This is a genomic window from Anaeromyxobacter sp. Red801 (assembly GCF_049201065.2).
GTDB lineage: Bacteria > Myxococcota > Myxococcia > Myxococcales > Anaeromyxobacteraceae > Anaeromyxobacter.
Genome location: NZ_CM181236.1, coordinates 286236 through 342595 on the forward strand (window position 1 = coordinate 286236; position 56360 = coordinate 342595).

Consider the following 56360-nt stretch of genomic DNA (forward strand, 5'->3'; position numbering starts at 1 on the left):
GCGGCGTACTTGTACGCCTCCTGCAGCGTCGGGTAGTTGAACACCGTCTCCGCGAAGAAGCGCAAGTCGCCGCCGAGCGCCATCACGGCCTGGCCGAGGTGCACCGTGTCCGACGCGTGCGGGCCGATGCAGTGCACGCCCAGGATCGCGCCGTTCGCCGGATCGGCGAGCACCTTCAGGAAGCCGACCGCCTCGCCCACCAGGTTGGCGCGGGCGTTCTCCACCAGGCTGGCGCGCCCGACGACGTAGTCGCGCCCCTTCGCCTTGAGCGCCTCCTCGCTCTCGCCGACCGAGGAGAGCTCCGGGATGGTGTAGATCCCCACCGGCAGCAGCTCGGGGAGCTTCTGCTTGCGGTTGCCGCCGCAGGCGTGGTTCATCGCCACGCGCCCCTGCTCCATCGAGCTGGAGGCGAGGCCGGGGAAGCCGACCAGGTCGCCGGCCGCGTACACGTGCGGCACCGTCGTCTGGTAGTGCGAGTTCACCTCGAGCAGGCCCTTGTCGGTGGCCTTCAGCCCGGCGTTCGCCAGGTTGAGCGCCTCGACGTTGCCGATGCGGCCGGCCGCGACCAGCACCTTCTCCGCGACCAGGCGCGACTCGTCGGCGAGCGTCACGAGCACGTCGCGCTCGCCGCGCTCGAGCTTCACCGCGCGCGTCACCTGGTGCCGGGTGATCCCGAGCACGTCGAAGGAGTCCTGCATCGCGAGCGACAGCTCGGCGTCCAGCCAGGGGAGCAGGCGGTCCTTCGAGTCGATGATCGCGACCTTCACGCCCAGCGCGGCGAAGATCGACGCGTACTCGCAGCCGGCCACGCCGCCGCCCAGGATCGCGAGCGAGCGGGGGATCCGGTCGAGCATCAGGATCGAGTCGGAGTCGTAGACGCGCGCGTTGTCGATCGAGTACTGCGGCGGGTGGAACGGCCGCGTGCCGGTGGCGAGCAGCACCACCTCGGCGTGCAGGTCCTGCTGCCCGCCGTCCGGCACCGCCACGCGGATGGTGTGCGGGTCCACGAAGCTGGCGATGCCGCGGAACATCTCGACGCCGGCGTGGTTGAGCGCGCTGCGGATGCGCGAGTGCTCGCGCGCGGTGACGAGGCCGCGGCGGCCCATCAGCTCGGGGACGGTGACGGTGCCCGAGACGCGGACCTCGATGCCGTGCGCGTCGCGGCTGCGGGCCTGCTGGATGGCGAGGGCGGTCTCGCGGAGCGCCTTCGACGGGATGGTGCCGGTGTTGGCGCTCGCGCCGCCGGGCACGGCCTCCTTCTCCACCAGCGCGACCTTCTTGCCCAGGAGCGCGGCCTGGATGGCGCCGTTCTCTCCGGCGGGGCCGGAGCCGATGACCACCACGTCGTACGAGAGCATGCGCCCGCTTATAATGCAGGACCCGCCGGAGTTCGATATTGTTCACGGTTCCGTGCGACCCCTCCCGTCGAACCCGGTGCTCGGGCAGATCCGGAAGAACCTCTCCGTCGAGCTCGACGAGCGCCGGCGCGCGCTCGCCGCCGCCGGGAAGCGCCTGTTCGACTTCGGCCTCGGGGATCCGAAGGAGCCCACGCCGCCGTTCCTGCGCGAGGCCCTCCGCGCCGCCGTGCCCGAGGTGTCGCAGTACCCGAGCGCGTTCGGCACCGCGGCGCTCCGCCGCGCGGCCGCGGGGTACCTGCGGCGCCGCTTCGGCGTGGCGGTCGATCCCGAGGCGCAGGTGCTCGCCTGCGCGGGCGCCAAGGAGGCGATCTTCCACCTGCCGCTGGCGTTCGCGGGCGACCCGGGCCGCCGCAAGGTGGTGATGCCGGACCCGGGCTACCCCACCTACGAGGTGGGGGCGCGCTTCGCCGGCCTCGAGCCGGTGAAGGTCCCGCTCACCGCCCGGCGCCGGTTCCTGCTCGAGCCGGAGGACGTGGGCGAGGCCGTGCTGCGCGAGACGCTCGTCTACTGGATCAGCTACCCGCACAACCCCACCGGCGCGGAGGCTCCGCGCGACTACCTGCGGCGGGTGGGCGCGGCCGCGCTCGAGTACGGGTTCATCGTGGCCTCCGACGAGTGCTACGCGGACATCTACTTCGGCGAGCCGCCCGCCTCGATGCTGGAGGTGCAGGTCGAGAACGTGCTCGCGGTCCACTCCTGCTCGAAGCGGAGCGGCATGACCGGCTACCGGAGCGGCTTCCTGGCCGGCGACCCGGACCTCGTCCGCGGCCTGCGCGCCCTGCGCAGCCACCCCGGCGTCTCCCAGCCCGAGTTCGTGGCCGCCGCCGCGACCGCGGCCTGGTCCGACGACGCCCACGCCGCCGAGCGGCGCGAGATCTTCCGGCGCAAGCGCGACCGGTTCCTGCGCTTCTTCGCGGAGAAGGGGCTCGTCGCCGACGCGTCGGACGCCACGCTGTACCTCTGGGTCCGGGTGCCGGAGGGGCACACCTCCTCGAGCTACGCGCTGCGGCTCCTCGACGCGGGCATCGTGGTGGCGCCGGGGATCGCGTTCGGCGCAGGAGAGGGATACGTCCGCGTGGCGCTGGTGCCCACGCTGGAGGAGTGCGAGGAGGCCATCCGGGCCTGGGCGAGGATCGAGCCATGAGCGACTGGAACGACGTGCGGAAGCTGATCGAGGGGGCCTTCGAGGACCGGGCCCGGCTGCAGGACCCGCAGGCCAAGGCGGCGGTGGTGAAGGCGCTGCACGGCCTCGACCGCGGCGAGCTGCGGGTGGCGGAGAAGAAGGACGGCGAGTGGCAGGTGAACGCCTGGCTGATGCAGGCGGTGAACCTCTACTTCGGCATCACCGGGATGGAGACGACCGAGTTCGGGCCGTTCCAGACGCGCGACAAGATCCCGCTCAAGAAGGATCTCGAGAAGGCCGGCGTGCGGCTGGTGCCGGGCGGCATCGCCCGCTTCGGCTCGCACCTCGAGCCGGGCGCGGTGCTCATGCCCGGCTTCGTGAACATCGGCGCGCGCGTGGGCGCGAACTCGATGGTGGACACCTGGGCCACCGTCGGCTCCTGCGCGCAGGTCGGCGCGAACGTGCACCTCGCCGGCGGCGTCGGGATCGGCGGCGTGCTCGAGCCGCCCGGGGCCCGGCCGAACATCATCGAGGACGGCTGCTTCATCGGCAGCCGCTGCATCCTGGTCGAAGGTACCCTCGTCGAGGAGGACTGCGTGCTCGGCGCGAACGTGGTCATCACCGCGTCCACGCCCATCATCGACGTGAGCGGGCCGGAGCAGGTGGTCTACAAGGGCCGCGTCCCGGCGCGCTCGGTGGTGATCCCCGGCACGCGCCCGAAGCAGTATCCGGCCGGCACCTTCAACATCCCGTGCGCGCTCATCGTGGGCCGCCGCAGCGCCACGACCGACAAGAAGGTCTCGCTGAACCAGGCGCTGCGCGACTTCGAGGTGCAGGTCTAGGCGCCCATGGACCCGGCGACCGCCGAGCTGGCCGAGGCGCTGGCCCGCCGCACCGAGGCGCTGTGCGGCGTGCGCTCGCCCATCGGTCACGAGCGCGCGCTCTGCGACCAGGTGGAGGCCTGGGCGCGGGCGCTCGGGCTCGGCGTGCGCCGGGTGAAGGACTCGCTGGTGGTCCGGGTGGACGCCGGCGCCGGCGCGGAGGCGGCGCTCGAGGGCCGGCCGCGGGTGGCGCTCTGCGGCCACCTCGACACGGTGCCGGTGCACGAGGACGACCGCGGGCCGCCGCGCCGCGAGGGCGGGCGGCTCGTCGCGCCGGGCAGCTCGGACATGAAGGGCGGCCTCGCGCTCATGATGGAGCTGGCCGAGCGGCTGCCGCGCGCGGAGCGCTTCTGCGAGCTCCTGCTCGTGTTCTACGCGCGCGAGGAGGGGCCGTACCTCGAGAACGAGCTCGCCGACGTGCTCCACGCGGCGGACGAGCTCGCCGGCACCGAGCTCGCCATCTGCCTCGAGCCGACCGACAACGTGCTCCAGCTCGGCTGCGTCGGCTCGATCCACGCGACGTTCACGTTCGAGGGGCGGGCCGCCCACTCCGCGCGGCCGTGGCAGGGCGAGAACGCGGTGCACAAGGCCGGCGCGCTGCTCGCCGAGCTGCACGCGCGGGCGCCGCGCGAGGCGGTCTCCGGGGGCCTGGTGTTCCGCGAGGTGGCGAGCGTCACGCGCATCGAGGGCGGGCGGGCGCGCAACGTGGTGCCGGACCGCTGCACGCTCAACGTGAACTTCCGCTTCGCGCCGGACCGGACGCTCCAGCAGGCCTCGGCCGAGCTGCGCGCGCTGGGCGAGCGGCTCGGCGCCGAGGTGGAGCTGACCGACCTCTCCCCGGCCTGCCCCGCCTACGCCGACCACCCGCTGGTGCGCCGCCTGCTCGAGCGCACCGGCGTCGCCGCCGAGCCGAAGCAGGCCTGGACCGACGTGGCCCGCCTCGCCGCCCACGGGATCCCGGCGGTGAACCTCGGCCCCGGCGCCACCGCGCAGGCGCACCAGCGCGGCGAGTGGGTCGAGGTCGCCGCGCTCGAGCGCGGGTACCGGCTGCTGGAGCGGTTCCTCCGCGCCTGACCCGGCGTCACGCGAGGGCCGCCCGCGCTGCTGGCGGCCCCGCGCGCCGCTCGCCTATCATCCGCGCGTGCGCGCCCTCCTCCTCGCGGCCCTGCTCGGCAGCGCCCTGCCTTCGCTGGCCGTCGCGCAGGACGGCGACTGGGACGACGCGCCCGAGGAGGAGGAGCACGACGACGAGGGGAGGCCGAACCGCTTCTTCCTCACCGCCTGGGGCGGGGCGGGCCTCGACGCGGGCGGCAGCGGCAGCTCCGGCTCGCGCCTCGGCGGCGAGGCCGGCTACTCCTTCTCGACGCTCGACCTGAGCGTGGCCGGCTACGGCTACCGGAAGCTGCCGGACGCGACGCGCGAGTGGACGCCCGTCGTCCTGGCGCGGGTGTCCCAGCGGTTCGAGACGCACCGCGGGCTCGACGCGGCGATCACGTTCGGCGTCGGGTCCGCGAAGCGCGACGGCTGGAAGGCGTGGTTCCAGGTCGGGCTCGGGGCCCGGCTCGAGCTCGGCCCCATGTTCCTCGCCGGCGAGCTGACGTTCGAGCAGGAGGACCAGCTCGGCCTGATGGGCGGGCTGGGGGCGCGCTTCTAGCGGGGCCCCCGTGGGTTCCCCTCGTTGATCCCGGCCCTGGCGCGGTTAGACGACCGGACGGACCTCGCGTCCGCCTTCCGGACGCGTCCCGAAAGGAACCGCACCATGAAGCGACTCCTCCCCCTCCTGCTCGCGCTCGCCGCCCCGGCGCTCGCCCATGCACAGGCCGGCACCTGGGACATCGACCCGGCGCACACGCTCTCCAGCTTCACCGTCCGCCACCTCGTGATCACGAACGTGCGCGGCGAGTTCGGCAAGACCACCGGCACCGTGAGGCTCGACGAGAAGGACCTCGCGAGGTCCTCGGTCGAGGCGACCATCGACGCGACCACGCTGAACACCCGCGTGCCGGACCGCGACGCGCACCTCAAGTCGCCCGACTTCTTCGACGTGGCGAAGTACCCGACCATCACGTTCAAGTCCACCAAGGTGGAGAAGATCGGGGAGGGCAAGCTGAAGGTCACCGGCGACCTGACCATGAAGGGCGTGACGAAGCCGGTGGTGCTCGAGGTGCTCGGCCCCACCAGCGCCATCAAGGATCCCGGCGGCAACCTGCGCCGCGGCCTCGTCGCCACGACCATGGTGAACCGCCGCGACTTCGGCCTGAACTGGTCGAAGACGGTCGAGGCCGGCCCGGTGGTCGGCGACGAGGTGAAGATCGAGATCGAGGCCGAGCTGGTGAAGGCGGCGCCGAAGCAGGCCGGAAAGTAGCTCCCTCGACTCCGCGCGGCCTGGCCGGCCGCGCTACGCTCGGGATGAGCGGAATCTCCGCTCACCCTGAGCGTCCCTCGACTCCGGCCGTGCCCCATCAGGCCCGCTCACCCTCGGGACGAGCGATCCGCTCACGTTCGACAGGCTCACCGTGAGCGGCGTCTGCACGTTCCACTCACGGTGAGCCCCGTGAGCGGCCTTCGGGGCCCCCGCTCGTGGTGAGCCCCGTCGAACCACGAGCGGGCTGGCGCTACTGCGCCACCTTCTGCGGCTCCTTCGGCACCCGCAGGATGCCGTCGTCCTCGGCCGCGATGCGCCGGCGCCAGCCCTCGGGGTAGTCCGGGTGCGTGACGTTGCCCTGCGCGTCGCGCACGTTGCCGTCGAGGTACTTCACCATCAGCGACTCCCCCAGCTTGCGCCAGCGGGCCGTGACCATGTCGCCCTGGCTGACCGAGTAGCGGGTGAGGTAGTCGCGGGCCAGGCCGGGCGAGTCCTTGTAGAGCGTCATCGCGGCCTTCTCCAGCTCAGCCTGCCGCGAGAGGAACCCGCCCTCCAGCTCGCCCTGCACCTGCTGCACGTCCTGGATCATGTCGGAGTAGCGCGAGTAGGCCCAGTTCGACACGAAGTTGAACACCCAGAACGCCGAGTCCCAGCTGAACGTCTTGAAGTCGGCGGTGCCCACCGCGAAGCTGCGCGGCACCTCGTGGATGGAGCAGTACATCGGCACGTAGACGGTGCTGTAGGTGTCGTCCACGCCGAACCAGAGCACCCCGCCGACCGCCGCCGGCAGCGTGGCGCGCGACTGCGCCACGAACGAGAAGCCGGTCTGCTGCGTCGAGATGGCCCGCTCGTTCAGGTACTCCTTGTCGTCCACCTTGAACGTCATGGGCCGCCAGCGGTAGGGCAGCGAGAACGGGCCGGCGCCCACGCCCTTCGACAGGTCGAGCTCGGTGCCCTCGAAGTGGTCGCGCATGAGCGCCATCACGTCGCGCACCGCGAGCGGCTTCTCGGCCTTCACCCACAGCGGCACGCGCTCGGCCTTCGGGTCCTGACCCTTCACCATGGAGGACGGCAGCGACTGCCCCGGCGCCACGCGGCGGAACACGCTCCACACCCGCGCGTCGCAGGCGCGCAGCGCGCCGAAGTCGAGCGGCGCGTAGGTCTCGGCGAAGCTGAACTCCGCGTCCTTGCCCTTGAACCAGCCCTTCTCGCGCGCGAACGAGATGACGTCCTTCGCGTAGAGCGTGGTCTTCGGCTCGTCGAGCGGGAACTGGCGGATGCGCGCGTGGTTCGCGTGCGCCGACACGTAGCCGTCCGGGATGCGGCGGGCCACCCACACCGCGCCCTTCCGCTTCGGCCCCTTGCCGATCATCTCGAGGATCCAGGCCTCGTTCGGATCCGAGATGGAGAAGGACTCGCCGGTGGAGGCGTAGCCGTGCTCGGCCACGAGGTCGGTCATCACCTGGATGGCCTCGCGGGCGGTGCGGGCGCGCTCCAGCGCGATGTACATGAGCGAGCCGTAGTCGATCCGCCCCTCCGGATCCTGCAGCTCCTTGCGGCCGGTGAAGGTGGTCTCGCCGATGGCGACCTGGTGCTCGTTGATGTTGCCGACCACGTGGTAGGTGACGGCCGGCTGCGGGATGCGGCCCAGGAACTTGCCGGTGTCCCACTCGATGATCTCGCGCTGCGCGCCCGGCGCGTGCTGCGCGGCGGGGCGGAGCGGGAGGTCGCCGTAGAGGTCGTGCGAGTCCGCCGCGTAGGTGATGAAGGTGGAGCCGTCGGCGCTCGCGCCCTTCGAGACGAGGATGCTGGTGCAGGCGTCGGCCGCGCCGGGCAGCGAGAGGACGAGGGCTGCCGCGGCGAGCGCGGCGGGGGCGGTCTTGCGGTGGTCGAGCATGGCCGCCGAGGATACCCGACCCCGCTCCTCCGGGTCACTTCGCGGCCCGGCACCGCCTCGCCCGGGGCCGTCGGTCCCGCCGGCCCGGAGGCCGGCCGCGGCACCGGCCGCGCCGCGCACCCGCGGTCCGGGCGCGAGCCCGTCCCCGCAGCGTCGGCCTGCGCAGGCGTGCAGTATCCGGGCGCGGTGGCGGGGCACGCCCGTTGCTCCACCGGCCCGCGCCATGACCGCCGCCTCCGACGCCCCTGCCGATCCCGCCTCCGCCCCCGCGTCCTCGCCCACCGACCGGCCGCGCGAGCGGCTCCTCGCCGCCGGCCCGCGCGCGCTGTCCGACGCCGAGCTGCTCGCGCTCGTGCTGGGCACCGGCACCGGCCGCGTCTCGGCCCGGGCCGCCGCGCTCTCGCTCGTCGAGGCGCTCCCGCTCGCCGAGCTGGCCTGGGCGCCGCCCGACGCGCTCGCGTCCTGGCCCGGCATCGGGGTCGCCCGCGCCGCCGCGCTCGCGGCCGCGTTCGAGCTGGGCCGGCGCGGTGCCTGGTCCCCGCCGCGGCGCGGCGAGCGCTGCCTCGACCCCCGCACCATCCACGAGCTGCTCCGCCACGCCGCCCACGCCGAGCACGAGGGCTTCCACGTGGTGCTGCTCGACGTGCGCGGCCGCCTGCTCCGGACGGTGCAGGTGGCGGAGGGCTCGCTCTCGCAGTGCCCGGTCTCGCCGCGCGACGCGCTCCGCCCCGCGGTGCGGGAGGGCGCGCACGGCGTCGTGTTCGTCCACAACCACCCGAGCGGCGATCCCACCCCCAGCCCCGACGACGTGGACCTGACCGCCCGCCTCCGCGCCGCCGCCGACCTCGTCGGCGTCCTCGCCCGCGACCACGTCATCGTGGCGGCGGGCGGGTACTACAGCTTCGTCGAAGCGGGGAGGTGGAGGCGGTAGGGCGCCAGCTTGCGGACGCGGCGAGAGATCGGCTCTACTCCGGGCGTACTTCACCCGGAGAATACCATTGCGCACCCTCCTCGTCGCCGCCTCGATCGCCGCCAGCGCTCCCCTCTGCGCCTGCTCGACGGCGCCGGCCGTCAACCCGAGCTACCGGCTCCGTCCCGAGTCGCGCCCCGAGTGCGAGGCCCACTGCGGCCAGCTCGGGATGCGTCTCGGCGCGATCGTCATCATGGGAACCGCGACCGGCTGCGTGTGCGAGCCGAAGGAGGCCGCCACGCCCGAGTCGCGCGCGGCCGCCGGCGGCGCCGCGTTCCGCGTGGCCCAGTTGATGGAGCAGGAGCGGGGAAGGCGGCAGCAGGAGCTGAACAGCCGCTCGATGCACAACGCCCACGTCCCTTCGCCAGGGTTGCCAGGGACGCCCGGGATCCACCGCTGAGCTCGCCCGGGGCGGTTTGGTTGCGGGCACCGTCCGAGCTCCTAGATCGTCGGTCGATGCGACTCCCGACGATCCCGACGGTCCGTCCGGACGCGCCCGGGCTGCCGCTCTGGCCGCCGCTCCTCGCGGCGCGCGGGCCGGGAGGCCGGAGCACCTCCCACGCGCACCACGGCATGCACGTCGTCCTCGCCCTCGGGGGCGACCTGCGCGTGCGCGCGGGGGACCGGGGCGTGTGGGGGCGCGCGGCCGGGGTGGTCACCGCGCCGGATGCACCGCACGCGATCGACGCGTCGGGCTCGGAGGTCCTCATCGTCTTCGTGGACCCGGAGAGCGACGCCGGGCAGTCGATGCGCGCCGCCACGGCCGGCTCGCTCCGCGTCGTCGGGGCCGCCGAGCGCGACGCCCTCGTCGACGGGGTGACGCCGATGGAGCTCATGGGGTCCGGTGGCGCCGCCTGGACCGCGCGCGTGGTCGCGGCGCTGGGCGGCGAACGGGTGCGCTCGCCTCGCGCCGTCCACCCGCGCGTTCGCAGGCTCCTGCGGGTGCTCCAGGCGCTGCCGCCCGGCGGCGACGCCTCCCTCGACACGCTCGCGCGCCAGGTCGGCCTCTCACCCGGCCGGCTCATGCACGTCTTCACCGGGTCGATCGGCGTGCCGCTGCGACCGTACCTGGCGTGGCTGCGGCTGCAGCGCGCCGCCGCGGCCGTCGTGTCTGGCAGGCCGCTCGGCGAGGCGGCCCACGCCGCCGGGTTCGCCGACGCCGCCCACATGAGCCGGACCTTCCGCAGGATGCTCGGCGTCGCGCCGTCCGAGCTTCGGCCGGCGGGCGGTCCCGCGCGCGCTGCTCACGCGCGCGGTCGGTCCGTCGCGGCCTCGCGCCAGGCGCGCGCGAAGCCGCCCGAGAGGACGTAGCGCGGGAACGTGATCCACTGCTCGGCGAGGAACCGCGCCAGGAGCTCGCCCGGTCCACGGAACGGGGCGGGCGCCCTCGCCTCGCCGCGGTGACCACGGCCCTGAGCGGCGAGCGCGACGAGGAGCGCGGCCACGCCGGCCATCGCCCAGCCGGTGGGGATCACCGGCGCCAGCGCGAGCGCGCACGTGCCGAACCAGAAGAGCGGCACGGTCGCCGCGTGCAGCGCCAGGTTGAGCCGATCGCGGTGCACGTCGCCATAGACCGCCCACTGCCGTTCGAGGACGCCGGGTTCGTTCGCGCTCATGCCGGGTAACCTGGTCCGGGCCGGCCACGGAGTCTTGAACGAACTGGCTGCGATCGACGTCGCGGCCGCCACGCGGCCGCTCCACGGCCAGCGCGCCACCCTGGCACCCGGAGTATGATGCCCGGCTGGTGGGCGGACGCTGCAGGGCCGCCTCGCGGAGAGATCCCATGCCCCTGATTCACCTGAGCCTCGACGTCGAGGTGGGCGAGCAGTCCGTAGACTATCGGTGCTCGCGCTGCGGCATGGTGGCGCTGGCGATCGTCGCCGGCGGCGGCGCGGGGCTCGCGGCGAACGGCGTGGCGCTCAGCAAGGCGCAGTTCGACGCCGAGATCGGCGCCGCGGCCCTGTCCCGCCTGGCCCCGTGCCCGCGCTGCGGCCACCGCAGCCGCGCGGCGCTTTTCAAGGTCCTGGCCGTCGGAGCCGTCGTCGGCGTGGCGACCGCGATGGCCGCCGCGTTCGTCGTCGCCGAGCAGTTCCACCGGTCGGATCCCGAGGGCCGGCTCGCGCCCGCGGTCGGCGCCGGGACCTTCCTCGCCACCGTCGCGACGACGACGGCGCTGAAGCTGAGGAGCGTCCGGCGGCGGGTCCGGCTCCGCCGCGTCATCCGGTGATCGCCGGCGCCGCCTCGGCGGCGCGTCCCTCCGGCGGGGCCGCCTCGATTCGAGGTCACAGGCCCGACACGTCGATCGTCCTCCTGCCATGCCGCTCCCGCGGCGCCCACCCCGGGCGCGGACGGCGTGAAAGGGAACGTCATCATGCGGATCGCGGTGGCAGGGGCGACGGGCAAGGTCGGTCGCCACGTGGTGGAGGTGCTCGCGGAGGGCGGGTACGAGGTGGTCGCGCTGTCGCGCGGCGCCGGCGTGGACCTGGAGACCGGGAGCGGGCTGAAGGAGGCGCTGGCGGGCGTCGAGTGCATCGTGGACGCCGCCAACGGCCCGCCCGAGCAGCACGCGGCCACCGCGTTCTTCACCGCGGTCGCCCGCAACCTCCAGCAGGCCGGGGCGCGCGCCGGGGCGAGGCGGATCGTGGCGGTGTCGATCCTCGGGATCGACCGCTTCCGCGCCGGGTACATGGTCGCGAAGCAGGCGCACGAGCAGGCCCTGCGCGCCGGCCCGCTCCCGGTGCAGGTGCTCCGCGCCGCGCAGTTCCACGAGATCGTCGGGCAGTTCCTGCAGTGGGGGAGGAAGGGCGACGTGGCGTACCTGCCGCGGATGCGCACCCAGCTCGTCGCGGCCCGGACCGTGGCCGAGGCGGTCGCCCGGCTCGCCATCGGCCCCGCGCCGGCGCCGTCCGGCGCGCCGCACCTCGAGATCGCGGGCCCGCGTCCGGAGGTGCTCGCGGAGGCCGCGCGGAAGCTGGTCGCGCGCCGCGGCGACGCGCTGAGGGTCGAGGAGGTGGGGAACCCGGCGGACCCCGACCAGCGGCTGTACGAGGACGGCGCGTTCCTGGCCGGGCCGGCGACGGTCTGCGCCGGGCCGACCTTCGACGCGTGGCTGGAGACGGCTGTCTAGCGTCGCGCGGCGGCGGGGCGTCGCGTCGCACGGGCCCTCGCCGGCGGGCGGGCCCGCTCCGCCGCGGCGCGGCCGGGCGGGGGCCGGGGTCGCCTGCGCCGCCGCCCCCATGGCAAGCTTCGGCCCGATCCGCCGCGCGTGGATCGCTGGCTGCTCGCGATGCCCTCGCCCGTCCCCTCGGTCGCTTCCGGTCCCCCGTCTGCGGACGACGTCCTCCGCGACGCGCCGGTGGTGGACCTGCACCTCGACACGCCGCAGTGGCTCCTCGACCAGCGCTACGACCTCGGCGAGCCGCGGCGCGAGCTGGGCCAGGTGAACCTGGACTCGCTGCGGCGCGGCGGGGTCGGCGCGGCGTTCTTCGTGCTGTGGCATCCGCCGGAGCTGCCCGAGGCGGACGCGCACCCGCGGGCGCTCGCGCTCGCGGCGGCGGTGCGCGCGCAGGTGGCCCGCCACCCCGCCGACCTCGCGATGGCGGGGAGCGTGGACGAGCTGCTCGCCGCCCGCGCCGCGGGCAAGATCGCGATCCTGCTCGGCATGGAGGGCGCCGAGCCGCTGCACGGGGACCTCGCCGAGCTCGAGCGCATGCACGCGCTCGGGGTCCGGTACGTCGGGCTCACCTGGAACGCGCACACCGCCTTCGCCGACGCGGGCAAGCCCGATGCCCCGCGCCACGGGGGGCTCTCGCCGCTCGGCCGCGCCGCCGTCGCCGAGATGAACCGCCTCGGGATCGCGGTGGACGTCTCGCACCTCTCCGACGCGTCCGCCGCCCAGGCGCTCGCCGCGAGCCGGGCGCCGGTGCTCGCGACGCACTCGTGCGCGCGCGCCCTGTCGGACCACCGGCGCAACCTCCCCGACGACCTCGTCCGCGCCATCGCCGCGAGCGGCGGCGTCGTGGGCGTCAACCTCCACTCGACGTTCCTCGACGCGGGCTACGCCGCGCGCGCCGCGGCCGCGGAGGAGGCGCACGCGCCGGAGCGGGCGGCGCTCGCGCTCGAGGCCGCGGACCCGGTCGAGCGGAGGTGGGCGCCGTACCTGGCCGAGCTTCGCGTGGCGCACGCGCTGCAGCGGCCGCCGCTGGCGGTGCTGGTCGATCACGTCGAGCACCTCGTGAAGGTGGCCGGCGTGGACCACGTCGGCCTCGGGTCCGACTTCGACGGCGGCATCGTGCCGCCGGACGGGATCGAGTCGCACGCGGACCTGCCGGAGCTCGTCGCCGCGCTCCTCGCCCGCGGCCACTCGCCCGAAGACGTCCGCAAGCTCCTGGGCGGGAACGTCGTGCGCGCGCTGCGCGAGGTGGAGCGCGTGTCGCGCACGCTGCGCTCGCCCGCCCGCTGAGCGCGCATCCCTCCGCGTCTCGCGCGGCCCTCTCGCCCTCGCGCGGACCTTGCGTTGATCTCGATCACGGTCCGTCACCGCCAGGATGGTGCCCGCTTTTCGGGCGTGCCTTCCCGGTCGAACGGCGTGACACTCGCCAGATGCACCGGTTCGTGGGGATCGACGCGGGCGCCGAGACGGTGAAGCTCGCGGAGGTCGAGGGGGACGGCGGCGCGCTCGCCTGGACGCGGCGCGCGCTGGTGGAGCACGGCGGCGATCCGGCCGCCGCGGTGCGCGAGGTGCTGGGCGGGTGGGGCTGGGACGGCGTCGCCGGCGCGCGCGCGACCGGGCGGCTCGGCCGGCGGCTGGAGCTGCCGCGGATCCCGCCCAAGCAGGCGCGCACCGCCGGGCACGTGCGGCTGCACGGCGCGTCGCCGGCCACGGTGGTGGACCTGGGCGCGCACGGCTTCTCGGTGCTGGTGCACGAGGCGGAGGGGCGCGACCGCTACCGCGAGAACCCGCGCTGCTCGCAGGGCACCGGCAACTTCCTGCGCCAGCTGGTGGAGCGCTTCGGGCTCACGCCGGCGGAGGCCGACGCGCTCGCGGTGGGCGCGGAGGCGGCGCCGCTCTCCGGCCGCTGCCCGGTGATCCTCAAGACGGACATGACGCACCTCGCGAACCGCGGCGAGGCGCGCGAGCGGATCCTGGCGGGCCTGTTCGACGCGATCTGCGCGAACGTGCTCGTGTTCGTGCGGCCGGGCGGCCCGCGCGACGTGTGGCTGACCGGCGGCGTGAGCCGCTCGCGGCGGGTGCGGGCCTGCTTCCGCGAGGCGCTCGCCGGCCGCGGCCTCGACCTGCGCGACGGCGAGGGCGACGAGGCGCTCTACCTCGACGCGCTCGGGTGCGCGCTGCTCGCGGCGTCGCGGCCGGAGGCGGTGCCGCCGCTCGCCGGACTGTTCCGCCCGCCCGAGCACGCGTCCTTCGACGCGCTGCCGCCGCTCGCCGGGGCGCTGCCGCGCGTCCGGCGCGTCCCGCGCCCGCCGCCCCCCGCCGGCGACGGCCCGCTCCTCCTCGGCCTCGACATCGGCTCCACCGGCTCGAAGGCGGTCGCGCTCGACCTCGCCGCGGGCATGCCGGCCTGGGAGGCGTACACCGGCACGTCCGGCGACCCGGTGCGCGCGGCCCAGTCGCTCGTCTTCGCGTTCCTGGAAGGTCCCTGCGCCCGGCGCGCGGTCACCGGCGCGGGCGTGACCGGCAGCGGGCGCGAGATCGTCGGCTCGCTGCTCGCGTCCTGCTTCGGGACCGAGCGCGTGTTCGTCCTGAACGAGATCGCCGCCCACGCGGAGGGCGCCTGCGCCTACGACCCGCGGGTGGACACCATCTTCGAGATCGGCGGGCAGGACGCGAAGTACATCCGGCTCGAGGGCGGCCGGGTGGTGGACGCGGCCATGAACGAGGCGTGCAGCGCCGGCACCGGCTCCTTCATCGAGGAGCAGGGGCGGCGGCTGGGCGGGCTCGACGCGGCGGCGCTGGGGCGCGAGGCCATCGGCGCGGACGGCTGCGTGGCGCTCGGCCAGCACTGCGCCGTGTTCATGGCCGAGATCCTCGACCAGGCCGCCGCGGCCGGCGCGCCGCGCGCGCACGTGGTGGCCGGGCTCTACGAGTCGGTGGTGCAGAACTACGTGAACCGCGTGAAGGGCGCGCGCCCGGTGGGCCAGGTGGTGTTCTGCCAGGGCATGCCGTTCAGCGCCGACGCGCTCGCCGCCGCGGTGGCGCGCCAGACCGGCGCCGAGGTGATCGTCCCGCCGTCGCCGGGCACGGTCGGCGCGTTCGGGATCGCGCGGCTGGCGCGGGCCGGGCTCGCCGGCCTCGAGGGCCGCGCGGGCGCGCTCGACCTCTCGCGCTTCCTCGCGGCGCGCGTCGAGCGCAAGGACACGTTCGTGTGCCGCTCGGCGGAGGGCTGCGGGGGCGCCGGCAACCGCTGCCGCATCGAGCGGCTCCGCACCGCGGTGGGCGGCGAGCGGCGCGCGTTCACCTGGGGCGGCGCCTGCGCGCTGTTCGACCAGGGCACCCGCGCGCGCAAGCTCCCCGCCGGCGCGCCGGACCCGTTCCGCGAGCGCGAGGCGGAGGTGCGGGCGCTGGTGGAGCGGCTGGGCGCGGCGCCGGCCGGCGCGCCCCGGGTCGCGCTCGCCGACGCGTTCCAGCTGAAGACGCTGCTCGCGTACTTCGGCACGTTCTTCCGGACGCTCGGCCTGGGCGTGGAGGTGATCGGTTCCGGCGGGCGCGAGGCGCTGCGCCAGGGGATCGACCTCTGCAACGTCCCGTTCTGCGCGCCCATGCAGCAGGTCCACGGCGTCGCCGCCGCGCTCGCCGCGACGGGGGCCGAGCACCTGTTCTTCCCGGTCGTCCGCGACCTGCCGCGCGTGCGCGACGAGCGGCACACCTGGCTCTGCCCCATGGTGCACGGCGCGCCGGACGTGCTCGCCACCGACCTGGGCGCGGACTTCGCGCGGCGCCTGGTCGCCCCGACCCTGAACGCGGGCGGCCCGGGCTACCTCGACTCCGAGCGGTTCGTCGCGTCGATGGAGGCGCTCGCCGCGCAGGTGGGCGTCCGCGACCGCGCCGCCGCCCGGCGGGCGCACGCGGCGGCGCGCGAGGCGCAGCGGGCGTTCGACGCGCGCCTCGAGGCCATCGGCGCCGCGGCGCTCGAGCGCTGCCGCTCGGACGGGCTCCTCGCCGTGGTGGTGCTGGGCCGCACGTACACCATCCACGACGAGGTGCTGAACGCGAACGTGCCGGCGCTGCTCCGCGAGCAGGGCGCGGTGGCCATCCCGCTCGACTGCTTCCCCCTGGACGGCGCCACTCCGCTCGTGCCCGGCGCGTTCTGGTCCTACACGCAGCGGATCCTGCGGACCGCGCACCGGGTCCGCCGGACGCCGGGCGTGTACGCGATCTTCACCAGCAACTACGGCTGCGGCCCGGACAGCTTCACCCAGCACCACCTGGCCCGCCTGCTCGACGGCAAGCCCTTCGCGATCGTCGAGACCGACGGCCACGCCGCCGACGCCGGCACCAAGACCCGCGTCGAGGCGTTCCTGCACTGCGTGCGCGAGGACCTCCGCGGCCGCGGGGCCGAGGGACGCCCGGCCGCCGAGCCGATGGCGCTCCGCGAGCGGACGCTCGCGGACGTGCGCGCCGACGGGACGCGGGTGCTGGTGCCGCCCATGGGCCCGGAGGCGGAGGCGCTCGCCGCCGCGTTCCGCGGCGTCGGCCTGCACGCGGAGGTGCTGCCGGCCGCCACCGCCGACACCATCCGGCTCGGCCGCCGGCACACGAGCGGCAAGGAGTGCCTGCCCATGACGATCACCGCGGGCGCGCTCCTCGAGCACCTCGCCCGCGAGCCGGAGGGCCGGTTCACCTTCTTCATGCCCGGGTCGAGCGGGCCGTGCCGCTTCGGCATGTACCGCCAGCTCCACCGCCTGATCCTGGAGCGCGCCGGGCTCTCGGACCGGGTCGAGATCTGGTCCCCACCCGATCACGACTACTTCGAGGGCGTGCCGCCCGGCCTCGGCGCCATCGTGCTCGCCGGCGCCTCCGCCCGCGGCGCGCTCGCCGACGCGCTGCGCGACGCGCGCCCGGTCGAGCGGACGCCCGGGGCGGCGAACGCCATCCACGCGCGGTGGTCGGCGCGCCTGCTCGAGGCGATCGAGCGGGCGGCGGCGGGCGACCTGTCGGCGCGCACGGTGCTCCGCGAGGTGCTCGGCGGACGGCTCTGGGGGATCCGCGACGCCGTGGCCGGGTGCGCGCGCGAGCTGGCGGCGGCGCGCGACCCGCGGCCGTTCCCCACCGTGCAGATGGTGGGCGAGATCTACGTCCGCTCCGACCCGGCCTCGAACGGCCACGTGGCCGACGAGCTGGAGCGCCGCGGCGTGCGCGTCCGGCTGGAGCCGGTGGTCGAGTACCTGCAGTACTCGGAGGCGGTGCAGTTCCGGCGCGGCCTGAAGGGCAGCCTGGGCGACCACCTCAAGCGCCGGCTGCGGCAGCGCATCGTGGACCTCGTGTTCCGCGCCGCGGGCGAGCCGCTGGGCTGGCCGGCGCCGGAGCCGCCGCACCAGGTCGCGAAGGAGGCGCAGGGCTACCTGCGCGAGGATCTCGAGCACGAGTCGGTGCTGGCGATGGGGCTCGCGCTGGAGGCCTGGCGCCACCGCGGCGTGGACGGCGTCCTCTGCGCGGGCCCGCTCGACTGCATGCCCACCCGGCTCGCCGAGGCCCAGCTCTACCACGCGGCCGCGCGGGAGGGCCTGCTCTCGCTGACGCTCTCGGCGAACGGCGATCCCATCGACCCGGAGATCCTCGACGGCTTCGCCTACGAGGTGAAGGAGCGGTTCGCGCGCCGCCACGCCGCCGCAGTCGCCTCCGCCCGCCCTTCGACGAGCTCAGGGCGAGCGGACCATCGAGAGGCCCGCTCGCGGTGAGCTCCGTCGAACCGCGAGCGGGCGGATCGGCTCACGCGGTCCCGGCGAGCAGCCGGTCCAGCGCGGCGTAGCTCTGGTCCAGCCCCTCGCCCATGGCGCTGAGCATGCCGTCGCGCTCCTCGGTGGTGTGGAAGAGCGTGGTCGCGACGAGGCGGGTGCGGCCGTCGCCCAGGTCCTCGAACACGGTGGTCTCGACGGCCACGTAGCCGGGCATGCCGTCCCACTCGAACGTCATGGCGAGGCGCTCCGGCGGCGTCACCTCGCGGAAGCGGCCCTCGAACCCGTGGACGCCGTCGTCGGCGTGCTCCACGAAGCGCCAGTGCCCGCCGCGCTCCAGCTCGTAGCGCTCGACCACCAGCTTGTTCCCCCGCCCCCACCACTGCGCCAGCAGCGCCGGGTCGGTGAACGCTCGCCACACGCGCTCGCGGGGCGCGTCGAAGATCCGCTCCACGCGGATCTCGCGGTCGGTCGGGGTGGACACCGCCGCCTTCGCGGCGCGCTGCTTCACGGCCTGGCCCGTCGTCATTCGGTCCGTCCTTTCGTGCGCTTCAGGAGCTCGTCCAGGCGATCGAGGCGCGCCTCGAGCATCCGGCGGTACCCGGCCATCCAGGCGAGCTCGTCCTCCAGCCGGCGCGGGCCGAGCCTGCAGCTCCGCACGCGACCGACCTTCTCCGTCGTGACGAGCCCCGCGTCCTCGAGGACCCGCACGTGCTTCTTCATCCCGGTGAGCGTCATCTCGAACCCGGTCGCCAGCTCGCCGATGGACGCGTCCCCGCGGCCGAGGCGCTCCAGCACGCCGCGCCGGGTCGCGTCCGCGAGCGCCGCGAACGTGGTGTCGAGCCGCTCCGAATACTGAACCATGTGGTTCAGTATTGAGCCGGCCGGCGGCGCGCGCAAGAGAACACGGCCCGTGCGACCCAACGGGACTGCCGGACGGGCGGATCGACCGCTCGCCCTTCGGCAGGCTCAGGGCGAGCGGATCCAGGAGGTCTGGTCCGGTCGGCGTGGACATTCCGCTCGTGGTGAGCCCGTCGAACCACGAGCGGAGGCCGCCGGCTCTACGGCAGGCCGAGCAGCCCGGGCAGCTCGGCGAGCGAGCGGATCTCGGCGTCGGGGGCGGCGGGGAGCCGCTCCGCGGGCTGGCCGGCGCGGTTGCACCAGGCGACCTGGAACCCGAACGCCTTCGCGCCGAACGCGTCCCAGCCGTTCGAGGAGACGAACAGGATCTCCGCGGCGGGCACGCCGAGCCGGTCCACCGCGAGCCGGTAGACGGCCGGGTGCGGCTTGTAGACGCCCACGTCCTCCACCGAGAGGACCTGCTCGAGCAGGCCGGCGAGGCCGGCGCTCTCGGCCGCCGAGGCGAGCATGGCGGGCGCGCCGTTCGAGAGCACCGCCAGGCGCACGCCGGCGGCGCCGAGGCGCGTGAGCGCGTCCCGCGCCTCCGGGTACGCGGCGAGGCGGCGGTACGCGTCCATCAGGCCGTCGCGCAGCCCCGGCCCGGCGAGGCCGAGCGCGTCGAGCGCGAAGTCGAGCGCGTCGCCGGTCACCTGCCAGAAGTCGGCGTGCCGGCCGGCCAGGCTGCGCAGCCAGGTGTACTGGAGCTGCTTCGCCCGCCACAGCTCGGCGAGCGGCTGCCAGCGGTCGCCGAGCGCGCCGCGCGCCTCGGCGGCGGCGCTGGCCACGTCGAACAGGGTTCCGTAGGCGTCGAAGACGGCGGCGCGGACCGGGGCGAGGGGCATGGCCCCGATGCTAGCTCCTCGCGCGCTACCTGCGCTTCGCCGTCTGGGTCGCGGCCAGCCGCCGGGCCTCGGCGGCGTCCTCGCCCCGGGCCCCCGCCTTCAGGGCGCGCTCGGCGAGGGCGCGGGCCACGGCGCGATCGCCGTCGGCGAGCGCGGCCCGCGCCCCGGCGAGCAGCAGCGCCGGATCGCGGGGCGCGACGGCGAGCCCGCGGTCGGCGGCGCGGCGGGCCTCCGCAGGCTGCGACTCCGCCAGCCAGGCCGCGGAGAGCAGGCGCAGCGCCGCGGCGTCCTTCGGCCGCGCCAGCAGCACCGCGTCGAGGTCGGCGCGGGCCGCCGAGGCCTCGCCGCCGGCGAGCCGGGCCGCGCCGAGCGCGCGGCGCGCGTCCGGATCGGCCGGATCGAGCGCGACCGCCTTCTCCAGGAACGGGAGCGCGTCGCCGGCGCGCCCGCGGCGCAGCAGCAGATCGCCGAGCGCCAGCGCCGCCTCGGGGGCGCGCGGGTCGCGGGTGACGGCGTCGCGGTACGCCTTCTCGGCGTCGGCCGCGCGCCCCTCGGCCTCGAGCGCGCGGCCCAGCGCCACGTGCGCGAGCGGCGGCGGCGAGCGGGTGGTGGCGAGCTTCTCCAGCAGCGCGCGCCCGCGGGCGGCACGCCCCTGGGCCACGTCGGTGAGCGCGTACCAGACCGCGGCCTCGGCCGGCATGCGGCCGTCGCGGGCGGTGCGCTCCAGCTCGGCGCGGGCGAGGGCGAACTGGCCGAGCCGGTAGCGCGCGATGGCGCGCTGCACGCGCACGGCCCGGCCGTCGGCGCCCTCGGTGGCGGCGAGCGCCTCGGCGAGGCGGCCGCGGCCGATGCGGGCGCGGGCCAGCAGCACCTTCGCGCCCTCGTCCTTCGGCGCGAGCGCCACCGCGCGGGCGGCGGCGGCCTCGGCCCGATCCCAGGCGCGGGCGGCGAGGTGCACGTCGGCGAGCGCGGCGGCGAGCGGCGCGCTCTCGCCGAGGGACTGGGTCGCGCGGGCGAGGCGCGCGGCCGCGCCCGGCGCGTCGCCGGTGGCGGCGAGGACGCGGGCGTAGGCGAGCTCGAAGCGCAGCCGCAGGTCGCGCGGCGGGGCGCTGCCCTCGTCCGCCTCCACCGCGGCGAGCGAGGTGCGGGCGGCGTCGAGGTCGCGGTTGAGCGCCAGGCGCGCCTCGGCGGCGCCCACCACCGACCGCGGGTGGGTGGCGTGGGCCGAGAGCACCGCCGCGTAGGTCGCGAGCGCGCCCTCTGCGTCGCCGGCCGCGAGCGCGGCGTCGCCCAGGTCGGAGAGCGCCCGGAGCAGCGGCGGGTTCGCGTGCGCCGCGATCTCGAGGCGGCCGCGGCTCGCCTCGCGCTCGCCGCGGCCGGCCAGGATGCGGCCGGCGAGCGCCTGGATCAGCGGCTCGGAGGAGGGCGGGGCGGCGAGGATGGCGGCCTCGGCCGCGGCGCGCTCCCCGGGCTGCTCGGCGAGCAGGAAGCGCGCGGCGAGCGCGCCGTCGCCGGCGGCGTCCGAGCCCATGAGCTCGGCGGCGAGGGCGCGCGCCTCCTCGTCGCCGAACTCGGAGGCGCGCACCGCCGCGACCTGCGCGGCGAGCGAGGTCACCTCGGGGCCGGCGCCCATGCGCCGCGCGTCGGCGAGCAGCCGCGCCGCCTCCGCGAGCGAGGCGGCGGTGTCGCGGGCGAGCCCGGCGCGCGCGCGCGCGGCGGCGCCCACCGCGTTCCGCGCGGCGATGCGCGCGTCCACCACCAGGTACACGGCGGCGCCGGCGAGGAGCGCGAAGGCGGCCGCGCCGGCCAGCACCGCGCGGCGGTGACGGCGCAGGAAGGAGGGCGGCGGCTCGGGCGCGGCGAGGAGCCGCTCGCGCACCTCGCGCTCGTACTCCGCCGCGATCCGCTCCGCCTCGGCCGCGTCGGGCGCGGCCGCCGGGCGGGCGCGGGCCGCGGGCGCGGCGCCCATCGCCGTGGCCGCGCCGCCGCGGGGCGGGGGGCCGGGGATGAGCGAGAGCAGCGACGCCGGCAGCTCGTCGCGCGCGAGCGGGGGCGGGGTGGCGCGGATGGGCGGCGGGCGCGGCGGCGCCGGGGCCGCCTCGGCCGCCGGAGCCGGCTGCTCGGGCGGGCCGAGCGGCTCGTCCACGTCCGGCGGCTCGACCAGGCGGACCGGCGCCTCGGGGGCACCGAGCGGATCCTGGGCGGGCACCGCGGCGTTCCGCGGGTAGGCGACGTCGAAGGCGAGCGCGGCCTCGAGCGAGGCGTCGCCGCCGTCGGGGGGCGACCCCCGGCCTGGCTCGCGCGCCAGCACCGGGGGCGCTGGCGTGACGGTGGGTGAAGCGGCCGCCCGCGGCCTGGAGGCCGCGCGCGGCGGGAGGTCGAACGTCGCCGTCGCCTCGAGGTCCGGCGGGGCGTCCGCCCTCGGAGGCTCGTCCGCCAGCGGCCGGTAGGGCTCGGTCACCTCGTCCGCGCCGGCGGCGCGCGCCGGCGCGTCCTCGGCTGCCGGCGCGGCGCCGTCCTCGCGCACGCCGCGCTTCGCCTGCTCCAGCCAGCCGCGCACGCGGGCGTCCGCCGGCTGCAGCTCCACCGCGCGCAGGAGCACCGGCAGCGCCTCGCGGAAGAGCCCCTTCGCGACCAGCGCCTCGCCCACGAGGTTGTACGCGTACGGGCTGCCCGGATCGACCGCGATGGCGATCTCGAACTGATCGTTCGCGCCCTTCGTGTCACCCGACTCGAGGAGCGCCCGTCCCCAGATCACGCGACCCAGGATGGAGGACGGGTGGTGCTCGAGGCCCTGACGGCAGATCTCGATGGCGCGCGCGTGCTGCCCGCGCTCCAGCAGCGCGCGGGCGAGCTCGACGAAGATGCGCGACCGGGGGTCGGCCGCGAGGATCTGCTCGTACTTCTCGAGGATGGTGGCCATGTGGCGGGGAAGGGCGCGAGCCTATCACGCAAGGTCGCGACTCCAGCGCCGCGCGGGAAGGCCGCAGTCGCGGGATGTCGTCCCGTGTGGCGCGGGGTGCCGATGGGTGCGTGGACCGGCGCGCGCGTCGCTGTGCGTGACGCGAGCGGTCTGCAAGCCCCGCGCGTGGTGAGCCGGTCGCGCCGACCGTCAGTCCCACCAGAAGAACCACGCGGGCGCGTCCTTCAGCTCGGCCGCGAGGTTCAGCAGGGTCTGCGTGCCCTGGTGCACGATGTCGTCGCAGTAGAGGCACTGCTCGCGCGCGAGCGCCTCCGCGCCGGCGCGATCCTCGGGCGGGCGCGGCACCCAGCACTCCACCACGTCGCCGGCGATCGCGTAGATCTCCGAGCCGTGGCGCTCGTGCCAGTGGCGGTGCAGCGCGACGTGCTCCTCGGTCGCCGGGCACGCGTTCCACGCGCCGTAGTTCAGGTACGCCGGGGTCTCGTACGCGTGCGGGGTCGGGATCCGCGCCAGGTACACGACGGGATACGGGCGATCGGTGGTGATGTCGCGGTGCGCGCCGAGCTGGTGGCCGCGCGACGGCGTCGCCGGCCACTCGCCCTGCGGGACGAAGAGGCCGCTCTCGTCCTCGGTCGGTGGATCCCCGGCGAAGTCCTGCTCCAGCTCGCGCAGCCGCCGGTCGAGCACCTCGCGCGCGGTGAGCCCGGCCGCGGCGCGCAGCGTGGCGGCCACGTCGGCGCCCGCGAGCCCCTCCCGCGCGGACTCCACCTGCTCGCGCGGGCCGAGCAGCACCGGGCAGGCGCCCTCCGGCCGCCACAGCTCGCGCAGGCGCAGCCACTCCTGCACCGCGTCGCGGCCCGGGACGGCGACGAGCGGGTAGGGGAACGCCGGGAGCTCCGGCTCCGGTGCCGCGCCCTCGGGCTCCGCGTCCGGCGCGCCGCGCCCCAGCCATCGCCTCCAGAAGGACATGCCGTCCTATTGCACGGAGCGCGAACGCCGGGGAAGCACGCGCTCTCGCGCGACCCTCGGTTGCGTGCTGGATGGGGCCCGCCTGCTCCTGAATTCAACCGATCGGTTGACAACCACATGGTTGAATACTAGCCTTCCTCCATGGCGCCGAGCGACCCGCTCACGATGACCTTCTCCGCCCTCGCCGACCCGACGCGGCGGCACATCCTCGCCCGGCTCGCCGCGGGCGACGCGCCGGTCAAGGAGCTGGCCGCGTCGTACGACATGAGCCTCGCCGCGGTCTCCAAGCACCTGAAGGTCCTCGAGGAGGCCGGCCTGATCTCCCGGAGCCGGGAGGCGCAGCGGCGCCCGTGCCACCTCGAGGCGGCGCCGCTCGGCACGGTCGCGGAGTGGCTCGAGGACTACCGCGCGTTCTGGGAGCGAAGCTTCGAGAGCCTCGGCGCGTACGTGAAGACGCTGCAGGTGGCCGGTGCCCCGCGGCGCCCGCGGAGGCCCGGCAGGCCGAGGCGCGGAGGCGGCCGATGACCGTCCGGATCGACGTCGGCTCGACCCGCGAGCCGGTGATCGCCATGACCCACGTGCTCGACGCGCCCCGCGAGCTGGTGTGGCTCGCGTTCACCACCCCCGAGCACGTCGTGCGCTGGTACGGCGGCGCCGGGTTCACCAACCCGGTCTGCGAGATGGACGTCCGCGCCGGCGGCCGCTGGCGCCACGTGATGCGGACGCCCGACGGCGTCGATCACGAGTACGAGTTCGTCTTCGTCGAGGTGGTCCCGCCGGAGCGGCTGGTCTGGAGGGCCGAGCGAGGGGATCCCGGAAAGCCCCTCCCGGTCAACGCCCTCACGCTCGAGGATCTCGGGCGCCGGACGCGCATCGTCTTCGAGGCGCGGTTCGCCACGTTCGCCGAGCGCGCGCTCGCGGCGCGCTGGGGGTTCGCGGAGGTCCTGCGCCAGGGCGCCGAGCGGCTGCGGACCGTGGTCGCGTCGATCGGGTGAGGAACGGTCCCGCACGGCGGGACGCACGGAGGCTGCACATGCGCAGGCTGATCGTGTTCAACCAGCTGTCCGTCGACGGCCACCTCTCGGATCCGCACGGGGACATGTCCTGGGCCAAGGAGGACGCCGACGAGGAGTTCGACCGGTTCACGGCGGCGCGGGCGCGGGCGGGCGGCGTGCTCCTCTTCGGGCGCGTCACCTACCAGCTGATGGAGAGCTACTGGCCCGCGCCGGACGCCGCGCGCGCCCTCCCGGAGGTCGCGCGGCACATGAACCGGCTCCCGAAGGTGGTCTTCTCGCGGACGCTGGCGGAGGCGCGGTGGCAGAACACCACGCTCGTCCGGGACGATCCGGTGGCCGCGGTGCGGCGCATGAAGGCCCGGCCCGGCCCGGGCATGGCGATCCTCGGGAGCGGGACCCTGGTGTCGCAGCTGGCCGATGCCGGCCTCGTGGACGCGTACGAGCTGATCCTCAACCCGGTCGCGCTCGGCGCCGGTCGCTCGATCTTCGAGGGGATCCACCGCCGCCTGAAGCTGCGGCTGACGGAGTCGCGGGCCTTCGCGAACGGCAAGATCTTCGTCTGCTACGCGCCCGCGTAGCGTCCCTCGAGCACCGCACAACGGAAGACGGCGGAGGCCCGTGGCCCCCGCCGTCGGTGCTGCACGCGGTGCGCGCCGGCTAGAACGGAATGTCGTCCGGCCCACCGCCGCCGCCGCCCCCACCACCGCCGAAGCCGGGACCAGGGCCGGCATCCGGCTCCTCGAAGCCGCCGGGAGGACCGTCGTCGGGGCCGTGCTGGCGGCCGGGGCCGCCGGCGCCGCGGCCGGCGCCGCCGCCACCGCCCAGGAACCGGACGGTCTCGGCGACCACCTTCACCTTCGAGCGCTCCTGGCCGGACTGCTTGTCTTGCCACTTGTCGGTCTTCAGGCGGCCCTCGACGTAGACCTGGCGGCCCTTCGCCAGGTACTCACCGCACTGCTCGGCCTGCTTCCCCCAGACCTCGACGTCGTGCCACTCCGTCTCCTCCTTGCGCTGCCCGGACTGCTTGTCGGTCCAGGAGCGGGAGGTGGCGATGCGGAGGTTCGCGACCGCCTGGCCGCCGGACGTGTACCGGACCTCCGGATCCTTCCCGAGGTTCCCGACGAGGATGACCCTGTTCACCATGGCGTCGCTCTCCTTCTGCGTGGCCTGCGGTTGCCGCAGGCTTCGTGAGTGAAGGTTGGAGCCTAGCCCACCCCCCTGACAGCCGGAATGACGGGCCCTGGCGGCCGGCCTACCGCCCGGAGGCCGGCACCACGGTGCCGCCCACGGGCACCGGCACCGGCACCAGCACGGGCGCGGCGCGGACCGCCTCGGCGGCGTGGCGGGCCTCCTCGAGCCGCGGGCCGAGCGCGCGCGCGTAGGCGCCGAGCTCGTCCTGCCGGCCCGCGAGCGCGGCGAGCGCGGGCGGGAACGGGTGCTCGCGCTCGTCGCTGCGCGCCAGCCCGGCGCCGAGCGCGCCGACGGCGGCGTCGGCGTCGGAGGCGCGCGCGGCCCGGAGCGCCTGGACCAGCTCGTCGGGCGCGGACGCGGCCACGCCGGCGAGCGCCTCGGCGAGGCGGGCCGCGAGCGCGCCGTCGAGCGCGGCGGCGGGCGCGAGCTCGACCAGCTTCGCGAGCGCCTCGGGGACGCCCTCGCCGGCGAGCTCGGCGATCGACGGGACGACCGGCGGCGGCTCCTCGGTGCCCATGGCCGACCAGAGCCGGCCGAGCACGCGCGCGTCGGGCGTGACGTGGTCGAGGAAGCTGCGCCGCGCCGCCTCGCCCTCGGGGTCGGACAGGTACACCGCCTCGGCGATGGCGAGCCGGAGCGCGGGGTCGGTCTCGGCGCGGAGCGCGCCGCGCAGGAACGGCTCGTTGCGCGGGTCGCCGGTGCGGGCGAGCGCGTAGTACGGCTGGGCCGAGCGCGCCAGGTCGGTGGTCGCGGCGACGGCCACCGCCGCGGCCGGCCCGGGCTCCTTGCCCTGCGCCACCGCCGCCTCGAGGCCCGCCGGCGGCCCGCCGCTCGCGGCGAGCGCGGCGCCGAGCGCGTCCACCGCGCGGCGCACGCCGGCGGCGCGGCCCGGGTAGTCGTTCACCAGCACCGCGAACGCGAGCGTCCGGTGCGCGCCGTCCTCCACGTAGCCGGAGAGGCTGGTGACGTTCTCGAGCGTGCCGGTCTTGGCGCGGAGCCGGCCGGCGGCCCCGGTGCCCTCCATCCGCCAGCGGATGGTGCCGTCGCGGCCGGCCACCGGCAGCGAGGCCAGGTACTCGGGCTGGATCGGGAACCGCCCGTACATGGCGCGGAGCAGCGTCACGAGCTGCCGGGCGCTGAAGCGGTTCGTGTCGTTGAGGCCCGAGCCGTTCTTCATCACGTACGTGCCGCGCGGCACGCCCGCCTCGGCCAGGAACTCCTCCACCACCTGCACGCCCTTCGGCCAGGTCCCGGGCGCGCCCTTCACCTCGGCCCCGAGCGTCTTCAGGAGCTGCTCGGCGACGAAGTTGTTCGAGGTCTTGTTGAGCCGGCGGACGATCTCGCCGAGCGGGTCGGACTGGGCCACCAGCACCAGCCGCGCGCCCTCCGGCGTCGCCCCGGCGCGCACCTTCCCCACCTTCACCCCGCGCAGCTCGAGCAGCCGCGCCAGCGTGTGGCCGAGGTAGAGCGCCGGGTCCTCGATGCGGCGCCACTGCGGCTGCGTCCGGCTGCCGAGCGGCACGCGCCCCTTCACCACGATCCGCTGCCTGCCGCCGCGCGCGACCGACTCGATGATCACGCGCCTGGGCGAGCCGGCGCGCACCGTGGTGGTGCGGTTCTCGATCTCGAGGTAGTCGCTGGCCGGCTCCAGCTCCACGCGGCCGCGCGCGCCGCGGCGGTCGCCGGGGCCGACGTGCACCGCCACCGCGTTGAAGTTGAGCGACAGCGCGCCGGCGGGCGCGAGGTAGGCGCGGTCGCCCTCCTCCTGGTCGTAGCCTGGCCCGGTCCGCTCGCCGTCGAAGAAGCCCTCGTCCACCACCAGCTCGCCGATGCGCTTCACGCCGAGGTGCTGGAGGTCGCCGGCCATCGCCCAGAGCCGCTCGGTCACGATCGACGGGTCGCCCTTGCCGCGCACGTAGAGCGCCCGCGCCGCGCCGCCCTTCGGCTCGACCAGGAACTCGGTGGCGAAGCGGTACTCGGGGCCGAGCCGGTCCAGCGCCGCGGCGCTCGTCACCAGCTTCACGTTGGAGGCGGGGTTGAGCAGGACGTCGGGGTCGCGCGCGTAGATCACCTCGCCCGTGTCCACCGCCGAGACGAGGATCCCCACCCGCGCGCCGGAGAGCGGCGAGCCGTCCACGATGGCGGCGAACGCCCGGGCCGCCTCGCGGGGGGGCGGGTCGGCGGCGAGCGCGGCGGGCGGGAGCAGCGCGACGGCGAGCGCCCCGGCGAGCAGGGCGGGGAGGGCGGGCAGGGAGGAGATGGGGCGGGTCGAGGAGGGGAGCACGTTGGGCCGCATTATCGGATGGGCGGGCGGTGGACGCGCAGGCGAGCGCGCGCCCAGGTGAACGCCCGGGCGGGCGTGGGGTATTTCGGGGCCGCGTTGACGGGAGGGTCCCCCGCTCGCTAGGTATGACGATGTGAGCGAGGGACGCGCGGAAGGCCTGGACGGGCGCACGCGCGAGGCGCTGGAGCGCTTCGAGCGGTTCCTGCATCAGCGGGACCTCCGGCTCACCGAGGCCCGCGCCGCCATCGTCGAGGCCGCCCTGGCGCGCCAGGGGCACTACCCCATCGACGAGCTGATCGCGGACCTGAAGCAGCGCGGGATCCGCGGGTCCAAGGCCACCGTGTACCGGACCCTGCCGCTCCTCGCCGAGGCGGGCATCCTCGAGCCGGCCATCGTGGCGGGCGACGCCCGCAGCTACGAGACCACCTTCGGGCGACAGCACCACGACCACCTGGTCTGCTCCCGCTGCGGGAAGGTGGTCGAGTTCGAGTTCGAGGCGTTCGAGATCCTGCAGCGCGAGGTGGCCGCCCGGTACGGGTTCCGGCTCGAGGCGCACCACCACGAGCTGGTGGGCACCTGCCCGGACTGCCAGGCGCGCGAGGCGCCGCGGGGCTGAGGGTGGGGAGCCCGTCCGCGCACGGCCCGGCGGCCCGATGACCCGGCGCATGGCGCTGGTCGGGACGCTCGCGTTCCTCGCGGTCGCCCCGGCGACGGTCGCCGGCGTCGTCCCGTGGTGGATCGCGGGGTGGCGGATGCGGCCGCCGCTGTTCACCGGGGCGCGCGTCCTGGGCGCGATCCTGGCCGCCGCCGGGATCGCCGCGGTGCTCGAGTCGTTCGCGCGGTTCGCGATCCGCGGCCTCGGCACGCCGGCGCCGGTCCTCCCGCCCCGGCGGCTCGTCGTGAGCGGGCTGTACCGGTACGTCCGGAACCCCATGTACGTCGCGGTCCTCTCGGTGATCGCCGGGCAGGCGCTGCTCCTCGGCGAGCTGCGCGTGCTCGGCTACGGAGCGCTCGTCTGGCTGGCGTTCCACCGGTTCGTGGTCGGGTACGAGGAGCCCAGGCTGAGGAAGACGTTCGGCGCCGAGTACGACGCGTTCCGGGAGCGCGTGCCGCGCTGGATCCCGCGTCCGCCGCGCGGGCGAGCGTGAGGCTGCACGCCGCGTCGGAAGGGGGCCAGGAATTTCCCGACGTCGCCCGGCCTTTCCCTACACGAACGATGGCCGCGGGTGCGGGCCACCTTTGCCGCGGGAGCACGACGTGACCGAGTCCAGCGAGATCAACCAGGGGAGCGAGCTGCTCCTCGGCCGCCAGGCCCCGGCCATCGACCGGAGCCCGGGCCGCGGCGGCGAGCACGAGGAGTTCCCGCTCGACCTCCAGCCGACGACCCTCGCCGCGCTGTGCCGCGGCGCGCTCGACGACGTCGGGGCCCGGTTCCCCGACCGCATCGTCGACTACGCGCCGGACGCCGAGCACGACGGCTCGGGGGAGTGGGATCCGCGGCGGGTCGCGTACGCCGTGACGATCCTCCTCGAGGACGCGCTCAAGCGGACGCGGGCGCAGGAGCGCGTCTCGCTCCGCTGGCGAGCGCACGACGACGTCGTGGTGGTGCGCGTCCAGTTCGCGCGCCCGATCGACCGCGGCGACACGTTCGTCACGTACTTCGAGCGCGGCGTGAGGCCCGACGGCGCCGACGACCGGGTCGGCACGCTCCGGATCGCGGCCGCGCGCAAGATCATGCTGCAGCACCGCGGCGAGCTCGCCCGCATCCGGACGCGCGCGGGGACGACCTACGTCGCGACCCTGCCGCGCCGGGCCGCGGACGTGGTGACGGACGTGCTGCCGGACGGCGACGTGCCCTGACCGGGCGCTCGCCCTTCGACGGGCTCAGGGCGAGCGGGCCTTCGGATCCGCTCGCGGCGGCCTGCTCCCGCCGCGGGTCAGGGCGAGCGCGCCTAGGGATCCGCTCGCGGTGAGCCTGTCGAACCGCGAGGGAACGGGCGAAGCGGCCACGGCGACCGGGCGCTCACCCCGTCCGCAGCAGCAGCCGCCGCACCTCGGCCGCGTGCGCGAGGCGCGCCGCGACCCGCTCCGCGAGCGCGTCGCGCTGCCGCTCCACCGCCGCGGCCGTCTCGCCGAGCAGGCGCCCGGCCAGCCGGTCGAGCGCCCGCTGGGCCGGCCGGTCGAGCATGGCGCGCAGGTCGGTGGTGACGGGGTCGCGGGCCAGCGCGGCGCGCAGCGCGGCGAGCTCCGCCGCCTCGGCGCGGATCGCGTCCGCCGGCGGGAACGGCGCGGCGGCGAGCACGCGGCAGTCCACGTCGGCGATGGCCTGCGCCCCGGTGAGCTGGCGCGCGCCCTCGTCCACCGCGAGCCGGACGGGCGTGGCGGCGAGCAGGAGCGCGAGCTGCCAGGCGGTCGGCGCGCCGGGGCGCGGGAACAGCGCGTGCCACTTCTTGTCCTCCCACAGCCCCGCCTCGTTCAGGAACGCGAACGCCCGCGCGCCCACCTTGGCCGGGTAGAGCAGCGGCGCCGGCCCGCGGCCCGGCGCGAGCCGCCACCAGGGCGAGCGGCCCGCGCAGCTCGGGCGGCGGTGCACGCCGGCGGCCTCGCCGAGCGCGAGGTACCGCCGCGCGGCGGCGCCGGGCGCGGCGGGCGGGCGGAACAGCACGCCGGCCGGCTCGGCCAGCTCCGGCGCGCGCGCCTCCTTCAGCGAGGCGAGCAGCGCCACCACGTCGCCCGGCGCCAGCCGGACCTCGCCCGCGAGCGGCGAGGCGTACCGGCCGCCGCCGAGCGGGGCGAGGTGGAAGAACGCGTTGCACCCGCTCTTCGTGCCGAAGCGCACCTCGCAGAGCGCGCCGAGCGACGTCGCGCCGCGCGCCGCCGCCGGCCGGGGGCGGCGCAGCCGGACGCGCGGGCCGCCGGCGCCGCGGGCGAGCGCCGAGAGCTCCGCGCCGGAGAGCGCGGCGAGCGGCACCGAGGCCTCGGCCGCGGGCGCGTCGGCGGCGCCCTCCGCCCAGACCACGAGCGCGGTGTCCACCGAGGCGGCGAAGCTGCCGGCCGCGCGCGAGCGCAGGCGCACCGCGAACCCGCCGCGCGCCCGCGCGTCGGCGAGGAGCGGCTCCGCCGAGCGCGACACGTCGAGCGCCCGCGGCCACACCAGCGCCGCCACCGGCGCGTGCCGCAGCGCCACCGCCGCGAAGTGCGCGGAGAGGTCGGCCTGCCGCCCCAGCCCGCTCGCCGCGGCGGCGCGGGCCTTGGCGGCGGCGGCGAGCCGCTCGTGGCGCAGGAACGGCGGGTTCGCGAGCACCAGGTCGGCGGCCGGCCACGGGGCGGCGAGCGCGTCGGCGCGGCGGACGGCGGCGCGCGCGCCGAGCAGGGCGAGCCGCGCCTCCGCCGCGCGGGCGGCCAGCGGGGCGACGTCGATCCCGGCGAGCCGCAGCCGCGCGCCGACGCCGCGCGCCAGCCGCTCGGCCGCGGCGAGCAGCGCGCCGCCGCCGCAGGCCGGGTCGAGCACCGCCAGCCCCTCGAGCGCGCGTGCGAGCGCCGGCAGCGGGCGCCCCGCGAGCAGCGCCGCCACCGCCTCCGCCGGCGCCGGTCCGCCCCGCCGCGCGGCGGCGTGGGCGAGCCCGAGCGCCGCGAGCGCGCGCGCCTCGGCGGGCGGGGTGAACACCGCGCCGTCGGCGCCGGCCAGCGCGCGCGCGCAGAGCGCCTCCAGCAGCGCGCCGTCGAGCCGCTCCGGCGACGGGTCCAGCTCGGAGCCGGCGCGGAGGCCGAGCCCGGCGAGCGGCGGCTGCGGGTCGCCGCCCAGGTGCGCCGCGGCCACGGCGAGCTGATCGGCGGGCGGGAGCCCCGCGAGCGCGTCGAGCGCGGTCCGCGTCGGATCGGCGGGTGGGCTCGCGCGCGGGGGGCTCACCGCGCGGACGCTCCGGCGTGGGCGATCGCGACGGGGGCGGCGGCGGGCACGGGCGGATTGTACGCGATGCGGGATGGGGAGCGGGGGCGGAGCAGCGCGTCAGGCGCGGGCGTGATCCGGGCGATCTTCTTCCCGCCCGACGCGCCCGAGCCGCGGGACGGCGCGCGCGCCGGGCACGAACGCGAGCACCAGCAGCGCCGCGCCGGCGGTCATCTCGGCCACGCCGGCGGCCGGCTCGGTGGCGCCGCGGCCGGTCCAGACCAGCCACGCGGCCGGCGCCGCGAGCGCGTACCGCGCCGGCGCCCACTCGATCGCCGCGACCGTGCCGATGCAGACGAGCAGCCCCATCGCCACGTCGCGGAGGATCGGCCCGACCTCGCCGTACCCCAGCACGAGCGGCGCGAGCAGGAGCGCCAGCCCCACGGCGAAGCTCGTCCAGCGCGCGATCATGCACCCTGAACGTAGCCGTGCCGCGCGGGGGCGAGAAGCCGCCGGGGCGGCGGGCCGGAGGAGCCTGTTGGGGCCTGGCCGGACCGGCCGCACCCGACCGGCGGGGCCGGAAACTGGCGCTGTCAGGCACCCCCGCTAGGATGCGCAGCCGAACGCCGGATTCCGGGAGGATGGAGCCATGCCTCGCGGCCGAACCCGGCGGGATCGCACCACGGAACGCTCGATGACCTACGCCGACGAACGCGTCGCCGCAGAGATGGGACGTGTCCTGCTCGCGCTCTACCGCGCGGGCATGCAGGTCCGGGTCTGGCCGGACGCGCTGCACGGCCGCGCCGGCGCCCGCATCGTGGCCGGCCCGTCCGCGAAGCGCCGCCGGACGGCGCTCAAGTCGGCGTCCGGGTCGGGGGACTCGCCGCTGCAGGCGATCTACGCCGCGGTGGAGCGCATGAACGAGCGCGCCGGGGCGATCGTGGTGCCGCTGGACTAGCCCTTCGACCCCGGCCGCTCGTCGCGACAATTCGACTCCGCGCGCTCATCCCGACCCTTCGACTCCGCCCGCTCATCCCGAGCGTAGCGCGGCCCATGGCCGCGCGGAGTCGAGGGACGCTCAGGGTGAGCGGGGATATTCTTGGCGTGCGGCGCGGAGTCGAGGGACGCTCAGGGTGAGCGCTGATGTTTCTCGCGTGCGGCGCGGAGTCGAGGGACGCGGGCTAGCCGAACAGCCCGTCCAGCTTCCGCTCGATGTCCTCCTGGACCTTCTGGCGCATCGAGCCCGGGACCAGCATCGGGAACTTGAGGTCGATGACGACCTCCTCGTCCTTCACCGCGTAGGCGCCGCTGACGCCCATCTTCGAGACCTTGCCGGTCTTCGCGCCGCCGTCCTTCTGGTAGTCGAGGGAGAGCTTCTCGGCGATGCGCTCCATCACCTCGTCCACCTTCTCGTAGATCTCACCGGCCTTCTTGCCGGGGTACTTCCTCGTGATCTGCGGCATCCTTGCGGGTCTCCTCCGCCGGCCGTCCGGCCGGTCACTTCGCGTATTGAGTTGGGTCCTGCACCCCGGCCTCGGCAAATCCCTTTCGGCGCAGGCGGCAGGCATCGCACCGGCCGCAGGCGCGGCCGCGGATCGGGTCGTAGCACGACAGGGTCATGCGGTAGGGGACGCCGAGCTTCGTGCCCAGCCGGACGATCCCCGCCTTCGAGAGCCGGAGCAGGGGGGCCCGGATCCGGAGCGGGTGCCCCTCCACGCCGGCGCGGGTGGCGACCTTCGCCAGCCGCTCGAACGCCCGCAGGAAGGCCGGGCGGCAGTCCGGGTAGCCGGAGTAGTCGATGGCGTTCACGCCCACGAAGATCTGCTCCGCGCCGATCACCTCGGCGTGGGCGAGCGCGAGCGAGAGCATGACGGTGTTGCGCGCCGGCACGTAGGTGACCGGGATGTCCCGCGCCATCCGCGCCTCGCTGCGCCCCTTCGGCACCGCGATGCCCGCGTCGGTGAGCGCCGAGCCGCCGAACGCGGAGAGGTCCACCTTCACCACGCGGTGCCCGGCGGCGCCGAGCGCCCGCGCGATGCGCCGCGCCCGCGCCAGCTCGCCCTTGTGCCGCTGCCCGTAGTCCACCGAGAGGCAGTGCGCCTCCAGCCCCTCGGCGCGCGCCACCGCCAGGCAGGTGCTCGAGTCGAGCCCGCCCGACAGGAGCACCACCGCGCGCCGCGCCTCGATCGTCGCCTTCGCCATTCCAGGATCCTAGCGGGCCACCGCGGTGAACGCGTAGCTCGCGGTGCAGGGGAGCACGCAGGGCGCGCACGCGCCGCCGGTCGCCCCGTAGGTCTCCACCAGCGTCCCCGCGAGCGTCGGCGGCCCGTCCGCCGGGAACGCGAGGTCGCCCTCGATCGCGACCGTGAGCGCCGCGGTGCAGGTGGCGGCGCAGGCGCTCAGCACCGCCTCGCCCGCCGCCGCCGAGGCCTGGACGTGGTCGCCGCTCCGCGCCCCGCGCAGCACCGCTTCGTGCTCGCGCCCGGTGCAGAGCGCCACCGCGCCGGTGCGCGGGTCCTGCGCCAGCGTCACCGGGAACACCGCCGCGGCGTCGGTCGCGAGCTCCGCCGGGATGGTCGCCGGCACCGCCGCGGCCCAGCCGCCCTCCGGCTCCACCGTGCAGGCGGTCGAGGCGTCCACCCGGCGCGCCTGCAGGCCGAACACGCCGATCACCTCGCCCGGGCAGTCCTCGCCGCCGTCGCTGCGGCACGCGGCGGCGCCGAGCGCGGCGAGGAGGGTTGCGAGGGCGAGCGCGCGCGGCGCGCGGTGGGACGGACGGCGGGGCACGGGGCCGGCTAGCCTAGCACCGCGACCCGGAGCTCGACGAACGGATCCGACAGGGCCAGGAGCGCGAGGTCGCGGAGGTCGGGGAGCGCGAGCGCCTCGGCCGGATCGAGCGGCCCGCCGTCGAGGCGCCGGTCGAGGAGCGCCAGCGTGCGCAGCGCGTGGCCCGGGTCGCCGGCGTGCAGCAGGCCCACCCGGTTCGCGGTCCGGCGCACCGCCGCCGCGAGCGCGCGCGGGTCGAGCGTGCGCAGCTCCGCCGCGGCCGGGCCCGCCAGCGCGGCCGCGGTGGCGCTCACCTCGCCCGGCACGGTCCGCTCCAGCGCGGCGAGGAACGCGCCGGCGTGCGCCGCGGGGAGGCCCATGGCGGGCGGCGCGCCGCCGCCGAAGCGGCAGGCCAGCTCGAGCAGGATGGCGGTGTCGCGGGGCGCGAACTTCCCGAGCAGCGCCCAGCCGTGCTCGAGGAGGTCGAGCGTGCGGGCGGCCAGGAACGCGAGCGCGCCCTCCGGCAGGTCCGCCAGCCCGGCCGGCAGCACCACCGAGGGCGGGCGGGTGTTCTCGATCACCACCTCGCGCCCGGGGCGGGCGCCGAGGAGCGCCGCGTGCGGCCGGGACTGGAGCGCCCGCGCGGCCCGCTCCAGCGCGGCGTGCAGCGCCGGCGCGGCGGCGGGCGCGAGCCGGTCGGCCGGGCCGGCGCCGCGCGCCGCGAGATCGGCCGGGAACAGCGGCTCGAGCCAGGGCGTGAGCAGCGAGAGCAGGCGCGCGCAGGGCCCGTTCGCGCCCGGCGCGGCCACGCGCTCGCGGAGCGCCGCCTGCAGGTGCCCGGCCACCGGCGCCGAGGCGGGCGCGCTGCGGGACGGGTCGGCGAACGCGGCGAGCGAGGCGGCCAGGCGCGCGCGCTCGGCGAGCCGGGCCGACGCCTCCGGGCCGGTCCGCTCCGAGGCCGCGAGGTCCGCGCAGAGCGCGCTCGCCTCGGCGAGCGCGGTCGCGTCGGAGGGATCGCGCCGCGCCAGCTCCAGCCAGCCCTCCGCCGCGCGCGTCCGCGTCTCCGGGCGCGCCGCCCGGGCCACGAGCAGCTCGCGCTGCGCCTCGACGTCGTCCGGCACGAGCGAGAGCGCCTTCTCCAGCATGACGGCGGCGCGCTCCGGGTCGGCGAGCCTCGTGCGGAGCAGCTCCGCGAAGTGGCGCAGCCGCGCGGCGGCGGCGAGCGGGTCGTAGGCGGCGATGGCGTCGGCGCAGGCCTCGCCCAGGCGCACGTAGTCCTCGAAGCGGCCCAGCTTCTCGGCGGCGCGCGAGAGGTCGCGGGCGAGCGTGAGGTCCGAGGGGTCGCGGGCCAGCGCCTCCGCCAGCCAGGCGCGCGCCGGCTCCCACTCGCCGGCCTGCAGCCGGGCGCGCCCGCGGGCGGCCAGCTCCGCCACCGGCAGCGGGTGGTCCGGCCCGAGCTCGGCGCCCACCGCCGGCGTGGCGGGCAGCGCGCCGGGCGCCTCGGCCGCGCGCGCGATCTCCTCGTCCGACCACCCGGCGGGCGGCGGCGGCTCGGCCGCGGCGGGCTCGGCGCTGCGGGCCCGGATGGCCTCGGCGCGGGCGAGCCGCGCCCGGTCGCCGGCCGCGACCGACAGGAGCCACGACCAGGTGAGGTCGCGCTCCGGGTCGGCCTCCAGCGCCTCGAGCAGCGCGTCGGCGGCGCCGGGGGCGTCTCCGGCGCGCTCTAGGTGGCCGGCGAGCCGCTCCAGCAGCTCGGCCCGCGCCACGCCCTCGGCCACGGCGGCCTGCGCGCGCAGCACCTCGGCCACCGGATCGGCGGCGGGCGCGCGCCGGTGGAGCTCCTCCGGCTCGGCCGCGGGGGGCGCGGCCGGGCGGCCCATCCCGGCGAGCAGCGCCTCCGCCTCCTCGGCGCCGCGCAGCGCGGCGGCGGTGCCGCTGGTGCGCGCCGTCCGGAGCGCCTCGTGGAGCGCCGCGGCCGCGGCGTCCTCGTCGCCGAGCCGGTCGAGCAGGATGCGGGCGCGCCGCAGGTGCAGCGCGGCGGCCTCGGCCGGATCCGCGGCCGCGCCGGCCTCGGCCGCCAGGCCCGCCGCGGCCTCCGCCCACCCGTCGCGCCGGCCGTCCAGCGCGGCGAGCGCGTCCAGCGCCGGCGGGTACACCGGATCCAGCTCCAGCACCGACAGGAACGCGCCGCGCGCCGCGTCGAGGTGCCCGGCCGAGGCGAACAGGTCGCCGCGCGCCTGGCGCAGGTCGCGGCGCCGCGCGGTCTGGCCCCAGGCCGCGAGCGCCTGCTCATGGAGCTGGGCCAGGTCGAGCCACGCGTCGAGCGCGCCGCGCGCGAGCGCCAGCGCGGCGGCGCGCTCGAACGCCTCCGGGTCGCCGGGGTCGGCGGCGAGCAGCTCGGCGAAGAGCGCCTCGGCCTCGTCCGCGCGGCCGGCCGCGTCCAGGGCGCGCGCGAGCCGCCGGCGATGCGCCGTGCGCGCGTCGGGGGAGAGCCCGGCCTCGGGGATGGCGCGGAGGTGCTCGACCGCGGCGCCCGGGTCGCCGGCGGCGAGCGCCTCCTCGGCGAGCACGGTGCGGGCGGGCACGCAGCCGGGCCGGGCCAGCACCGCGGCCCGGTACGCGCGCGCCGCGTCGCCGTGCGCGCCGGCGTCCTCGAACAGCCGCGCGGCCTCGAGCGCGCTGCGCGCCGCCTCGTCGCCGTCGCTGCGGATGGACGCCGACAGCAGGGCGCGGGCCGCGGCGAGCGGCTCGCCCCAGGCGGCCTCCAGGCGCGCCCGCGCGCACCACGGGCCGGGCGCGTCCGGGTCGGCGCCGGCCGCGAGCTCGAGCGCGCCGCGCACCTCGTCGTCGGGCGCGCCGGCGCGGGCCAGCGCCTCGGCGGCCGCGGTGAACGCCTCGGCCCGCTCGGCGGGATCGTCGGAGGAGAGCGCGCGCTCGGCGGCCGCGCGGGCCGCCTCGCGCGCGCCGGCGGGCGGCGCCGGGGGCGGCGGGGCGGCGTCCGGCGCGGCCGGCTCGAGGCCGCCCAGCGCGCGCGCCTCGCGGGCCCGCGCCGGCTCGCCGGCGGCCTCCAGCGCCGCCGCGGCGCGGCCGGCCAGCGCCGCGAGCGCCTCCGGCCCCTCGCCCTCCCGGGCGCGCAGCTGGAGCAGTGCCTCCAGCAGCCCGGCCGCGTCCGGCCCGGCGTCCCCCAGCGTCTCCGCCAGCTCCGCCGCGGCCTCCAGCGCCACACGGCGCTCCTCCGCCAGGCCCAGCGCGAGCGCGCGCTCGGCGCGGCTCCGGGCCGCGGCGAGCGCCAGGCCCGCGTCGCCCAGCGCGGCGTGCCCGTGCGCCAGCGCGGCCCAGGCGATGCCGGCGCGCTCGTCGGCGGGCGCGAGCGCGAGCGCCCGCTCCAGGTGCGCGATGCCGTCCGACGCCCGGCCCTCGGCCCAGGCGGCGAGGCCGAGCCGGTAGCGCGCGGCCGCCTCGGCGGAGGCGGGCACGGCGCCGCGGGCCTCCTCGGCGCCCGCCACCAGGCGCCGGTCCAGCTCGGCGGCGGCGGGGGCGCCGCGGGTCGCGGCGAGGCACGCGGCCAGGGCCGCGAGCGTCTCCACGTCGCCGGGCGCGGCCGCGAGCGCCGCCTCGTAGGCGGCCGCGGCGCGCTCGCCCTCGCCGAACGCGAGCAGCGCGTCGGCGCGCGCGCGGTGGCAGCTCGCCGCCTCGGCCGGCACCGCCGCCGCGCGCGCGGAGAGCACGCCGTCGAGCCGCTCGGGGTCGGCGGCCGCCTCGCGGAGCGCGGCCACGAAGGCGCCGTCGTCCGCCGGCCAGGCGTCGAACGCGGCGCGCAGCGCGGCGCGCGCGCGCTCGTCCTCGCCGGCGGCGTGCAGCGCCCGCGCGGCCTCGCGCAGGCGGCCGGCGCGGGCCGGCCCGCGCGCGTGCGCGGCGCGCCCGAGGAACAGCTCGGCGCGCTCCAGGTGGCGGTCGGCGTACGCGTCCGCCAGCTCGCGGGCGGCGTCCTCGTCGTCCGGGTCGGCGCGCACCAGCGCGGCGAGCAGCGGGATGGCCTCCTCGCGGCGGCCCAGGTCGCGGAGCAGCGCCGCGGCGGCGCGCAGCGCCACCGGGTCGGCGGGGCCCTCGGCGGCGAGCGCGGCGCAGGCCTCGGCGGCGCGGGCGCGGTCGGCGGGATCCGGCGAGGCGGCGAGCCGCGTGACCGCGTCGCGCCGCATGCGGGCGCGCGCGGCCGGATCGGCCTCGCGCTCGGCCCGGTCGAGCAGCATCCGCGCGACCTCCGGGTCGCGGCCGGTCGCGGTCAGGATCGCGGTGAGCCGCTCCCGGGCGGCGGCGCTCCCGCGGTCGTGCGCGAGCGCCTCGCGGAGCGCGGCCTCGGCCGGCCCGGTCGCCCCGGCGGCGGCGTGGACGTCCGCGAGCGCCACCAGCGCCGCGGCGCGGGCGGGGCCCGGCGCGGCCGCGGCGGCCCGGGCGGCGAGCGCGCGGGCGAGGTGCGGCGTCCCCGCGTCGCCGAGCGCCTGCGCGGCGCGCTCCAGCAGCTCCACGCCCTCCGCGTCGCCGGGGGCGGCCGCCACCGCGCGGTCCAGCGCCTCGGCGGCGGCGGCCGGGTCGCCGGCGTCGAGCAGCAGCGCGCCGGCGGCGCGGGCGTGCGCGGCGGCCGCGGCGAAGTCGCCGGCCGCCGCGGCGAGCGCGTCGAGCTGGAGCGAGAGCCGGGCGGCCTCGGCGGGCCGGTCGAGCGCGCGGGCCAGCACCACCGCGTCGGCGAGCAGCCGGCGCGCGGCCTCCGGCTCGCCGGCGTCGAGCGCGAGGTCGGCCGCCTCGCCCAGCGCGTCGAGCCGCTCGGGCTCGGGCGCGCCGGCCCGCGCCAGCGCCTCGGCCCGGGCCGCCGCCAGCGCGGCGCTGCGGACCGGGTCGGCTGCGGCCTCGGCGCGGGCGCGGCGGTAGAGATCGCGGGCGAGGTCGGGCCGGCCGGCCGCGAGCAGCGCGCCGGCGGCGCGCCCGAGCGCGTCGGCGCGCGCCGCGCCGGAGCGGGCCGCCTCCGCCGCCGCGAGCACGGCGCGGGCGCCGCGCTCCGGGTCCTCGTCGAGCGCCAGCCGGCGCACCGCCGCGTCGAGATCCTGGGGGCGGCGGGCGAGCACCTCGCCGAGCGCGGCGTGCGCGAGCGCGCGCTCGCCGCGGTCCTCGGCCAGCTCGGCGAGCTGCCGCGCCACCGCGAGCGCGTCCTCGGGCGGGAGCGCGCCCAGCCCCGCCTCGAGCAGGCGCCGGTGCACCACCAGCGCCTCGCCCGACGCGCCGCCCAGGTAGAGCACGCGCGCGAGCAGCGGCGCCGCGAACGCGAGATCGTCCTGGGTGCGGGCGTAGGCGCGGCGCGCCGCGCGGATCGCGCCGCCCAGGTCGCCCTGCGCGAGCGCCAGCGCGGCGGCGGCGCGGAGCGCCCGGGCCGCGTCGCGGGGCGTCGGCGCGCGGCGCGCGTAGCGCTCGAGCGGCTCGCCGGCCGCGCGGGCGGGCAGGTGCGCGCGCCGGAACGCGGCGTGCTCCTCGGCGAGCCCGCGGTCGGGCGGGAGCGCCGCGATGGCCGCGGCGTAGGCGGCGTCGGCCTCGGCGGCGCGCCCGAGGCGCGCCAGCAGGCCGGCGCGCTCCAGGCGGCGGCGGCCGGCGGAGGCCGGTTCGAGCGCGGCGAGGTCCTCCAGCCGGTCGGCCACGGCGCCCAGGTCGCCCGCGGCCTCGGCGGCCGCGCGCGCCGCCTCCACCGCGGCGGGATCCCGCGGGGCGAGCGCGCGCGCCTCCTCGGCGGCGGCGAGCGCGCCGGCCCGGTCGCCGAGCGCCGCCGCGAGCGCGGCCCGGCGCAGGTTGGCCGCGGGGCGGGCGCCGGTGGGGAGCAGCGGCACCAGCGCGGCGAGCGCGTCCCGCTCGGCGGCGGCGTCCCCGCGCTCCCGGGCGCGCTCGGCGAGGGCGGCGAGCGCGGCGCGGGCGCTCTCGCGGCCCGGGGCGAGCGTGAGCGCGTCGCGCAGCGCGGCCTCGGCGGCGGGGGCGTCGTCGGCGCCGCCGGCGGCGAGCAGGGCCAGCCCGGCCTCGGCGAGGCGGTCGCCCGCGTCCGCCTCGCCGCGGTCGCGCGCGCGGAGCGCCCGGGCGAGCAGCGCGCGGGCCGCCTCGGCGGGCGCGCCGGCGCGGGCCGCCAGCTCGGCGCGGAGCTCCAGCGCGGCGTCGTCGTCCCCGGCCTCGGCCGCGGCGCGGGCGGCGTCGAGCGCGCCCGCGAGATCGCCGCCGGCGGCCAGCAGCCGCGCGCGCCCGGCCTGGGCGGCCGCGGCCTCGGCGGCGTCCGCGAGCGGGTGGGCGGCGAGCCGGCCGAGGAGGTCGAGCGCCCGCGCCGGGGCGAGCGCGCCCGCGCAGGGGGCCGCGCACAGCACCCGCAGCGCCGGGAGGCAGCCGGGATCGAGCTCGATCGCCTCGCCCGCGAGCCGCGCGGCCTCGGCGGCCTCGCCGCGGCCGGCGAGGAGCGCCGCCAGCTCGGCCCGGACCGCGGCCCCGTCGGCGCCGCGCGCCAGCGGGAGCCGCCGCCGGAGCGCCTCCTCCAGCCCGGCCGCGTCGCCGGCGCGGCGGTGCAGCCCCGCGAGGCGCGCCAGCGCCGCGTCGTCGCCGGGGACCGCCTCGCAGTACGCCGACAGGTGGCGGCGCGCCGCGCCGGCGTCGCCGCAGGCCGCGGCCGCCCCGGCCGCGAGCGCGAGCAGGCCGGCGCGGTCCGCGGCCGGGAGCGCGTCCCCGGCCAGCGCCGCCTCGGCGTCGCCGAGCGCGCCGCGCGGGTCCGCCGCCACGCGCCCGGCGGCCCGCCGGGCCCGGGCGGGCGCGAACGCGGGATCGAGCTGCGCGGCCAGGTCGAGCGCCTCGCCGGCCGGGTCGAGCCCGTGCGCCCGCAGCGCCAGGGTGGCGCCCTCGCGCCCGCCGGTGAGCCGGGCGAGGAGCAGCAGCGCGCGCGAGGCGCCCCGCGCGTCGCCGCCCGCCAGGCGCAGCTCGGCGAGGCGGGACAGCGCGGCCTGGGTGGTGGCCGGGTCGTCGGCGGCCCGCTCGCACGCGGCGAGCGCGCGGGGCAGGTCGCCGGCGCGCGCGTGCAGCTCGGCGGCCTCCATCCAGCGGCCCAGCCGCTCCAGCAGCGCCGCCCGCGCCGCGTCGTCGCCGGTGGCCGCGAGCACCTCCGCGAGCAGCGCGCCCGCGCCGGGCGCCTCGAGCGCGTGCGCCCGCTCCGCGTGCTCTCGCGCCGCGGACGGCTCGCCCGCCTCCAGCGCCGCCCGCGCCGCGCGCAGTTCCAGCTCGGCGGCGTCGGCGGCGCCGCCCGCGAGCAGCGCGCGGAGCGCCCCGAGCGCGAGCCGCGCGTCGCCGGCGCGCGCGGCCGCGTCCGCCTGGGCGCGCAGCACGGCCGGGTCGCCGGGGGCCGCGGCCCGCGCCTCGGCGAGCGCCGCCAGCGCGGCGGCCGGATCGACCGGCACGAGCAGCCGCCCCCGCTCCAGCCAGGCCGCGGCCGCGGTGGGCGCGTCGCCGGCCGCCGCGGCGAGGCGCGCGGACTCGGCCAGCAGCTCCGCCACGGTGGTCGCGTCGGCCACGCGGCGCGCCAGCCGCAGCTCGGCGGCGAGCCGGGCCGGCCCGGGGCGGGCGGCGCGGGCCGAGGCGGCGGCGGCGAGCGCCGCGGCGAGGTCGCCGGCGCGCTCCGCGGCCGCGGCGATGCGGTCGTCGAGGGCGGCGGCGGCGTCCGCGTCCGCCGTCAGCGCGCGCAGCCGCTCCAGCGCCTCGCGCTCCGCGGCGGCGTCGCCGCGCGCGGCCGCGAGCTCGGCCTGGCCGGAGAGGGCCGGGGCGCAGGCGGCGTCGAGCGCCAGCGCCGCGGCGAAGCGGCGGGCGGCCTCGCCGTCCTGGCCGGCCGGGCGCAGCGCGGCGCCGGCCTCCGCCAGCAGCGCCGCCCGCGCGCCGGCGTCCGGCTCCAGCTCGGCGCGCCGGTCGAGCGCGCCGGCGAGGGCCGCCGGCCGCCCCAGCCCGCGGAGCCGCTCCACCAGCCGGTCCAGCACGCTTGCGTCCTCGGGCGCGAGCGCCGCCGCGGCCTCGAGGTGCGCCGCCGCGGCGGCCGGATCGCCCAGCCGCCGCTCGGCCACCTCGGCGAGCGCGAGCCGCGTGCGCACCGCCAGCGCCGCGCCGCCCGGCGTGGCCGTGTCGAACCCGGCGAGCGCCAGCGCGTGGAAGTCGGCCGCCTCGGCCCAGTGCCCGAGCGCCTCGGCGGCGCGGGCGGCGCGCGCGTGGACCTCGGCGCCCGGCGCCAGCTCGGCGGCGGCGCGGTAGCGCAGCAGCGCGTTCTCGGAGTGCGCGAGCGGGCCCTCCCACGCGGCGCCCGCCTCGAGCGCGGCGGCGGCCGCGGCGGCGCGGTCGCCGCGGGCGAGGTGGACCTCCTTCAGCCGGTCCAGCGCCCGCACCGCGCGGAGCGGCTCGCCGGCGGCGGCGCAGGCGCGCGCCAGCGCGGCGAGCGGGGCCGGGTCCTCCGGGGCGAGGCGGAGCGCCTGGTCGAGGTGGAGGCGGGCCGCCGCCGGATCGCTGTGGAGCAGCAGCTCGCCCAGCTCGGCGTGGGCGCGCGCCTTCTCCTGCGGATCCGGGTCGTAGGCCACCAGCCGCCGGTCGGCGCGGACGAGCGCCTCGCGATCGCCCGAGGCCGCCGAGAGCGCCCGCAGGGCGCGGAGCGCCGGGACGTGGTCGCGCCGGACCTCCAGCGCGACCTCGGCGGCGCGCAGCGCGTCGGCCGGGTCCGCGCCCGGCAGGCCGAAGACCGCCTCGGCGCCGGCGAGCGCCGCGAACGCCTCGCCGCGCGCGCCGGCGGCCGCCGCCAGCGCCGAGAACGCGCGCGCGGCCCGGGCCGGCTCCCCGCGCGCCTGCCGCACCAGCGCCTCGGCGAGGAGCGCGGGCGCGAAGTCCGGGCGCCGCTGCAGCCAGGCCGCGGCGAGGTCGAGCGCCTCGTCGTGGAACCGATCCTCGAGGAGGAAGAGCGAGAGCAGCAGCTCGGCCGCGAACGGGTGGGACGCCGCGGCGGCCCCCTGCGCCAGCAGCGCCTCGCGGGCGGGCTCGTGCTCGCCGCGCGCCAGCGCCTCGCAGGCCGGCGCGAACGCGCGCGCGCCCTCGTCCGCCGCGAGCAGGTCCGGCGCGCCGCCGGTCTCGGCCGGTCCGCCCGCCGCCTCCCAGGCGATCCGCGCGACCCCGGCCCCGAAGGCGGCCCGCGCCAGGCGCGCGCCGTGCGGGCGCGGCAGCTTCCAGCCCCGCGGCGCGAGCGCGGCGCGCAGGAGCGGCGCGACCGGATCCGCCGGCAGGGCCGCGGCGCCCGCCGCCTCGAGCGCCCGCGCGGCGAGGTGCGGGAGCGCGGCGGACGGGAGCGGCGCCGGCCCGTAGATCCGCGGCGAGTGGAACACGAGCGCCAGGCCCCGCTCGCCCCGCGGCAGGAGGCCCGCCTGCAGCGTGAACGCGGGCCCGGCGGAGATCCGCCCGGCCAGCTCGGCGAAGCCCTCGCGGAACGCGATCCGGACGTCCTCCAGCCCGAGCGCGCCCAGGCCGGCGCGGGCCAGGGCCGCCTCGACCGGCGCGGGCGTGAGCGCCACGCGCAGCTCGACGAGGTCCGTGAGCCGGCTCCGGAACTGCGCCGCGCCGGCGCCCGCGTCGAACGGGAAGTGGACGTCCGGGACGCGGAGCGTGAGGCACTCGAGCGTGAGCCCCGGCGCCAGCTCGCGATCCGCGAGCCGCACCGAGGCGCCGCCGCGCTCGAGCCGCAGCTCGAAGCCGGTCCCGGACCCCGCCCCGGGCTCCGAGGAGTGGGCGGGGGCGGGCTGCTGTCTCACCTCCGCCATGGGGGCGGAATTCTACCGGAGGGGGCCCGCCCCGGCGAATAGACGACGCGGGTGGGACCCGGGAGCAGGTTCCCCGCGGCGCGGTCCGGCATGGAAAGACGAGGGCCCCGGCCGCAGGAGCGGTCGGGGCCCTGGAGCGGCGGCGGGGCCGGCTACTGGCCGGTGGTCCGCTGCGCCTGCCCGCGCCCGGCCTCGGCCGCGACCTCCGGCGGCGTGCGGCGGAACACCACCACGCTCCGGCGGCTCTGGAACTCGTCGTCCTCGCGGGCGAACACGGTGACCACGTTGTTGCCGGGCTTGAGCGGCAGGTCGGCGCTGAAGTCCATCTTCGAGGAGGTGGCCGTGTCCGGCTGGACCTTGAAGAAGACCTTCTGGTCGTTCACGAACACGAACACGTCCCGCAGGCGGGCGGTCGGATCGGCCGAGGGCGGCACGCTGGCCGAGCCCTGCAGCTTGAAGGTGGTGCCGTCCACCACCGGCGCGCCCTTCAGCGGGTCGGGCGTGAGCGCGATGCGCGGCGGCTCGCGCTGCCACACCTCGGCCACGGCGCCGCTGCGCGCGGTCCCGGCCGCCTTCAGCGGCTTCACCTCGCCCTCGGCGGCGAACGCGTAGCGCCCCTTCTGCCACTCCACCCGGTAGAACTCGCCGAAGCGGGCGTCCACCGGCAGCACCGCGCCCTTGCGCGCGGCCGCGATGACCGGGGCCGTGGCGCTCGCGCCGGTGCGGAGCTGGGCGTCCGCGACCTCGACGCGCACCGCGCCGTGCGCGGCGGTGCGGGCCGGCTCGTCGGTCGCCACCGGGAGATCGAGCTTCTCGGAGACGTACTCGTCCATCTTCTCGTCCACGATGGTGACGCGGACGGGCGAGGTGTCGCTCTTCGAGCCGCGGCGGAGCTCGACCTCCATGGTGGCGGTCTTCACCTCGCCCGGCTTGAGCGCGCCGATCACCTCGCGCCCCTTCTTGATGAAGAGCTTCTCGTCGCCGAGGTTCTTCAGCAGGACGTAGGTCTTGTCGCCCGAGACGCCCGGGCCGGCGTTGCGCACGTCCACCCGGAGGTTGAACGTCTCGCCGCGCTGCGGGAGCCCGTCGCCGTTGCCGCCCTTGGCGTCGTCCACCTGGGCGCTGAACGCGAACACCGGCTTCTGCACCTCGGTGACCGCCACCGCGGTGGTGACGTCCGGCGGCGCCTTGCCGCCCTCGTCCTCGAAGTGGAGCGTCACCTCGTCGCGGCGGGTGTCCATGCCCTTCGGCAGCTTCACCGGCGCCGTCCAGGTGCGCTTCTCGCCCGGGCGCACCGAGCCGAACACGAACTCGCGGCGGTCGAGCAGCCCGTTCTTCTCCGCGGTGGTCCAGGCGCGGAGGCGGCGGAACGGCCCGTCGCCGCGGTTCTCGACCGTGACCGTCCACGGCATCGTCTCGCCGGCGCGCAGCTCCTTGCCCGGCGGCGGCGACACCGTCACCACCGCGCGCGGGTGGCCGCGGCCGGCCTGGCCGTCGGACCAGTCCACCCCCAGCTCGGCGAGGCGCTTCTGCAGGCGCGCCTCCTCCTGCTGGTGCCGCTCGGCCACGAGCGCCTTGGCGGCGTCGAGCTGGCGGGCGCGATCCGGGTAGGGCGCGCGGCGCAGCAGGTCCTTGGCGAAGCGGACCTGGTAGTCCTCGACGAAGCGGTCCGGATCGGCGTCCGCGTCCTCGTCCTCCTGCTGCTCCGGCGTCAGCTCCGTCACGTCGCCGTGCGGGGAGGCCTCGGCCGCGGCGTCCTTCCTGAGCTGCTTCGCGACCAGGTCCTCCTTCTCGTCGAGCAGGTAGCGGAGCTCGAGCGGCGGCTTCTCCTGGCGCTTCTTGCGCGCCTCGGCGCGGGCGGCCTCGGGGACGGTGCGGTCGGCCGGGTTGGTGAGGTGCCGGTCGAGGTCGGCCTCGCCCATCGAGCGCGGCGGGGCGAAGTAGTTGACCTGCTCCTTCAGCGCGCGGCCCGGCAGCAGCAGCACGTCCGGCGTGATGCCCACCTCCTGGATGGAGACGTCACCCGGGGTGAGGTACTGCGCGATGGTGAGCTTGAGCGCGGCCTCGTCGGCGGGGCGGCTCGGGTCGCTGAAGTCGTAGAGCACCTGCACCGAGCCCTTGCCGAAGCTCTGGCGGCCGATCACCAGCGCGCGCCCGTTGTTCTTGAGCGCGCCGGCGACGATCTCGCTGGCCGACGCGGTGCTGTTGTTGACGATGACGACGATGGGCAGGCCGGTGAGATCGGACGGCTCGGCGCTCGCCTCCTTCACCTCGTGGATCTGCTGCTTGTCGCCCTCGCCCACGGTCTTCACGATGACGCCGTCGGAGAGGAACAGGTCGGACACCGAGATGGCCTGGTCGAGCAGGCCGCCCGGGTTGCCGCGCAGGTCGAGCACCAGGCCCTGCAGCTTGCCGCCGGCCTGCGCGCGCTGCTGCTGGAGCGCCTGCACCAGGTCGCGGGTGCTGTTGGTGGAGAACTGGGTGAGCTTGATGTAGCCGACGTTGCCGTCGAGCAGCTGCGCCTGCGGCACCGTCTCGATGCTGATCACCTCGCGCGTGAGCACCAGGCGCCGCGGCTCCTGGTTCGGCCGCTGCAGCGTGATCGCCACCTTGCTCTGCGGCCGGCCGCGCAGGCGGTCCACCGCGTCCTGCAGGTCCATGTTGACGGTGGACTGCTCCTCGATGCGCGCGATGACGTCCTTCGGCTTCACCCCGGCGCGCTGCGCCGGCGTGTTGCGGAGCACCCGGACCACGGTCAGGTTGCTGTCGCGCATCGCCACCACGAACCCGAGCCCGCCGAACTCGCCGCGGGTCTGGAGCTTCATCTCCTTGAACGACTTCGGGTCGAACAGGACGGTGTGCGGGTCGAGCGTCTGGAGCAGGCCGTTCACCGCGGCGTACTCGATCTCGCGCAGGTCCTTGTGGGCGACGAGGTGCTGCTGGATGAAGCCCATCGCCTCGCCGAGGACGGTGCGGATCTCCCAGATGCTCTTCACGCCGGAGATGTCGAGCTCGCGGGAGGCGCTGCCCACGGTGAGCGTGAGCTTCGGCGACTTCTCGTCGCCCTGCACCATCACCTCGGCGACGGTCTTCTCCACCGCCTCGAGCGCCGCGACCACCATGCCCTTCGGGTCCACGCGGCCCGGGTCCACGTAGTTGTCCTTCACCTGGAGGATCACCCTCGACAGGATGGGCAGCCGCTCGAGCTGGTAGTCGCCGTTGCCGCCGGCGCGCGCCGGCACCGGCGCGGCGCCCTTGAACGCGACCGCCGGCGGGGGCGCCTCGGGCTCGGCGCGGACGAAGCGGGCCGTGACGCCGAGCGCGAGCGCGAGCGAGGCCGCCAGGGTGGCGAACAGCCGGAAGGGGCGGATCATGGGGCGCCTGGGCAGGGAGGGTAGGGCAGGCAAGCGGAAAACCTACGTATCGTGGGAGGATAGGTTGCAGCAGGATCCCGCGCAAGCAGATCGGGCCGGCCCGGGTCCCACCGGGATCCAACCGGCGGGGCCCGGAATCATGCCCGGGGCGCCCCTCGCCGGGCGTCGTCAGCGGTCCTCGTCGTCGTGCTCGGCCTCGCGGTGAACGCGCGCGGCGCCCACGGCCGGGATTGCCTCCGCGGGCGCACCGCGGGGGAGGTACGCGCTCGCCGCCCCGTGGCGGTACACGAGCTCACCCCCCGCCTGCCCGGCCGACACCGCCAGCGCGGCCACGCCGAGCGTCCCCGCCACCACCACAGCGGCCACCGCGGTCGCGGCGGCGGCCGGCACCACCAGCACCGCGGCGCTGACCGCGAGCACCGCGCCGGCCGCCCACACGAACACCTCCGCGCGCTCCTCGTGCGCCTCGATGAGCTTCTCCGAGATCACCGTCTCGGCCTGCTTCTCGTCGCGCTCGCCGAGCTGCATGGCCAGCGCGCCGCCCCCGACCAGGACGGCCTGGAGCGCCACCACCACCGCGAAGGCGCGCCGGGGGAGGGCGCCGCGCCAGAGCGCGAGGGCGAGCCCGGCGGCGACGAGCGGCACCACCATGGCCAGACCGAGGGGGACGTGGACGATGGCGGGGTGCAGGGGTAGGGTCGACATGGCGTGCGGGCTCCTCAGGTCGGCGGGTTCGGGCCGACGCGCCCAACCTGTCCGGCCCCCCGGCCGGCCGCCATCCGACGGATGACACACGTGGAAAACCAGAGCGCATCCGCGGGGCTGCGCGGCGCACATGCGGCGGACGCCGACGCGCCCAGGCCGTGGGTGCTCGCCGTTCCCTCGGCCATCCTGGGCCTGGTGACGGTGCTGGTGGGGCTCGACGTCGCCTCCGACGCCCGGGCGGGCGGGTCCCCCGGGCACATCGCGCTCGAGGTCGCGATCATGGCGGTGGCGCTCGCCGGGGCGGTGGCGCTGTGGGCGCAGCTCGCCCTGGCCCGGCGCCGCACCCGGGCGCTGCAGCGCGACCTGGTGCGCGCCGAGGCGGACCTGGCCCGCTTCCGCGCCGAGTCGCAGGAGCACCTGCGCGGCCTGGCCGCCGCCATCGACCACCAGTTCGATCGCTGGGGCCTCTCGTCGGCGGAGCGCGAGGTGGCGCTGCTCCTGCTGAAGGGGCTCGCGCACAAGGACGTGGCGGACCTGCGGCGGACGAGCGAGCGCACCGTGCGGCAGCAGGCGCTCGCCGTGTACCGCAAGGCGGGCCTCGCCGGCCGGGCCGAGCTGTCCGCGTTCTTCCTCGAGGACCTGCTCCAGCCCGCCGCGCCCGCGCCCGCGGACGCACGCCCGGTGAGCGGCGAGACGAGGTAGCGCCACCGGCGGGGCGCGGGTACATTCCGCCCGCATGTCGCTCGACGCTCGTGTGCAGGACAGCCCGCCGGTGCGCGGGATCGACGATCTCGCCGGCTGGTTCGCGGCGCGCGAGCGGCCGCGCGCGGACTGGAAGGTCGGCCTCGAGCACGAGAAGTTCGCGCTCGCCGCGGGCACGCTCGACCCCATCCCGTACGACGGGCCGCGCGGCGTGGCGGCGGTGCTGCGCGCGTTCTCGCGCTACGGCTACGAGCCGTTCGAGGAGGACGGGCGGATCATCGCCTCGCAGTGCCAGGGGCTCACCGTCTCCATCGAGCCGGGCGGGCAGATCGAGCTGTCCGGGCGGCCGTTCGCCGACGTGCACGTGGTCGCGGCCGAGCTGGACCGGCACCTCCAGAAGTGCCGCGAGATCGCGGGCGACCTCGGCCTCGAGTTCCTCGCCGCCGGCTACCGGCCCTGGGGCACCCCCGCGACCTCGCCCTGGATGCCGAAGAACCGCTACGCGGTGATGCGGCCGTACCTGGCCGCGCGCGGGCGGCTCGGGCCGGACATGATGGCCATGACCGCCTCGGCGCAGGCCTCCTTCGACTTCTCCGGCCCGCGCGACATGGCCGAGAAGCTCCGGGTGGCGCTGGCGGTGCAGCCCGCGGTGGCGGCGCTGTTCGCGAATTCACCCATCGTGAACGGCCGGCCCGCGGGCTGGAAGTCGTACCGCGTGGCGGTGTGGGAGGAGACCGAGCCCACCCGCGCCGGCCTGCTCGGCTTCGCGTTCGAGCCCGGGTTCGACGACGACCCCTACCGCCGGTACGCGGAGTGGGCGCTCGACGTGCCCATGATCTTCTTCCGCCGGGGCGGCGGCTACGTCGATCCCGGCGGGCGGACGTTCCGGCAGTTCCTCGCGGACGGCATCGCGGGCGAGCGCCCCACGCTCGTGGACTGGGAGGACCACCTCACCACCCTGTTCCCCGAGGTGCGGGTGAAGGGCGTGGTGGAGGTGCGCGCCGCCGACGCCTGCGACGCCGCCATGACGAAGGCGCTGGTCGCGTTCTGGAAGGGGCTGCTCTACGACCGCGAGGCGCGGGCCTGGGCCTGGGACCTGGTGCGCGGCCTGTCGGTGGCCGAGCGGCGGGCGCTCATGATCGGCGCCGGCCGCGAGGGGCTCGAGGCGACGCTGCCCGACGGCCGCACGCTCGCGGACGTGGCCGGCACGCTGCTCGACGCCGCCGGGAACGGCCTCTGCCGGCAGCACTGCTGCGGGCAGCGGGGCGAGGACGAGCGCGTGTGGCTCGCGCCGCTCCGCGAGCGCGCCGCCTCCGGCCGGTCCCCGGCCGACGACGCGCTCGACGCGTTCCGGCGGGGCGATCGCGCGCTGGCGGAGCACCTGCGGATCGCGTAGCTCGCCGGTCGTCCGCCCGCCCCTCGACAGGCTCGGGGCGAGCGGAGCTCGAGCTCCGCTCGCGGTGAGCCCGTCGAGCCCCGAGCGGAGGCGCGGGGGCGCCGCGCGTCAGTGCGCGTGGTTCAGCAGGCGCAGGCCCCACATCACGGCGAGCCCGAACAGCAGCGCGCCGGAGAGGACCCACTTCGAGCCGCCGCGGCGGTGGAGGTCGGGGAGGATGTCCGAGAGCGACAGGTGCAGGAACGTGCCCGCGCTCGCGGCGAGCGCGGCGGCGGTGAAGGTCTCGACCCGCACCAGCTCGCGCAGCACCAGGTAGATCCCGGCGCCCACCGGCACCATCAGCGCGAACGCCGCGTTCATCGCGAGCGCCCGCCCGCGCGAGTAGCCCTCGGCGCGCAGGATGGCGGACAGCGAGAACGAGTTCGGGATCTTGTGCGCGAGGATGGCGAGGAACACGAGCAGCCCGAGCTCGGCGTGGCCGCTCGCGGCGCCGAGCGCGAACCCGTCCACCAGCGTGTGCGCGCTCATCCCCACGAAGGCGGCGAGCCCGAGGGTGGTGTGGACGGCGCAGCCGGTGCCGTCCTCCTCCAGCGCGACCGCGCCGTCCGCGGCGACGTGCGCGTGGCCGGGGTCGTGAGGGTGGTGGTGCGCGTGCCCGCCGGCGTCGATCCCGGCCGGGAGCGGGGCGGCCTGCGAGAGCCGCGCGTTCGGGCCCGGCTCGGCGCAGACGTGCACGAGCACGAAGCGCTCGAGCAGGAACAGCAGCAGGAACCCGACCAGCACGAACGGCAGGATCCCCGCGCCGCTCTCCTCCACCGCCTCGGGCAGCATGTGGAAGAACGCGGCGCCGAGCATGACGCCGGCGGAGAACGACAGGCCCACGTCGGAGCGCCCGACGCGCCCGATGAGCGGCAGCGAGCCGCCGGTGAGCGCGCCCACCAGGATGGCGGCGGTGTACAGGGCGAGGGACTGCGTCTGGGTCATGGTTCGTCCAGGCCGAGCGCGCGCATGCGGCGGGCCAGCGTACCGCGGTCGATGCCGAGCGCCTCCGCGGCGACGGAGCGCACGCCCCGGGCCCGGGCCAGCGCGCCCGAGATGAGCGGGCGCTCCACCTCGCGCATCACCGCGTCGTAGAGACCGGTCGCGGGCTGGCCGTGGAGCCGGTCGAAGAAGGCGTCCACCCGCTGGCGCAGCTCCTCGTCGAGCGCGCACGGCCGCGTGATGCGGCCGTCCACCAGCGCGAACGCCTCGCGCGCGAGCCGGGCGCGGCCGTCCGGGATCGAGCGCACCTCGACGACCTCCAGCCGCGCCGCCTCGCAGGCGCGCCGGAGCGCGTCGGGCGCGCCCTCGAGGAGCAGCGCCTTCACCGGGCCGATCCCCGGGGCCGGCCGCCGTGCGGTCCGCGCGTCCTCACTCACCGTCCTCGTCCGAGCCGCGGTAGCCAGGGTCGAGCTCGAAGCTGTCGCCGCCCTGCGGGAAGTGGCGCTCGAGCAGCGCGGCCACGTCGGCCGCGGTCACCAGCGCGGCGGCGTCGCGGCGGAAGTGCACGCCGCCGCGGCGGCCCCGCGTGTACCAGAGCAGGTGCTTGCGCAGCTCGCGGATGGCGTGGCGCTCCGAGGCGTCGGCGGGCTCGCCGGGCGCCATGCGGGCGCGGTGCTCCACCTGCAGGCGCACGTGCTCGAGGACCGTGCCCACCCACTCGTCGCGGCCGGGCGGCGGGGGCGGCGGCCGGCCCGCCTCGAGGGCCTTCAGCTCGCGGAAGATCCACGGGTTGCCGCAGGCGCCGCGCGCCACCAGCACCGCGTCGCAGCCGGTCTCGGCGCGCATGCGCACCGCGTCCGCCGCGGTCCACACGTCGCCCGAGCCGAGCACCGGGATCGCCACCGCCTGCTTCACGGCGCGCACCAGCTCCCAGCGCGCCTTGCCGGAGTAGAGCTGGCTGCGGGTGCGCCCGTGCAGCGCCACCGCCGCCGCGCCGCCGGCCTCGGCCGCGCGCGCGACGTCCACGCAGTTCACCTCGCCCTCGTCCCAGCCGGCGCGGATCTTCACCGTGACCGGCACCGGGACGGCGGCGCGGATGGCGCGGACCGCCTCCTCGACCCTGCGCGGATCGCGCCCCATGGCCGCGCCGGCGCCGCTGCCGCAGACCTTCTTCACCGGGCAGGCCATGTTGACGTCGATCATGCCGGCGCCCGCCTGGACCGCGACCACCGCCCCGCGCGCGAGCACCTCCGGCTCCGAGGCGAAGATCTGCACCGCGAACGGGTCCTCGTCGGGCTCGCGGTCGAGGTAGCTCGAGGTCTGCAGCGCGCCGTGCATCAGGCCGTGCGCCGAGACCATCTCGGTGTACGCGAAGCTCGCGCCCATGCGCCGGCAGATGGCGCGGAACGGGCGATCCGACACGCCGGCCAGCGGGGCGAGGAAGTAGCGACCGGGGAACTGGTAGGGGCCGATCTGCATGGGCTGCGCGTGCGTCGAGCGGGGTGGGGGGTGTAGCACGGACCGATTTCGGTGGGGAACGCCGGAATGCCCCGGGCCGCCGCCGGTTCCAGGGGCCGTGCCGGAGCGACCGTGGCCGGGTGCTTTAGCGGCGAGGCCCCCTGCGCGCACCCGCGCGGATGGCCGCCGAAGGGGCCTGACGCCGCCGCGAGGGCGGTGCACAGGCTTCCGGCGATCGGGGTGGTCGGGTATACGGGCGACCGGCGGCCAGGCGAGGCGGCGGTCCCCCGAAGCGAGGAGGACGGTCGGCCGCAGTGCGAGCATGCAGCAGATCCCCCGGGCGCCCGATTTGGCGCGGCCTCCGGGCCCCGGTACGATGTGGCATCCGAACGGCCGGTCGACGGACCGGCCCCCCGCAGCAGAAGTCGAGGAGCGATGAGGCATATCCGCACGACCTTCCTTGCCGTTAGCGTGCTCGCCCTGGCCGGGCCGGGCAGCGCCCAGGGCCCCGTGTCGCGGGGCGCAACCGTCGAGGCCGCCGCCCAGGCCCTGCCCGCCGCCGACGTCCCGGAGGCGCAGATCGTCGCCCCGCCGAAGCCGGCGCAGCGCCGCCAGGAGCCGTCGGTGGACGACGTGATCGCGAACGCGGACGCGCCCGACGAGCCGGCCATCGCGGAGGAGATCGAGCAGGAGTCGGCCGAGCTCGAGGACCTGCGCCAGGCCGAGGAGGCCTCGCGGGTGCAGGACGCCGGCGAGGGCCGCCGCACGGTGGGGGCCGACGGGCTCGGGCTCGAGTCCCCCATTCGCGACCGGGTGGAGGGCGCGCTGGGCCGCGACGCCACGCCGCGGGGCGAGGGCGCCGGGCGGATCCCGCTGCTCCCCGAGATCGACCACGACCTCGCCACGCTCCAGGCCGAGTACGACATCCCCATCGACGTGAACGAGGCGGTGGTCGCGTACGTCCGCTTCTTCCAGTCGCCCAGCGTCCGCGCCCACTTCGTGAAGTGGCTCGGGCGCTCGCACCGCTACATGGAGCGGTACCGCAAGATCCTGAAGGAGGAGGGGCTGCCCGAGGACACGGTGTTCCTCGCCATGATCGAGAGCGGCTTCGGCAACTTCGCGTACAGCCGCGCGAAGGCGTCCGGCCCCTGGCAGTTCATCGCCGCCACCGGCAAGAGCTACGGCCTGAAGCAGGACTTCTGGGTGGACGAGCGGCGCGATCCGGAGCGCTCCGCCCGCGCCGCCGCGCGCTTCCTGAAGCGGCTGCGCGAGCAGACCGGCGACTGGCGGCTGGCGTGGGCCGGGTACAACGCCGGCGCCGGGCGCATCCTCGCCGCGCAGAAGAAGGGCTACGACGACTTCTGGGCGATGGCGGACGTCCCGGGCAAGAAGGTGCTCCGCGCCGAGACCAAGGGCTACGTGCCGAAGCTGATGGCCGCCGCCATCATCACCAAGCACCACGAGGCGTTCGGGTTCCGGCAGGACGAGATCGAGCGGCAGGCGTGGACGGACTACGAGGAGGTGGACGTCCCCGACGCCACGCTGCTCGCCGTCATCGCGCGCGCCGCCGGCGTCTCCGAGAAGGAGATCATCGACCTCAACCCCGAGCTGCGCCGCGCCTGCACGCCGCCGCGCCCGTACAAGATCAAGATCCCCGCCGAGCGCGCCCAGGCGTTCGCCGAGGCGTGGCCGGCGCTCCGCGCCAGGACCCGCCTCACCTTCGCCGGGCACGTGGTCCGCCGCGGCGACAGCATCGGCCGGATCGCGCAGCGCTACGGCGTGCCGGCCCAGGGCATCCTGGAGATGAACGGCCTGAAGAACGCGCGGAAGCTGCGCGTCGGCACGGAGCTGATCATCCCGCGGCCGGCCGCCGGCGTGGCCGTGGCCGCGCGCGCGCCGGAGCCCGAGTCGCGCCGCACGGCCGCCGCCGAGCGCGCCGCCCCGGCCCCGGTGCGGACCGCCTCCGCCGCGGCGCCCGCCGCGAAGCCCGCGCACCAGACGCTCCGCGTCCGCGCCGGCGACACGCTCTGGTCCATCGCCCAGCGGTTCGGCGTCGAGCTCCAGGACCTGTGCCGCTGGAACGGGATCAAGAACCCGCGCAGCCACAAGCTGATGGTGGGCGCGATGATCGTGGTGCGGCCCGGGCGCGGGTAGGCAGGGCGCGAGGGCGCAGCCCTCGTCACGACAGCGTTCTGGCCGGGTCGATCCGGGCGGCGAACGCCGCCGGCGCGAGCGCGCCCAGCACCGCGGCGGCGGCGGGCACCGCCCCCCCGAGCACGACGAGCCAGGGCGGCAGCGCGAAGAACGTGTCCGGGCGGAACGGGAAGTCGGGGAGCGCGCGCGCCGCGGCCGCGTCGGCGATCCGGGCCGCGACCACCGCGAGCGCGGTGCCGACCGCGCCGCCCACCAGCCCCACCAGCGCCGCCTCCGCGAGCACCACCGCCCGCACGTCGGCGGGCGCCGCGCCGACCGCCTCCAGCACCGCGATCTCGCGGGTGCGGCCGCGCACGCTAGCCGAGAGCGACTGCGCGATGGCGAGCGCCGCGAGCGCGCACATGACGCCGGCGAGCAGCGCCAGCGCGCCGGTGGTGACCGCCACCACCGTACCGACGCGCTCCGCCGCCGAGCGCTCGCCCTCGTCCACCGAGAAGCCCATGCGCCGCACCGCCGCCATGATCGCCGGCACGTCGTCGGGCCGCCGCGCGAGCAGCGTCACCTGCGTGTAGCCCGCGTCCGGCTTGCCGTACTCGCGGTGCAGCCGCCGGACCGTGTCGAGCGGCATCGCCAGCATGTAGAGCGGCACGCGGTCGGAGAGCCCGGCCAGCTCGAGCCGCGCCTCGTACACGCGGTCCTCGGTCTTCTGCGGCACGATCGAGAAGCCCACCCGCACCGGGAGCTGCAGCCCCACGATGGACAGGCCCGGCGGCAGCCTCCGCACGTTCCAGGCCGGCGCGATGGTCTTGTCGTAGACCTCGAGCAGGCGCCGCGAGAGCAGCACCGGGATCGGGCCGCCGCCCGGGCCCGGATCCGCGAACGCGCGCCCTGCGCGCACGTCGGCCTGCACCAGCCCGGGCGCCACGCCCACCACCGGGATCTGGAGGGTCATCCCGGGCGGCCAGTTGTAGTCGAGCCCGGTGGGCGGGCGCGACGCGGCCACCGGCACGCGCAGCGAGAGGCGCGGCCAGGCCTGCTCGACCCCGGGGAGCCGGCCGAGCCGCGCCACCGCCGCGTCGTCGAGCCGCCCGCCGCCCAGGACCCCGCCCAGCGCCACGCCGGCCGGGATCACCTCCACCAGCCGCGCGTCCGCCGGGAACATGCGCCGGGCAGCCTGCGAGACGCCCATCCCGAGCGCCAGGATGAACACCAGCGCCGCGGCGCCCACGCAGGCGGCGGTCGCGTTCAGCAGCGCGCCCCTGCGGTCGGCGCGCAGGTTCGCCCGGGCGATCCAGAAGACGCCGCGCGCGCTCACCGGAGCCTCCCCTCCTCGAGGTGGAGCACCCGCGAGGCCGCCTCGGACACGCGCTCCTCGTGCGTCACCACCAGCACGGTCAT

45 protein-coding genes (2 of these 45 cut by a window edge) are annotated in these 56360 nt (G+C 77.4%); 22 read left to right on the top strand and 23 right to left on the bottom strand.

The features are described 5' to 3' along the window. Positions 1–1358, bottom strand: partial view of a Si-specific NAD(P)(+) transhydrogenase gene (gene sthA, locus ACOQFB_RS01260; protein WP_421609282.1) — the 5' portion only. Its footprint begins 73 nt before the window's first position; only the first 1358 of its 1431 coding nucleotides appear in the window; it begins with the start codon at positions 1356–1358; the stop codon falls past the left edge of the window. Between sthA and dapC the strand changes: the two genes are divergently transcribed. The 5 genes from dapC (at position 1333) to ACOQFB_RS01285 (ending at position 5787) form a co-directional block, all read left to right on the top strand. Beyond that, complete coding sequence (gene dapC, locus ACOQFB_RS01265) at positions 1333–2562, top strand: succinyldiaminopimelate transaminase (protein WP_494492424.1); 1230 nt, start codon at positions 1333–1335, stop codon at positions 2560–2562. The genes sthA and dapC overlap by 26 nt on opposite strands. Beyond that, entirely contained in the window at positions 2559–3383 is an 825-nt protein-coding gene (locus ACOQFB_RS01270; protein ID WP_421609284.1) for a 2,3,4,5-tetrahydropyridine-2,6-dicarboxylate N-succinyltransferase, read from the top strand. Before dapC ends, ACOQFB_RS01270 begins: the two co-directional genes overlap by 4 nt. Positions 3384–3389: 6 nt before the next feature. After that, a complete protein-coding gene (dapE, locus tag ACOQFB_RS01275; RefSeq protein WP_421609285.1) occupies positions 3390–4496 on the top strand; it encodes a succinyl-diaminopimelate desuccinylase in 1107 nt (368 codons plus the stop codon). Positions 4497–4563: 67 nt separating this feature from the next. After that, positions 4564–5076 (top strand): hypothetical protein, encoded by a 513-nt coding sequence (locus ACOQFB_RS01280; RefSeq protein ID WP_421609286.1) that lies wholly within the window; start codon positions 4564–4566, stop codon positions 5074–5076. Positions 5077–5181: 105 nt separating this feature from the next. Beyond that, positions 5182–5787 carry a YceI family protein gene (locus ACOQFB_RS01285; protein ID WP_421609287.1) on the top strand — a complete coding sequence of 202 codons (606 nt, stop codon included), beginning with the start codon at positions 5182–5184 and terminating at the stop codon, positions 5785–5787. A 250-nt stretch (positions 5788–6037) separates the two neighbouring features. Here ACOQFB_RS01285 and ACOQFB_RS01290 read toward each other — a convergent pair whose 3' ends face one another. Next, on the bottom strand, positions 6038–7684 hold the full coding sequence (locus tag ACOQFB_RS01290; protein ID WP_421609288.1) for a dipeptidase: 1647 nt from the start codon (positions 7682–7684) through the stop codon (positions 6038–6040). Positions 7685–7907: 223 nt separating this feature from the next. Here ACOQFB_RS01290 and radC point away from each other — a divergent pair, with 223 nt between their 5' ends. The 3 genes from radC to ACOQFB_RS01305 all read left to right on the top strand — a co-directional run bounded on the left by radC (position 7908) and on the right by ACOQFB_RS01305 (position 9965). Continuing rightward, positions 7908–8615, top strand: a complete 708-nt coding sequence (radC, locus tag ACOQFB_RS01295) for a RadC family protein (RefSeq protein WP_421609289.1) — start codon at positions 7908–7910, stop codon at positions 8613–8615. 67 nt (positions 8616–8682) lie between these two features. Then, positions 8683–9054 carry a hypothetical protein gene (locus ACOQFB_RS01300; protein WP_421609290.1) on the top strand — a complete coding sequence of 124 codons (372 nt, stop codon included), beginning with the start codon at positions 8683–8685 and terminating at the stop codon, positions 9052–9054. A gap of 56 nt (positions 9055–9110) precedes the next feature. Then, positions 9111–9965: a helix-turn-helix domain-containing protein gene (locus ACOQFB_RS01305; protein ID WP_421609291.1), complete on the top strand. Its 855-nt coding sequence runs from the start codon at positions 9111–9113 to the stop codon at positions 9963–9965. Here ACOQFB_RS01305 and ACOQFB_RS01310 read toward each other — a convergent pair. Continuing rightward, positions 9899–10270 (bottom strand): Mpo1-like protein, encoded by a 372-nt coding sequence (locus ACOQFB_RS01310; RefSeq protein WP_421609292.1) that lies wholly within the window; start codon positions 10268–10270, stop codon positions 9899–9901. The genes ACOQFB_RS01305 and ACOQFB_RS01310 overlap by 67 nt on opposite strands. Before the next feature lie 167 nt (positions 10271–10437). On the opposite strand from ACOQFB_RS01310, the gene ACOQFB_RS01315 reads away from it, so the two are divergent. The 4 genes from ACOQFB_RS01315 (at position 10438) to ACOQFB_RS01330 (ending at position 17570) form a co-directional block, all read left to right on the top strand. Beyond that, the gene (locus tag ACOQFB_RS01315; protein ID WP_421609293.1) at positions 10438–10881 is read left to right on the top strand and encodes a hypothetical protein; all 444 of its coding nucleotides are present in this window, start codon (positions 10438–10440) and stop codon (positions 10879–10881) included. A gap of 156 nt (positions 10882–11037) precedes the next feature. Further along, a complete protein-coding gene (locus ACOQFB_RS01320) occupies positions 11038–11781 on the top strand; it encodes an SDR family oxidoreductase (RefSeq protein ID WP_421609294.1) in 744 nt (247 codons plus the stop codon). 138 nt (positions 11782–11919) lie between these two features. Next, complete coding sequence (locus ACOQFB_RS01325) at positions 11920–13116, top strand: dipeptidase (protein ID WP_421609295.1); 1197 nt, start codon at positions 11920–11922, stop codon at positions 13114–13116. Positions 13117–13256: 140 nt separating this feature from the next. Next, a complete protein-coding gene (locus ACOQFB_RS01330) occupies positions 13257–17570 on the top strand; it encodes an acyl-CoA dehydratase activase-related protein (RefSeq protein ID WP_421609296.1) in 4314 nt (1437 codons plus the stop codon). 31 nt (positions 17571–17601) lie between these two features. On the opposite strand, the gene ACOQFB_RS01335 is transcribed toward ACOQFB_RS01330, so the two are convergent. The 5 genes from ACOQFB_RS01335 to ACOQFB_RS01355 form a co-directional block, all read right to left on the bottom strand. Next, the gene (locus tag ACOQFB_RS01335; RefSeq protein WP_421609297.1) at positions 17602–18096 is read right to left on the bottom strand and encodes an SRPBCC family protein; all 495 of its coding nucleotides are present in this window, start codon (positions 18094–18096) and stop codon (positions 17602–17604) included. Beyond that, positions 18093–18431: an ArsR/SmtB family transcription factor gene (locus ACOQFB_RS01340; protein WP_059437459.1), complete on the bottom strand. Its 339-nt coding sequence runs from the start codon at positions 18429–18431 to the stop codon at positions 18093–18095. Before ACOQFB_RS01340 ends, ACOQFB_RS01335 begins: the two co-directional genes overlap by 4 nt. 197 nt (positions 18432–18628) lie before the next feature. After that, the gene (locus tag ACOQFB_RS01345) at positions 18629–19309 is read right to left on the bottom strand and encodes a haloacid dehalogenase type II (RefSeq protein ID WP_059437458.1); all 681 of its coding nucleotides are present in this window, start codon (positions 19307–19309) and stop codon (positions 18629–18631) included. 25 nt (positions 19310–19334) lie between these two features. Continuing rightward, positions 19335–22232, bottom strand: a complete 2898-nt coding sequence (locus tag ACOQFB_RS01350; protein WP_421609298.1) for a tetratricopeptide repeat protein — start codon at positions 22230–22232, stop codon at positions 19335–19337. A 189-nt stretch (positions 22233–22421) separates the two neighbouring features. Beyond that, positions 22422–23201 (bottom strand): DUF4253 domain-containing protein, encoded by a 780-nt coding sequence (locus tag ACOQFB_RS01355; protein WP_421609299.1) that lies wholly within the window; start codon positions 23199–23201, stop codon positions 22422–22424. Positions 23202–23342: 141 nt separating this feature from the next. Here ACOQFB_RS01355 and ACOQFB_RS01360 point away from each other — a divergent pair, with 141 nt between their 5' ends. Genes ACOQFB_RS01360 through ACOQFB_RS01370 form a run of 3 tightly spaced genes read left to right on the top strand, consistent with a single transcriptional unit; the run spans position 23343 to position 24795 of the window. After that, positions 23343–23726 carry an ArsR/SmtB family transcription factor gene (locus ACOQFB_RS01360; RefSeq protein WP_059439086.1) on the top strand — a complete coding sequence of 128 codons (384 nt, stop codon included), beginning with the start codon at positions 23343–23345 and terminating at the stop codon, positions 23724–23726. Further along, positions 23723–24196 (top strand): SRPBCC domain-containing protein, encoded by a 474-nt coding sequence (locus tag ACOQFB_RS01365; RefSeq protein WP_059439087.1) that lies wholly within the window; start codon positions 23723–23725, stop codon positions 24194–24196. Before ACOQFB_RS01360 ends, ACOQFB_RS01365 begins: the two co-directional genes overlap by 4 nt. 38 nt (positions 24197–24234) lie before the next feature. Beyond that, complete coding sequence (locus tag ACOQFB_RS01370; RefSeq protein ID WP_421609300.1) at positions 24235–24795, top strand: dihydrofolate reductase family protein; 561 nt, start codon at positions 24235–24237, stop codon at positions 24793–24795. 79 nt (positions 24796–24874) lie between these two features. On the opposite strand, the gene ACOQFB_RS01375 is transcribed toward ACOQFB_RS01370, so the two are convergent. Both ACOQFB_RS01375 and dacB read right to left on the bottom strand, forming a co-directional pair. Further along, positions 24875–25360, bottom strand: a complete 486-nt coding sequence (locus ACOQFB_RS01375; protein WP_059439089.1) for a single-stranded DNA-binding protein — start codon at positions 25358–25360, stop codon at positions 24875–24877. Between the two features lie 109 nt (positions 25361–25469). Beyond that, positions 25470–27692 carry a D-alanyl-D-alanine carboxypeptidase/D-alanyl-D-alanine endopeptidase gene (gene dacB / locus ACOQFB_RS01380; protein ID WP_421609301.1) on the bottom strand — a complete coding sequence of 741 codons (2223 nt, stop codon included), beginning with the start codon at positions 27690–27692 and terminating at the stop codon, positions 25470–25472. Between the two features lie 133 nt (positions 27693–27825). Between dacB and ACOQFB_RS01385 the strand changes: the two genes are divergently transcribed. From ACOQFB_RS01385 to ACOQFB_RS01395, 3 genes are all read left to right on the top strand, one after another. After that, the gene (locus tag ACOQFB_RS01385; protein ID WP_059439091.1) at positions 27826–28308 is read left to right on the top strand and encodes a Fur family transcriptional regulator; all 483 of its coding nucleotides are present in this window, start codon (positions 27826–27828) and stop codon (positions 28306–28308) included. 37 nt (positions 28309–28345) lie between these two features. Continuing rightward, a complete protein-coding gene (locus ACOQFB_RS01390; protein WP_059439092.1) occupies positions 28346–28840 on the top strand; it encodes a methyltransferase family protein in 495 nt (164 codons plus the stop codon). A gap of 109 nt (positions 28841–28949) precedes the next feature. Then, on the top strand, positions 28950–29552 hold the full coding sequence (locus ACOQFB_RS01395) for a histidine kinase (RefSeq protein ID WP_421609302.1): 603 nt from the start codon (positions 28950–28952) through the stop codon (positions 29550–29552). Positions 29553–29715: 163 nt separating this feature from the next. On the opposite strand, the gene ACOQFB_RS01400 is transcribed toward ACOQFB_RS01395, so the two are convergent. Together ACOQFB_RS01400 and ACOQFB_RS01405 are read right to left on the bottom strand one after the other, a co-directional pair. Beyond that, positions 29716–31602, bottom strand: coding sequence for an N-6 DNA methylase (locus ACOQFB_RS01400; RefSeq protein WP_421609303.1), 1887 nt, complete (start codon positions 31600–31602; stop codon positions 29716–29718). Positions 31603–31701: 99 nt separating this feature from the next. Continuing rightward, the gene (locus ACOQFB_RS01405; protein ID WP_421609304.1) at positions 31702–32052 is read right to left on the bottom strand and encodes a hypothetical protein; all 351 of its coding nucleotides are present in this window, start codon (positions 32050–32052) and stop codon (positions 31702–31704) included. Between the two features lie 178 nt (positions 32053–32230). On the opposite strand from ACOQFB_RS01405, the gene ACOQFB_RS01410 reads away from it, so the two are divergent. Further along, positions 32231–32539 (top strand): hypothetical protein, encoded by a 309-nt coding sequence (locus tag ACOQFB_RS01410; protein WP_012527829.1) that lies wholly within the window; start codon positions 32231–32233, stop codon positions 32537–32539. Between the two features lie 223 nt (positions 32540–32762). On the opposite strand, the gene ACOQFB_RS01415 is transcribed toward ACOQFB_RS01410, so the two are convergent. The 6 genes from ACOQFB_RS01415 to ACOQFB_RS01440 form a co-directional block, all read right to left on the bottom strand. Continuing rightward, positions 32763–33044: a polyhydroxyalkanoic acid system family protein gene (locus ACOQFB_RS01415; RefSeq protein ID WP_059439554.1), complete on the bottom strand. Its 282-nt coding sequence runs from the start codon at positions 33042–33044 to the stop codon at positions 32763–32765. A 34-nt stretch (positions 33045–33078) separates the two neighbouring features. After that, positions 33079–33783 carry a 7-cyano-7-deazaguanine synthase QueC gene (queC, locus tag ACOQFB_RS01420; protein ID WP_059439553.1) on the bottom strand — a complete coding sequence of 235 codons (705 nt, stop codon included), beginning with the start codon at positions 33781–33783 and terminating at the stop codon, positions 33079–33081. A gap of 9 nt (positions 33784–33792) precedes the next feature. Continuing rightward, entirely contained in the window at positions 33793–34368 is a 576-nt protein-coding gene (locus ACOQFB_RS01425; protein WP_421609305.1) for a hypothetical protein, read from the bottom strand. An 8-nt stretch (positions 34369–34376) separates the two neighbouring features. Next, positions 34377–44192 carry a hypothetical protein gene (locus tag ACOQFB_RS01430; RefSeq protein ID WP_494492426.1) on the bottom strand — a complete coding sequence of 3272 codons (9816 nt, stop codon included), beginning with the start codon at positions 44190–44192 and terminating at the stop codon, positions 34377–34379. Positions 44193–44344: 152 nt separating this feature from the next. Next, positions 44345–47566: an MXAN_5808 family serine peptidase gene (locus ACOQFB_RS01435; RefSeq protein WP_059438422.1), complete on the bottom strand. Its 3222-nt coding sequence runs from the start codon at positions 47564–47566 to the stop codon at positions 44345–44347. 168 nt (positions 47567–47734) lie between these two features. Beyond that, entirely contained in the window at positions 47735–48271 is a 537-nt protein-coding gene (locus ACOQFB_RS01440; protein ID WP_421610675.1) for a hypothetical protein, read from the bottom strand. A gap of 81 nt (positions 48272–48352) precedes the next feature. Here ACOQFB_RS01440 and ACOQFB_RS01445 point away from each other — a divergent pair, with 81 nt between their 5' ends. Both ACOQFB_RS01445 and ACOQFB_RS01450 read left to right on the top strand, forming a co-directional pair. Beyond that, on the top strand, positions 48353–48973 hold the full coding sequence (locus tag ACOQFB_RS01445; RefSeq protein ID WP_059438420.1) for a helix-turn-helix transcriptional regulator: 621 nt from the start codon (positions 48353–48355) through the stop codon (positions 48971–48973). A 34-nt stretch (positions 48974–49007) separates the two neighbouring features. Then, the gene (locus ACOQFB_RS01450) at positions 49008–50369 is read left to right on the top strand and encodes a glutamate--cysteine ligase (RefSeq protein WP_421610676.1); all 1362 of its coding nucleotides are present in this window, start codon (positions 49008–49010) and stop codon (positions 50367–50369) included. A 108-nt stretch (positions 50370–50477) separates the two neighbouring features. On the opposite strand, the gene ACOQFB_RS01455 is transcribed toward ACOQFB_RS01450, so the two are convergent. The 3 genes from ACOQFB_RS01455 to dusB are packed head-to-tail and all read right to left on the bottom strand — an operon-like array spanning position 50478 to position 52829. Beyond that, positions 50478–51353 (bottom strand): ZIP family metal transporter, encoded by an 876-nt coding sequence (locus ACOQFB_RS01455; protein ID WP_421610677.1) that lies wholly within the window; start codon positions 51351–51353, stop codon positions 50478–50480. Continuing rightward, on the bottom strand, positions 51350–51736 hold the full coding sequence (locus ACOQFB_RS01460; protein WP_059438417.1) for a helix-turn-helix domain-containing protein: 387 nt from the start codon (positions 51734–51736) through the stop codon (positions 51350–51352). Before ACOQFB_RS01460 ends, ACOQFB_RS01455 begins: the two co-directional genes overlap by 4 nt. A gap of 43 nt (positions 51737–51779) precedes the next feature. Further along, positions 51780–52829, bottom strand: coding sequence for a tRNA dihydrouridine synthase DusB (gene dusB, locus ACOQFB_RS01465; protein WP_421610678.1), 1050 nt, complete (start codon positions 52827–52829; stop codon positions 51780–51782). A gap of 414 nt (positions 52830–53243) precedes the next feature. On the opposite strand from dusB, the gene ACOQFB_RS01470 reads away from it, so the two are divergent. After that, positions 53244–54962, top strand: coding sequence for a lytic transglycosylase domain-containing protein (locus ACOQFB_RS01470; protein WP_421610679.1), 1719 nt, complete (start codon positions 53244–53246; stop codon positions 54960–54962). A gap of 25 nt (positions 54963–54987) precedes the next feature. Here the strand turns inward: ACOQFB_RS01470 and ACOQFB_RS01475 are convergent, their stop codons facing one another. Together ACOQFB_RS01475 and ACOQFB_RS01480 are read right to left on the bottom strand one after the other, a co-directional pair. Then, positions 54988–56277, bottom strand: coding sequence for an ABC transporter permease (locus ACOQFB_RS01475; RefSeq protein WP_421610680.1), 1290 nt, complete (start codon positions 56275–56277; stop codon positions 54988–54990). After that, a protein-coding gene (locus ACOQFB_RS01480) for an ABC transporter ATP-binding protein (RefSeq protein ID WP_421610681.1) crosses the window boundary here: on the bottom strand, positions 56274–56360 show its final stretch. 582 nt of this gene lie beyond the right edge of the window; the window shows 87 of its 669 coding nt (coding positions 583–669); the start codon falls outside the window, past its right edge; the stop codon is at positions 56274–56276. The genes ACOQFB_RS01475 and ACOQFB_RS01480 overlap by 4 nt, the downstream gene beginning before the upstream one ends.

Bases quoted from the DNA above. Each gene is read 5' to 3' on its own strand.
- dapC (WP_494492424.1), top strand. From the start codon at position 1,333: ATGACCACCACGTCGTACGAGAGCATGCGCCCGCTTATAATGCAGGAC.
- ACOQFB_RS01270 (WP_421609284.1), top strand. From the start codon at position 2,559: ATGAGCGACTGGAACGACGTGCGGAAGCTGATCGAGGGGGCCTTCGAG.
- dapE (WP_421609285.1), top strand. From the start codon at position 3,390: ATGGACCCGGCGACCGCCGAGCTGGCCGAGGCGCTGGCCCGCCGCACC.
- ACOQFB_RS01285 (WP_421609287.1), top strand. From the start codon at position 5,182: ATGAAGCGACTCCTCCCCCTCCTGCTCGCGCTCGCCGCCCCGGCGCTC.
- ACOQFB_RS01290 (WP_421609288.1), bottom strand. From the start codon at position 7,684: ATGCTCGACCACCGCAAGACCGCCCCCGCCGCGCTCGCCGCGGCAGCC.
- radC (WP_421609289.1), top strand. From the start codon at position 7,908: ATGACCGCCGCCTCCGACGCCCCTGCCGATCCCGCCTCCGCCCCCGCG.
- ACOQFB_RS01305 (WP_421609291.1), top strand. From the start codon at position 9,111: ATGCGACTCCCGACGATCCCGACGGTCCGTCCGGACGCGCCCGGGCTG.
- ACOQFB_RS01310 (WP_421609292.1), bottom strand. From the start codon at position 10,270: ATGAGCGCGAACGAACCCGGCGTCCTCGAACGGCAGTGGGCGGTCTAT.
- ACOQFB_RS01315 (WP_421609293.1), top strand. From the start codon at position 10,438: ATGCCCCTGATTCACCTGAGCCTCGACGTCGAGGTGGGCGAGCAGTCC.
- ACOQFB_RS01330 (WP_421609296.1), top strand. From the start codon at position 13,257: ATGCACCGGTTCGTGGGGATCGACGCGGGCGCCGAGACGGTGAAGCTC.
- ACOQFB_RS01335 (WP_421609297.1), bottom strand. From the start codon at position 18,096: ATGACGACGGGCCAGGCCGTGAAGCAGCGCGCCGCGAAGGCGGCGGTG.
- ACOQFB_RS01340 (WP_059437459.1), bottom strand. From the start codon at position 18,431: ATGGTTCAGTATTCGGAGCGGCTCGACACCACGTTCGCGGCGCTCGCG.
- ACOQFB_RS01345 (WP_059437458.1), bottom strand. From the start codon at position 19,309: ATGCCCCTCGCCCCGGTCCGCGCCGCCGTCTTCGACGCCTACGGAACC.
- ACOQFB_RS01350 (WP_421609298.1), bottom strand. From the start codon at position 22,232: ATGGCCACCATCCTCGAGAAGTACGAGCAGATCCTCGCGGCCGACCCC.
- ACOQFB_RS01355 (WP_421609299.1), bottom strand. From the start codon at position 23,201: ATGTCCTTCTGGAGGCGATGGCTGGGGCGCGGCGCGCCGGACGCGGAG.
- ACOQFB_RS01360 (WP_059439086.1), top strand. From the start codon at position 23,343: ATGGCGCCGAGCGACCCGCTCACGATGACCTTCTCCGCCCTCGCCGAC.
- ACOQFB_RS01365 (WP_059439087.1), top strand. From the start codon at position 23,723: ATGACCGTCCGGATCGACGTCGGCTCGACCCGCGAGCCGGTGATCGCC.
- ACOQFB_RS01370 (WP_421609300.1), top strand. From the start codon at position 24,235: ATGCGCAGGCTGATCGTGTTCAACCAGCTGTCCGTCGACGGCCACCTC.
- ACOQFB_RS01375 (WP_059439089.1), bottom strand. From the start codon at position 25,360: ATGGTGAACAGGGTCATCCTCGTCGGGAACCTCGGGAAGGATCCGGAG.
- ACOQFB_RS01390 (WP_059439092.1), top strand. From the start codon at position 28,346: ATGACCCGGCGCATGGCGCTGGTCGGGACGCTCGCGTTCCTCGCGGTC.
- ACOQFB_RS01405 (WP_421609304.1), bottom strand. From the start codon at position 32,052: ATGATCGCGCGCTGGACGAGCTTCGCCGTGGGGCTGGCGCTCCTGCTC.
- ACOQFB_RS01410 (WP_012527829.1), top strand. From the start codon at position 32,231: ATGCCTCGCGGCCGAACCCGGCGGGATCGCACCACGGAACGCTCGATG.
- ACOQFB_RS01415 (WP_059439554.1), bottom strand. From the start codon at position 33,044: ATGCCGCAGATCACGAGGAAGTACCCCGGCAAGAAGGCCGGTGAGATC.
- queC (WP_059439553.1), bottom strand. From the start codon at position 33,783: ATGGCGAAGGCGACGATCGAGGCGCGGCGCGCGGTGGTGCTCCTGTCG.
- ACOQFB_RS01430 (WP_494492426.1), bottom strand. From the start codon at position 44,192: ATGGCGGAGGTGAGACAGCAGCCCGCCCCCGCCCACTCCTCGGAGCCC.
- ACOQFB_RS01435 (WP_059438422.1), bottom strand. From the start codon at position 47,566: ATGATCCGCCCCTTCCGGCTGTTCGCCACCCTGGCGGCCTCGCTCGCG.
- ACOQFB_RS01440 (WP_421610675.1), bottom strand. From the start codon at position 48,271: ATGTCGACCCTACCCCTGCACCCCGCCATCGTCCACGTCCCCCTCGGT.
- ACOQFB_RS01445 (WP_059438420.1), top strand. From the start codon at position 48,353: ATGACACACGTGGAAAACCAGAGCGCATCCGCGGGGCTGCGCGGCGCA.
- ACOQFB_RS01450 (WP_421610676.1), top strand. From the start codon at position 49,008: ATGTCGCTCGACGCTCGTGTGCAGGACAGCCCGCCGGTGCGCGGGATC.
- ACOQFB_RS01455 (WP_421610677.1), bottom strand. From the start codon at position 51,353: ATGACCCAGACGCAGTCCCTCGCCCTGTACACCGCCGCCATCCTGGTG.
- dusB (WP_421610678.1), bottom strand. From the start codon at position 52,829: ATGCAGATCGGCCCCTACCAGTTCCCCGGTCGCTACTTCCTCGCCCCG.
- ACOQFB_RS01470 (WP_421610679.1), top strand. From the start codon at position 53,244: ATGAGGCATATCCGCACGACCTTCCTTGCCGTTAGCGTGCTCGCCCTG.